We start from the raw sequence: 57,671 nt of genomic DNA, 5'->3' as shown, positions 1-57,671 counted from the left end.
AAGTGTGGCTGAGCCGTATCTCTCCCCGGACCCGAAAGGCCGGCTCGTCTATAACGCCATTGGCGGAGACCGCTGGCAGCAGGCCGGGGACTGGATCGAATGGGAATTTACCGTGCCGGCAAGCGGCTGGTATGTGATCGATATGAAGGTTATGCAAGGCTATAACGGCAAAGCAGCCGCTTACCGCACGGTGATGCTGGATGGGCAGGTGCCGTTTCGCGAGCTGCTCCATTATGCCTTGCCGGCAAGTTCGGACATGGAGATTCGTTCATTGAATGACGAGACCGGAAAGCCCTATCAGTTTTGGCTGGAAGCAGGAGTTCACCAGCTGCGTCTCATCGCAGATAGCTCGCTGATCAGCCCGGCGGCCGAATCCTTGCGGGATGTGCTAACGGATCTAAGCGTGATGGAGCGGGATATTCGCCTGATCTCCGGCAACTACGGAAGCGGGAGCAGCTCGAATCTGGACACCGGACGGACCTGGCAGGTGAAGGCGTACGATCCTCAGATCGAGACCAAGCTCTCGGGAGTTATCGAACGTTTGCGGACCGTTCGCGATTATGTCGATGGCTTGAACCAGCATGTGACCGATCCGACGACGGCGATTTCTTCCGCGATGAACAGCCTGGAGAAGATGCTGGAGGATGTCAATGAAATTCCCAACCAAGTGAAGGTGTTTGCGGATATACAGACGAGCATCAACACGTGGATGAAGCCGATGGAAAGTCAGGCTGTGCTGCTGGATTATCTGGTCGTGCGCGAGCCGCAAGCGGATCCGGGGCTTAAGCTTCCTCATGCATGGGACAAAATCAGCTACAGTACACTGAACTTCGCACGTACCTTTTTTCAGAAGTATGACCTGAAGGATTTGAACGATGAGGAAGCGATCACCGTGTGGGTGCAGCGGGGCCGGGACTATGTCGATCTTCTGCAAAAAATGATTGAAGCCGACTTTACGCCCCAAACAGGCATTCGGGTGAACGTCAACCTGATGCCGAGCACGAATGTGCTGATGCTGGGCAATGCGGCCGGGGATCAACCGGATATAGCGCTTGGCCTGGGAATGGAAACGCCGGTCGATTACGCCATGCGCGGGGCAGCAGCAGAACTATCCCGACTGCCGGGCTTTAAAGACGTCGTGCAGCGCTTTAACCCTGGCGTGATGCGTTCTTATGCTTACAACGAAGGTATGTATGGACTGCCGGAGACCCAGTCGTTTATGGTGATGTTTTACCGGACCGATGTGCTGGAGCGACTGGGATTGACCCCGCCGGATACGTGGGACGATGTGCTGGACCTGCTGCCGACACTGCAGGAGAATGGCATGGATATATATTATCCGGCCAAGGAATTCGTGATGCCGTTCTACCAGCAGGGTGCCGAATTTTATACAGCGGACGGGATGCAGACGGCAATCGACAGCAAGACAGCGCAGGCAGCCTTTCAGCGGTGGACCGATTTGTTCAGCACCTATAATGTGCCGAAGGAAGTGCCGGCCTTTTTCAATCATTTCAGGTCGGGGGATATTCCTATTGGCATCGCCGATTACAATACGTACATCCAGCTTAGCGTGGCTGCACCGGAAATTACCGGGAAGTGGAAGATGGCGCCTCTGCCGGGACTGCGGGGGGAAGACGGGCAAGTCGTCCGCTGGTCGCAGCAAAGCACCACAGCAGCTATGCTGATGGAGAAGAGCAAGAACAAAGAGCAGGCGTGGACGTTTCTGGATTGGTGGACATCAACGGACACACAGGCCCAGTATGCGAATGATATCGAATCATTTGCCGGGATTGAATACCGCTGGAATCCGGCCAATATCGAGGCGCTGCAGTATGTGCCATGGCCAAGCGAGGATATGCATGTGCTGGCCGAGCAAGGACGCTGGGGCAAAAACATGCCTTACGTGCCGGGCTATTACTTCCTGGCGCGGGAAATGGACTTTGCCTGGAATAACACGGTGCTGAGCGGCATGCCGCCTAAAGAAGCGATCCGGAAAGCGGCCGTATCGCTTCAGCGGGAAATGACCCGCAAGCAGAAAGAGTTCGGCTTTGGGCCGGGGATGAATCTGCATCTACCCAGCTATGACGGGGAAGCCGGCGGAAGCATAGGGGAAGGGGGCGATGAGGGTGGGAAATAAAGACCACATAAGCCAATCTGGGCTGGTGCCGATGGAGCCGGCTGCGTCAGGTGCAGCAAGAATGTCCAGCGCGCCAAGTATACCCGGTGTGCCCGGCATGCCAGGTATGCCAGTTATGCGAGATGTCCCTACAGGCCCCCTCTTTGTGCGGCGGTTCCGGCAGTTTGTACGGGAATGCTGGAGCGCCCGGTTATCGTACCTGTTTTTGGCGCCGTTTCTGATCGCCTTTTGCTGCTTTATCCTGATTCCGGTTCTTATGGCGGTTGTGCTCAGTGTGACCACGTTCAACGGATTTGCGTTTCCGACGTTTATTGGGATCGATAATTTTATCGCCTTAGTGACACAGGATGTTGTGTTCATGAAATATACACTGCCCAACACGTTCAAGTTTGCACTGATTGTGGGACCTGGCGGCTACGTGTTGTCCTTTGTGTTCGCCTGGCTTATTCATCAGCTGCCAAGAAGTGTCCGGGATTACTTCACTTTGGCTTTTTATGCGCCTTCGATGGCGGGAGGTGTGGCGTTATCCGTCATTTGGATCGCTACCTTCAGTGGGGACCGGGTCGGCTATTTGAACAATATTTTGCTTAAGTTCGGCTTGATTGAAACGTCGCAGCTGTGGCTGCAGGACCCGAAATATTTGATGAACATTATGATTATCGTCACGCTATGGACCAGCATGGGCGTAGGTTTTCTGGCGATGCTGGGCGGCCTGCAGACGGTGAATACAGAGCTGTATGAGGCTGGCCGAATTGACGGCATCAAAAATGCGCTGCAGGAAGTGTACTACATCACGATTCCGTCGATGAAGCCGCAAATGCTGTTCAGCGCCGTGATGGCGATTGTGGGAACGCTCAAAGCCGGGGCGATCTCGACCCAGCTTACGGGCCTGGCCATTACGCCGAGCTACTCGGGGCATTTGATGACGAATCATATTGATGATTACGCCTTCCTGCGCTACGAGTGGGGCTATGCCTCGGCGGTTTCGGTGGCGCTGCTGATCATTTCCTATTTGGTTATGCGCTTTTGCTATCGTTTGTTCGCGACAAAGGAGGGGGAATAACCCGATGGCACCGCCTCAGGAGCTTTCAAAGTTTTCCAAGCTTGCCAAGCATTCTAAGTTCTCGAGGCAATCCAAGCTCTTCAAGCAATCCAAGCCAAATAAGCCTTCGACGATCTCCCGGTTTTCCAGGATGTCAAGGCTATCCAAACTCAAGCGGATCTCTCTATCCAGATCGCTGCTCATTATCGTCTTTATTGGCCTAGCGGTGTTTATGCTGCTGCCGATTATCTTTTTGTTCAACAATGCTTTTAAACCGCTGAACGAGCTGTTCTTATTCCCGCCGACGATTTGGGTGAAGGAGCCGACGATGCGCAATTTCGAGCAGCTGTTTTTGCATGCGGGGGCTGCTGTGGTGCCGTTCACGCGCTACTTGTTTAACAGTATTGTCGTCGTTTCGCTATCGCTCGTCTTCGTGATCCTGGTCAGCACGATGGCGGGGTATGTGCTGGCGAAGCACCGCTTTCATTTCAAGGCGCTGATCATGTCGCTAATTATGCTGTCGCTGATGTTTGCACCGGAGACGGTGGCGATTCCGCGCTATTTGATCGTCAGCAGCCTGGGGATTACGAATACGTATCTGGCTCATATTTTGCCGTTTATCGCTTCGCCGGTGGCGGTGTTTCTGATGAAGCAGTTCATCGACCAAATCCCGGACTCCTTACTGGAGGCGGCCAAGCTGGACGGAGCGAATGATATGTACATTTTCACGCGTATTATTATTCCGCTGACGGCTCCGGCCGTAGCTACCATTTCGATTATTACGTTCCAGGCGGTTTACCTGGACGCAGAGGGCTCGACACTGTACACGACCAAGGAGACGATGAAGACGCTCGCCTTCTATGTAACTAGCTTAACAGCCAACCTGCAAAACAGTGTAGCCGGGCAAAGCATGGCAGCCGCAGCCGCACTGCTGATGTTTATTCCCAACCTCATCATGTTCCTCCTATTCCAGCGCAAAATGATCCAGACGATGCTGCATTCGGGGGTGAAGTAAATGAGAGGACGGGATGAGAGGCAGTTTGCTGGGGGAAAGACGGCATGGCTCGCTTTCATTATACTGATTTCGCTTGTTACAACACTGCTGTTTCCAGTGTCCACTTCGGCCCGTTTGCCTTATAGCACCTGGTTTATCGATCAGGAGACGAACCGGGCGATCAAGATTCAACCGCTTTATGTGCCCCGTCAGGTGATTGGATATGCGGACATAGAGGTACCTCTTTCGGCGCCGAGTGATCTGTATATCACTGCCGATGATCATGTCTATGTGGCGGACACCGGAAATAACCGCATTGTAGTGTTCGATGAACAGGGGCGATTCCTCCGTGCAGTGGGCACAGGTGAAGGTGAGGGCGCCTTGAATGCGCCGGAAGGTGTTTTCGTCACCGAAGCTGGCATGATCTATGTGGCCGATACAGGCAACAAGCGTGTTGTTGTGTACGGTGCAAGTGGCGAGTATGTGCGTGCATTTAATAAGCCGCAATCCCTGCTGCTGCCGGAAGGTTATTTTTATGTGCCGACTAAGCTGGTTGTGGATAACCGTGGGGTCATGTACATTGTCAATAAAGACTCGTACCAGGGGCTGCTGCGGATGAATGGGGAAGGCCAGTTTACCGGCTTCTTTGGGGCGAATAAAACCAATGTGGACTGGCTGACACGCCTAAAAAGGACAGTTCTTAACCAGCAGCAAATGGAGAAAGAAATTGCCAAGCGTCCGGGAGCGATTGCCAATGTGACGTTATCGGGCGACGGCTTTCTCTTGACGACAAGCTTTGGCGTGGATAAGGGCGAAATCAAGAAGCTGAATGCAGGAGGCGCGGATGCCTTTTTAAATAAAACCTTTAACGAAATTAAGCTCGTGGACACCGCGATCGATTCGGATCGCTTTTTGTACGGAATGAATAGTGAGTTTGGAGAAATGTCTATTTATGATCCTTATGGCCATGTGCTTGTTTATTTTGGTGATATGGATAAATCGGCGCATCAGCAAGGGATTGTGAATTATCCGACGAGTCTGGCTGTGAATAGTAAAAAAGAGCTGTGGGTCGCCGATAGCAGTCTGAACCTGCTGCAGGTGTATACACGAACCGCATTCGGGGAAGCCTTTTTAACCGCAGCGAAGCTGTATGTGGAAGGCAGCTATGAGGAAAGCAAGCCTTACTGGGAAGCCGTTATGAAGCAGAATGGGATGATGAATCTGCCTTACAACGGCATGGGAGAAATTGCGCTTTACGAGAAGCGTTATAAGGAAGCGATGATGCACTTTCAAGATTCCTACGATGCGGCCGGATACTCAGACGCTTTCTGGAATATACGCTACGACTGGATTCAGGGCAATTTGATTTATGTGGTTGTACTCCTGATCCTGCTCATCTTGCTGCTTCGCTTTCTTTATAAGCGTGCCCGCGTCTATGCGGGGAAACGATCGTGGCCGGCTTTTGCAGTCCGATATGGACAGGAAGCTAAAGATGCGTGGTATCTTATGCTGCACCCTTACGAGGGCTTTTATCGGTTGAAGGAACGAAAAGTGTCATGGTCAATGATTCTCACCATCATACTGCTAGCGATCGTGATTCGCCTGCTTTCCATATACGGCATGGGCTTTATTTTTCATCCTTATGATCTGAGCAAGGTGAATCTGGTTTTGGAGGTTTGCCTGCTGCTGGTGCCTTGGGTCACCTGGATCATTGCGAATTATCTGGTTAGTGCTGTTAAAGGTGGCGAAGGACGGTTTCGTGAGGTGCTGCAGGCCAGCACCTACGCATTGGTGCCTTATATCGTGTTGATGATTCCAGCGATTCTTCTCTCCAACCTGGTTGTGCTGGAAGAAAGAATTATCGTCGATGCACTGATCCAGGTGATGTGGATTTGGATCGCTGTGCAGTTTTTCATTATGACGCAGGTCATTCACAACTTTGATTTTCTTGAAGCGGTGAAGATTACGGCCATAACGCTTTTCACGATTGTAGTCATCTGGATATTTATTGTCATACTGTCGGGGCTGAGCTACAACTTGTTTGATTTTGTGAAGCAAATTTACCGGGAGGTGACGTTCTATGGCTGATCTGGATGTCTCGAACTCTCACTGGCCTGAGCAGCCTAAGCGACCTGAGCGACCTAATAAGCAATCTTTTTTCCGTAGGCATTGGCCCAAAAGAACCTGGATGCGTTTTGTGATCGTGATTGCCATCCTGTCCTTTGTTGTGGCGTCCATTAGCGCTTGGGTTAACCGCGATACGCTGCCGAAGCTGGCGGAGATGGGGATTTCACAGCGCGTGCAAACCTTTGCGCCACTTGCGAAGGGCGAAGCTTGGCAGCCGGGGGCACTAGATGAGAACGGATTTGCGATCGTCTCTGATAATAGTGGCTATACACTGCTCATCGCACCCGAGACTACGCAAATCGCCGTGCGCAGCAAGCATAATGGCTTTCTTTGGCGCAGCAATCCAGCGAAGGAACTGCTTGCCAAAGAAACAGTAAAGGGAATGCTATTGTCCAATCTTCAGTCCCCTTATGTACTGGAATATGTGACTTCTGGCAAGACGCAGCGGAATATGACCAACGCGCTGGAAGCCAAGCTGGAAAAAAGCTTCATCCAAACGGACCGGGGTGTGGAAGTGACGTACCGGTATACCCAGCTGTCCTTAGCTATCGTGATCCGTTACGAGCTGACCGACCATGGCCTGGAAGTGACGATACCTTCTCAGGGGATTGAAGAGAGTGGTGATCACCAATTGTTCTCCCTGCAGCTGCTTCCGTATTTCGGAGCTGTATCGGGTACAGAGGAGGACGGCTATATGTTTGTTCCGGACGGTCCCGGCGGACTGATTTATTATGATGGCAGCCGTCCGGCAGTAGGCAATCGCTATGATTACATGATCTATGACGAAGACCCTGCCAATTTGCAGGAGCGTGATATTCCGCGGGAAGCGATCGCTTATCCGGTATTTGGGATCAAGCGGGGAGACCAGGCGTATGCAGCTATCGTTAAAGATGGCAAGTACACGACGCGGATTACGGCGATGCCCGCAGGCGTTCAGACAACCTATCATTCGATCGGGGCCAAGTTTCTCTACCGTGAGGAGTATTTGCGCAGAGTAAGCATGATGGCGCAGCCGGTGAATTCCGTCCAGAAGGAACGTATCCAGCAGGACCGCAAGGTTGAATACCGGCTGCTGTCCGGCAGTGAAGCTGATTACAGCGGGATGGCGGCAGCATATCGCGACTATTTGCTTACGACACAGCAACTGCCCGGCCTGCTAGGGCCAATATCACATGTGCCACTTCAGTTAGGCATAGTCGGAGGCGGTACGAAGGATGTATTCGGCGGCAATAGCTATGTTCCGGCGACAACATTTGAGCAGGCGGAGCGGATGGTAGAGGACTTAACTGAACAGGGTGTTGCCAATATGAAGGTCGTCTATGAAGGCTGGCAGGCTAGCGGCTTCGGCCAAACCGACAGGCGCTTTCCTGTGCAGCAGAAGCTGGGTGGTGCAAAGGGATTGCAGCAATTTACAGCATCAATGAGAGAGCGTGGAATCCCGGTGCTGCTTGAGGATTTTATCACGTCAATGAGAATTGATGAAACGAAACTGTCGATGAAAACGGAAGGAATCCGCAGCATTGATACGACGGTTTTCCAGACCCGCAAAGGGACCTTCCTCCTGAAACCGGCCACGGCTGTCCGGTCAGCCAAGGACACCATCGATAGGCTGGAGAAGCTTGGGGTGGATGGTATTTTATTTAATGGCGTTGGGAGTATTTTGTTCCGTGATTATGCGGTACAAGGCGTCCAGCGGGAAGATACAGCTCATCTCTATAAGTCATTGCTGGCTTATACGAAAGAGCGGCTGGGAACAGCAGCCACACAGCGTGGCAACGATTATATAATGCCTGCTAGCGATTTGCTGTCTAACTTTCCACTGGAGGCCAGCTACGATTTCTTCGTGGATGAGACGGTTCCCTTTTATCCCATGGCCGTACATGGCTCGGTACTCTATTCAGGCAAAGAAGGAAACGTCCGCAGCGAGTATGACAGGGAACTGTTGAAGGCAATTGAATATGGCGCTATTCCTTCATTTCGTCTGACCTATACCCGCAGCCGTGAGCTGAAGGGAACTCATTATGATGATTTGTACAGCAGTGAGTATGCGGTATGGAAGGACCGAGTGGTCGAGGAATACAAGAAATTTGACAGTCTCGCATCGTTAGTCAACCGTCAGATGGTGAAGCACGAGAAGCAGGCTGAGGGTGTTTACACAATGATCTATGATGATGGAAGCGAAGTGACCGTCGATTATAACAGCAATGATTTCAAGGTCGTGAAAGGAGGGGACACACCGTGAACAGACAGAAAGGCTATTGGAGCTACCGCTTTAAAGATTACGGTACCGGCTACCTGTTCATGCTGCCATGGGCGATCGGCTTTGCGGTGTTTGTCGCCTTTCCGGTTGGCTGGTCGTTTTTTAACAGCTTTAATCAAGTGCGTTTAACTAATGATGGATTCCAATATAAATGGGTGGGACTGGATAACTTCCGCCGGGTGCTGGTTGAGGATAACGTGTATCCGATTCAGCTGATCACCTATTTCCAGGAAATGCTGCTGATGATTCCGCTGATTCTTATTTTCTCATTTTTTGTATCGCTGCTGTTAAATCAGAAGCTGCCAGGACGTGCCTGGATCCGGGCGATATTTTTCCTTCCGGTTATTTTTGCCACAGGGCAGGTACTAATGGAATTGTTCGGTCAAGGAGCTGGGAAGCTGCCGTTCATCGCGCAGTATAATTTGGAAGGACTTGTGCGGGAATATGTGGGGGCAAGGATCGCGGAGCCGATGCTGAATGTGCTCAGCAAAGCGGTTATTATTTTATGGTACTCAGGCGTGCAGATTCTGATCTTTATTGCTGGTTACCAGACGATTCCGCGATCTGTGTACGAAGCGATCCGGATCGATGGAGCGACGCCATGGGAGAGCTTCTGGAAAATTACGCTGCCAGGAATGGTGCCATTCATTGGCCTGAATGCGGTGTTTACGATCGTTGATCTCTTCACTTTTCCTTTCAACCCGGTGATGCAGACGGTGAAGGACAATATGTTTCGTCCACAGACGGGATACGGCTACGCAAGCGCACAGGCTTGGATCTATTTCGCTTTAATCTTGGCACTGCTTGGTGCTGCGCTCTGGATTACCTATCGTTCAGTTGTGAAAAAGGGGGGCTTCCGATGAAAATAACTGAAAGCTACGACCAGGCGAAATTGAATCTCCGTCAGAAGCTGCACAGCCGGCAGGCGGGGAAGGTGAAGAAGCTGCTGATGGGACAGCATATGAACGACGGTTGGCTGGCGAAAATCATCATCTATTTTCTGCTGGCTGTCATCGCGTTTTTGTATTTACAGCCCCTTTTCTATATGATGTCGACGATGGTCAAATCGGTAAGCGACCTGATTGATCCAGTTGTGCAGTGGATTCCACGCAAGATTTATGGGCAGAATCTGGCTGATGCGTGGCGTGGTCTTCGATATCCCGAGGCGTTCACGAACACGTTTGTTATCGCCATGACATGCTCTGTCCTGCAGGTTGTATCCTGTGCAATTACAGGCTATGCGCTGGCCAGGCTCCATTTTCCGGGAAAAACTCTGGCCTTCATCCTGATCATCGTAACATTTCTCGTTCCACCACAAATTACGATTATCCCGATGTACACGATTTTCGGCAAGCTTGGCTGGTTGAATACGCCTTTCGTATTTATTATCCCTGCGTTGTTTGCCCAAGGGCTGCGTGGCGCTTTATTCATTATTATCTTCCGCCAGTTTTTCCTGACCCAACCGAAGGCGCTGGAGGAGGCGGCAAAGATTGACGGAGCGAGCGCATTTCGCCTATTTTTCCGTATTATGCTTCCGCTGGCCCGTCCGGCGATTATCGTCGTATTCCTGTTTTCATTTATTTGGTACTGGAATATGTATTATGAGCCGTCGATGTTTTTGAGCAAGGGATTTCAGCCTTTATCACTACGGCTTAACTTGATGCAGCAGGAGTTAATGGGCAATAGTGCTATTAATTTTAATGCTGGCGTAGGCAAGGATCCGATTTCTGAAGGCCCGAAAATGGCTGCAGCCTTTCTGATTATTTTACCGCCTTTGATTATCTACACCTTTACGCAGCGTTGGTTCTCGGAAGGCATTGAGCGTACTGGGCTGGTAGAGTAGTATTTTTTGTTAAACTGTTGCAACCTTTTTAATATATTAATTCCTATTTTTGGATGTATCTAGCAGAGTGTTCTAAATATGAATTTACTTATTTTTATATAAGAAATATCATGCTATAGTAGGATTAATATGGAAATGAGGAAGGTGCTATATGCAAATAGGAGCGATCATTGAACAAGGACCCAAGGACTGGCAAATCATTCAACAGGTAGATGGAAAAGCAAGCATTACTCTTGCCGGGATTTGGGTATTGACCGAGCCCGAGAATCCGGCAGATCCCACCGTATACGCAAGGATTGTCAGGGAGGAAACGGGTGAAACCGTTATCCCCTGGAAGGCAAGCAGCAGCCCGGAAGCTGGGAAATGGGAAGTAACCATCGAAGAGGTTCCGGCCGGCGGCCTGTACAGGATTGAAACATGCTTCAATCACGGTGGCAATAAAGCATTGGAATGGGCTACCCGGGGCGATATGATTCATCATATCGGAGTGGGCGACGTATACGTGATTACGGGGCAAAGCAATTCAGCGGGCTATGGGAAAGACCCGATCCAGGATGCACCCGAAATAGGGATACACGTTTTAAGGAACAGCGGAAAGTGGGACTTAGCCTCTCATCCCCTCAATGAATCTACGAATACGATACATAAAGAAAACAGAGAGCAAAGCAACCCGGGGCACTCGCCTTATTTAAGCTTCTCCAAAAAGCTGAAGAAAGAGCTTGGTTATCCCATAGGCCTCATACAGGCATCACTTGGGGGCTCTCCGCTTAGCGCGTGGAATCCCGAAGAGGATGGTTATTTATACCGGAATATGATGCAAATATTAGCTTCACAGGCTAACAGCATCAAAGGCGTATTGTGGTACCAGGGATGCTCAGACACTTCAGAGGAAGCTTGCGATACCTATCTGGAAAGATTTAAAAGCATGGTTGCACATCTTAGGGAAGATTTGAACGCCCCTAGCTTGCCCATTCTCACAGTACAATTAAACCGCTATGTGGCTCAAGCAAATGCGATTTCTGACAAGTGCTGGGGCAAAGTAAGAGAAGCCCAGAGGCAGGCGGGCCAGCAAATTCCTGATGTCTATGTAATTCCATCGACAGATAGCGGGCTTTCCGATGCTGTCCATATAAGCTCGGCGTCGAATATGGTCTTGGGGGAAAGATTAGCCAGAACCGCGCTCAAGCATGTGTACGGAAAAGGCTTCCTCGGAAATGCTCCGGATCTATCTGAAGCTAAGAAGGTGGATGCCGATAAAGTACAGCTTCAATTTCAGCATGTTTCAGACAGGCTATTTACATTTGATGTAGGCGCAGATCATTTGCCATTCGTAGTCGAGGACGCAGAGGGCTTCTTAAGTATCACAAGCTATGAGCAGCAAGATGCACATTCAATCCTGATTACACTTGACAGAGCATTAACAGGCAGCTGCCAGGTGCATGGAGCTTTTGAGCAGAATCCGAAGGCTGTTATTCCCATTGATTTTGCTTCGCATTTACCCATGCTTTCCTTTTATGGCGTTGGCGTCATAGATTAAAAGATTACTATGATTACTAGAAGAATAGAACTTATATGCTACTAGTTTATAAAATGTTGGTGTATATGGTTTGGGAAATATTTGGATAAAATTTGGAAAAGATGATTCTAGATGAATCATCTTTTTTTTGTTTTACTATTTGGTAGAGATCTAGTTTTAGAGTAACTACTTTTTGATCTATACATTATAACTTTACAGCGATAAATCGATAAAGTGTTTGTGGTTTTTGATTCATGAAATATGTAATGAAGCCCAAATTTCATTGTCTTCACTATCCCTTTAAGTCAGGAAACAGTCGCTATCTGCTTTTTAGGAAAGAGTAACCCCGTAGCAGCTCGCCTCCCTCGCCTCCCCCGAAATGAGCGTGTGCTTGCTACATTTAACGATGTTTTTCATCGTTAAAGCAAGTGTTTCCAGCTCAATACGCACTTTAATGATGATTTTCATCGTTAAAAGAGGGTGGATGGCCTCTTCTGGTGGAATAAGGGGATTTTAACGATGTTTTTCATTGTTAAAGTAAGGTTGTGGACCCGACCTGTGCTTTTAACGATGAAAAACATCGCTAAAGTAGCGGCTCCTCTATGCTGCCTGTTTTACAGTGCTAAAATGTGTGGATGACATCAGCAGGCGCTGTTATCTGAAATTGTTGGCTTACGGTCAAAAGGAAGGTGCAGAAGTAGCTGGAATACACGGGGAATAAGACTAGGTGGGCTAGTTGAGCTAGGTGAGCAGGGAACTGTGTAACGAATGAGGAGAGCCTATTTGCCGGAATTCGCCTACATACAGGGTGGAAACCCTTACTGGCTGTCCGTTTGTGCTTGGTGTTTGTACGATGGTAGCTGAGTGAGGGAAGGGTTGTGGGAGGAAGAGCGTTTGCGTCCGCATTTAAAGATGTGTTTCTGCCTGTTTTACAGTGCTAAAGTGTGGGAATGACATCAGTTGGTGCAAGTTGGCACTGTTATCTGACATTGTTGGCTTACAGTCAAAAGGAAGGTGCGGAAGTAGCTAGAATAAACGGATAAAGTGGGAATAAGACTAGTTGGACAGGCTTTGGCGCGGGCTAGGTTGGCTAAGTGAGCAAGGTGAGCAGGGAACTTTATAACGAGTGAGGAGAGCCTCTTTGCCGAAATTGGCCTACATACAGGGTGGAAACCCTTACTGGCTGTCCGTTTGAGCTAGGTGTTTGTACGATTGTAGCTGAGGGAGGGAAGGGCTGTGGGTGGAAGAGCGTTAGCGTCCGCATTTAAAGATTTGTTCCTACCTCCTCATCGATTCCATTCAGGGAACAAATCTTTAACAGCGGCTGGAGCCCACAGCCCTTCCCTCTGCAACGCACCCAAGTCACGAACATGCACATCAAAGGACGCCGAAAGGCGTTTTCTTTACAGCGGCTGGAGCCCACAGCCATTCCCTCCGCAACGCTCTGCGCCCCGGACACATCAAAGGATGCCCAAGAAGGGCGGCTTTCACAAATGGTTGGGAACAAGCCAGAGAAGATATGTTATGATAAGAATATTGCGAAATGGGATGTTAGCCCGTTGTTCACGGTTTAGCATATTTACTGACACCAGGGGGAGCCTATGTATAAAATTCTACTTGTTGACGATGAACCGGAGGTGCGGGAAGGCATTCGGGAGAGTATTCAGTGGGACACTCACGGGTTTGAGCTGGTGGGCGATTGTACCAATGGTCAGGAAGCACTTGAAGCCATTGAGAGGCTGAGGCCGGACGTCGTTTTATCGGATATTTACATGCCTTTTATGGACGGACTCGAATTGACGAAGCATGTCAGTGAGCGCTACCCTTTTACGAAAATGATCATTCTTACCGGTTACGATTCCTTCGAATATGCCCAGCAGGCGCTGCGTTTGAAGGCTTACGATTTCATTCTGAAGCCGATTACGGCCATGGAGCTGCGCAAGCTGCTGGATAAGGTCAGGCAGGATATGGATGAAGAGAAGAAAATCCGTGAGGATTATACGAAGCTGCAGCAGCTGCTGGATCAGAGCTTGCCTTTGCTCAAGGAGCGTTTTCTGGAGCGGCTGGTTACTTCGTTCTTGTCCATCAATGAGATCAGGGAGCGGTCGGAATATTTTCAGATTACGTGGCCAACCTCGAATTATATCGTTATGGTTATGGATATTGATGATTTCGGCAGCTATTACAGTGAAAGCGATTTGCTGAAGGATGCAGAGCTGCTGCGGTTTGCTTGTTATAACATCATTGGTGATCTCATGGATTATTACACCGGAATCACATTCCGGACAAGGGAAGAGCGGATGGCGGTTATCCTCTGCGGTGACCAGGAAAATCAATTGTATGAGAACGCCTACAAGCTGGCTGATGAAATTCGTCAATGCATTGAACGTTATCTGAAATTTACGGTTACGATCGGGGTTGGGCGGGTCTGTGCGAGTTTGGATCAGCTGCCTTTATCTTACGAGGGGGCTGTTTCAGCGCTCGATTATCGTTTTCTTTTGGGAAAAAACCGGATTGTCAGCATTGTTGAAATGGAAGGTACCGGCCCTGAAGGAAAGCCTGTCCCCGAGCTGAATATGGATTGGAGCCGTAAGCTGGCTTCGGCGGTCAAGGCCGGTATTCTAAGTGAAGCGGAAGCGCAGATCGAACAATTGATGCGGGTATGGAAAGAATCGATGATGCCGATTGAAGCCTGTTATTTGAACCTGCAAAAGATTGTCGTAGTCCTGATGAACGTTGTTCAGGAAATGGGCGGCAATGAAATTACTTTGTTTACGGAGCGGGGCATCGTACTGGCTGACAGCTACAGATTCAAAACGCTGGATGAAATCGAACATTGGGTCAAGGGCATTATTAAACTGGTCGTTCAATTTGCCACGGAGCAAAGAAGTGATTTAACGAAGCTTCAGGTCATGCGGGCAGTCGAATATATCGAGGCAAATTATCACAGTGAGGAAATTTCGCTGCAGCATTTATGCCGTCATGTCCTTATGAGCACGAGCTATTTCAGCATGATTTTCAAGCAGCACACGGGTGATACGTTTGTCGAATATTTAACGAGAGTCCGAATTGAGAAAGCCGGGGAGCTTTTGCAGGAAACGCAGTTGAAATCGTATGAAATCGCGGCTAAGGTTGGTGTGGCCGATCCGCATTATTTTAGCGTACTGTTCAAGAAGCATACAGGAATGACGCCCACCGAATATCGGGAGAAAGTGGCAAGGGAGCGGCAGCAATGAGGAAACGCGAATTTACGCTTAATTTGTTCAAATTCAAAAGCATCCAGTCGAGTATTGCGGCTGCTTTCTCTTGTCTGATTATTTTCTCTATTGCGATTACCAGCTTTATTTCGTATTATTTGTCTGCGGAAGCTGTGGAGCGCAATACGGCAGATAATATTTCCGAGCTGATGAAGCAGGTGAACGGCAACATCCAGTCCTATGTGACCAATATGGAGAACATCTCGATGCTGGCGCTAACGAACAAAGATGTGAAATACTACTTGTCGGATACCAGCTTTATTAGTGAGGCAGACCGCAGGCCTTATGAGAAAAGGATTTCCGATCTCTTTCAATCGATTCTAATTAGCCGTAAGGATATCGCCTCGATCATGGTGTTTGGCTACAATGGACGCTTCGTGTCCGACCGCAGAGTTACAAGCCTGAACACAAATGCCAAGCTCGAGGAGCAGGCCTGGTATCGAAACGCCAAGGACAAGGAGGGACAATCCGTGCTTTCCTCCTCCCATGTACAGAATATTATCCAGAACGAGTACCGCTGGGTCGTATCGCTCAGTCGTGAGCTCAAAAGCTCCGATGGCATTACGGGCGAGGGCATCTTTCTGGTTGACCTGAATCTGAGCGTTATCAATGAGATAAGCAGCGGCATCAACCTGGGTAAACGGGGCTATGTATTTATCGTGGATAATGAAGGGAATCTCGTCTACCATCCTCAGCAGCAGCTTATTTATAGCGGTTTGAAAAAAGAAGCAATCGACGAAGTCAAAAATACGAGCGGCGGGCATTTCTTTACGAAAGAAGAGGGCAGCAAAAAAATGTACACCGTTCAGGACACAAGCTTTGGCTGGAAAATTGTCGGCGTGGCTTATCCTGGTGAATTGGTGCCGGACAAAAACAAAATTGGCATGTCGTTTGTGCTTTGGGGTATTTTTGGACTGGCCATTGCTCTGTTGATCTCTATTGTGGTGTCAAGGCGGCTGACCAAGCCGATTATAGAGCTGCAAAAGCATATGAAGCAGGTGGAAAAAGGTAACTTCGATGTCCGCTCCGAAATCACCTCGGTGAATGAAATTGGACAACTATCCCGTACATTTAATCTGATGGTGGGCCAAATCCATGAACTTATGCACCGCAGGATGCAAGATCAGGAAGTGAAGCGCAAAAGTGAGCTCAAGGTGCTGCAGTCGCAAATCAATCCGCATTTCTTGTACAATACGCTCGATTCGATCATCTGGATGTCAGAGCGGAAAAAGCATGAGGATGTTGTACTGATGACATCGGCGTTAGCGAAGCTGTTTCGGGCCAGCATTACCAAAGACGATGAAATGGTGCCGATTCGGGTAGAAATTGAGCATATCACACAGTATTTACTGATTCAGAAAATGAGGTATCGCGACAAGCTTGATTATATCATCGATGTGGATGAGGACGTAATGGCTTGCAAGATGCCGAAGATTCTGCTGCAGCCGATCGTCGAGAATGCGATTTATCATGGCATCAAGTATTTGCCGGAAGGCGGAATGCTCACGATCAAAGGCGGGGAAGTGGATGGTCAAATTGTCCTCACGGTAGCGGATAACGGCGTTGGTATAGATGCAGACAAGCTGAAGGACATACTTAGGATGGATGCTGAAAAGACAAGGGCAAAGGCCAGCGGTGTTGGTATTGTTAATGTGCATGAAAGAATACAGCTTTACTTCGGTAAAGATTATGGATTGGATTTCTACAGTGAGCTGGAAATGGGTACGCTCGTCACGGTCACCATTCCGAAAATCGATTAGGAAGGCGATAGCATGCAGGCAAAAAAAATGATTATCTTCTCGTTATTGTTGGCCGCGGCTGCAGGCATTCTGGGATTGTTAAGCCTGGAGACGGCCCGCCGGGATGCCCAGCAAAAAGAGCTTACTATCGTTGTTATTCTTAAAAGCAATGATCTGCGTTCTGAATTTTGGCAGACGGTGAGCGCTGGCGTGAATGCAGCGGCCAAGGAATTCAATGTCCATGTAGATGTCCGGGGGCCTTTATCCGAGGCAGATACGGCTGGACAAATTCTCCTTCTGGAGCAGGCGATTACCGAGAAACCAGATGCGGTCGTATTCGCGGCATCCGAGTATGGCAAGCTGGAGCCATCCGCCAAAAAGGTGAGCAATGCGGGCATTCCGCTTGTTGCTATTGATTCGGTTATGGAGAGCGATTGGCTGCAGAGCTATATTTCCGTAGACAATGCCGAAGCAGGACGAAAGGCTGCGTCCGTGTTAATTGAACGTTTGCCGGCAGATGCCAAAGTGGCTATTCTCGGTACTAGCGGAGGCTCAGCGGCTGAAAAGGAACGGGAATTAGGCATAATGGAAGTATTGACGAAGAATGTGGATATTACGCATGCAGGTACACGTTATTTTGATGGCTCTGAAGACGAGGCTTACAGGAATTCACAGCAATTATTATCGGAATTTCCAGATTTGGCGGGGATCGTTGCGTTGAATGAGGCTGCGGTATTAGGGGCGGCGAAAGCGGTCAAGGAAAAGATGTCCAAGCAGCCTGTCAAGCTTGTTGGTTTCGACAGTTCCATCTATGAAATCAAGCTGCTTGAGGAAGGCACGATGGAGGCAACCGTGGTGCAGCGGCCTTTCAATATGGGCTATCTGGGCGTTAAAGCTGCGCTGCAGCTTATACGCGGACAGAAGCCGCTCAGAACGAGTATCGATTCTCTGGTTATCACGAAGGAAACGATGTATACCGAGGAAAATCAAAAGCTCCTGTTTCCTTTTGTGGAGAGATAAGCATTTTTATATTAGATAGTAGTAGAAATGGGGGATATCCATGAATATACCGCGGCAGCTCCCGACGCTGCTTTCCTTGCTTTCCTTGCTGTTAGTTATCGGGTTATTGCTGCAAGGCTGCACAAAAGCTCCTTCTGAACCCCCCGCCGAGAATGGCGGTCGTCCAGCGATGATTAAATTTGTGGCGGCTGAATATAGTACGGCGACCAAGCCGTTTCTGGAAAATCTGGTCAGGGATTTCAAAAGTCTCAATCCAAACATTGATGTCGAACTACAGGTGATGAATTGGGACATTTTGCTCAGCGTGTACAGTACGATGATTAGTAAAAATCCGCCGGATCTGCTTACCATGAACGGGTATGCCCATTATGTTGCGGATGACCTGCTTAATAATATGGAGGAAATCGTATCGCCTGAGCTCATGAACAAATTTTATCCTCATTATTTGAAATCGGATCGTGTGAATGAGGTACAGTATGTGCTGCCTTTTGTGGCTTCTATTCGTGGCATGTACTATAACAAGGATATTTTCGATGAGCTTGGCATTTCTTCACCACCGCGAACATGGGCCGAGCTGCAGGAGGACGCAAGCAAAATACGTGATACCCATAAGATGGACGGCTTTGGTGTCGATCTTTCTGACAATGAAATTTATGCCTATTTGTCTTATTTCTTTTTTGGGGCTGGCGGGGGCTGGCTGAAGGATGGCAAATGGAATATCAATTCTGCGGAAAATGTGGAAGGGCTCACTTTTTTGAAGGAGCTGTATGACAAAGGATTAACAGATGCAGAACCTACCGTTACTTCGCGTGATGAAAAGCAAAGGATTCTTGGTAATGGAAAACTTGGCATGCTTATATCCGGCAATTATTTCAGCGCAGTGGTGCCCAAGGAATTCCCCGGTTTGCGATGGGGGACAGGGCCCATTCCAGTAAAGGAAGGAGTGGCTCCGTTTTCCTTTGGTGTGCAGGATGTAATCATGTCCTTCAAGACCGATCATACCGATAAAGAAGCGCTCTCCAAATTTCTCGATTTCTTCTACGAGGATTCCCGCTACGAGGAATTTATGATTAGGGAAGGCTTTCTCCCTACTATCCAAACTGTCGGTGAGTCCATGTCGCGCAACAACCCGGAAATGCAAGGCTTTCTGGATTCAATTAGCAAAGCCGAGTTTTACCCCATCGTCAAGCCAGGCTGGCAGAGTGTGATGGAAGGTTCGCGCAAAATGGGTGAGGCCGTGCTGCTAGGCCAAATGACCCCGCAAGCTGCTCTGGATCAGCTGCAGCAAATAGCAGTTAGCAAAGGTCCATAGGCGTTAGCCTGTGAATTTACAACGAACGCGCACAGCTTCTGTGCGTGTTTTTTGTGCATCCTTGAAGCAGTAAATGGACTGTGCCCCATTGTAAACGATGTGAATGAATGTGAATGAATGTGAATGAATGTGAATGAATGAGAAAGAATGAATGAGAATGTTTTAAAAAGGGAATAGCATAAATAACAAACTTCCAGTATTGGGATGCTCATCAGGCATGTGATTTTCAACATTGCGTATAAAATTTAACCTTTTATATAAGATATTCAATGGAGGCTGAGCGCAAAACGAATTAATATAGGATTATCCGAAAGAGAGCGCTACATAAGGCTAACAAGAGGCTTTAAGCACAAGGCGTATAAGCGGATACCCAGGCTGCCTGTTTATCAGGCTCCTGGTCATTACAGAAAGAAAGCATAAACTGAGGAGGGTTACAATGAATAAAAAGAGATGGGTTAGCTGGAGCTTGATAATGCTTGCGTTTGTTATAGCACTTGCAGGCTGCGGAGCGAAGACCGAGACAAAGCCGGGGGCGGAAAGCCCAAAACCGACTACAAGTGAACAGCCTGGAACTGACGGCGGCGCTGGAACGGCTAAGCTGACTGGTGATTTTGAAGTTCAGTACTTTGTTGGTGGCTACGGGGATGCATGGTGGAAAGCCATCATTGAGGAATTCCAGCAAAAGCATCCTGATTTGAAAATCAAGCAGTCTGCTGGATCCCAAATCAATGATCAAATGAAGCCAAGATGGATTCAAGGCAATCCGCCGGATTTCGTGTACATTGCTGGTGCAGGTGCCAATCCAAGATCGATGTTTCTTGATGATCAATTGATGGATCTAACCGATTGGCTGAAGGAAGCGAAAAACGACGAAGGTGATAAAATCCTTGACCTTCTGATTTCCAAGCCTGAAGAATATACGCCAGGCAAATATTTTACAATACCGCATTCTTTTGATGCGTGGGGTACTTTTTACGATAAAGCACTATTCAAGACCAAAGGATGGGAAGCACCTAAGGATTTCCCAAGCTTTATGGCTCTAGGTGAGAAAATCAAGGCAGAAGGAAGTATGGATGTATACATTCATACAGGTGTCTACCCGTATTACATCAACGGAGGCTTGTTAGATAACACAACGGTTTCGATGAACAATGATGACGGGTCGATTATTACACGGATTAATGCTCTAGAAAAAGGTATTTTCAAGAGTGAGCCTGTTATGAAAGCTTTGGATCGAATTGTACAAATGCGTGATAAAGGCTTTATCGCCAAGAGCTCGGTAGCTTTGAATCACACCGATTCTCAGTCACAATGGCTGCAGCACAAAGCTGCCTTTATTCCGAACGGTCTCTGGATCGAGGGAGAAATGTCCAAGGATATTCCTGCTGGCTTTGAATTCGGCTTTATCCCTTCCATCGGCCAAGATCCAGGCGGCAAGTTTGTCGCTGTTCCATTGACCGCTAACGTAGGTATTGCCAAAAAAGCTAAAAACCCTGAAGCAGCAAAAGCATTCATGCAGTTCATTTTCACAAAAGATGCTTCTAAAAAATGGGCAGAGCTGTCCAAAGCGATTATGAACGTTAAGGTTGATTTGGATGATACGAATGCACCAGCTCTAATTAAAGAAGCGAATAAATACTTGAGCGATCCGAACACGATTATTACACCGGAAACGGTTATTCCTGAAGACCTGGTCAAAGTGAGAAGTGATGCTACAATCGCATTGACAGAAGGTAAGATCACTCCGGAGCAGTGGGGAGATCGGGTTGAGGAAGCTGCGGATAAAATCCGCGCCAAAGCAACAAAATAATAATGGAATAACGAACAGCAAGCACAATAGGGGAATGCAAATTCCCTTATTGTTGTCCTGCTAGACTGTTTATCCGGGCTGGAGGCATGTATGAGAGCGAACAACAAAATCAGAACAGGCAGGATGATGCGGAACGTTTTCATCGCTTCCTTTATCCTCCCCACCCTGCTGCTTTACCTCGTATTTACCGTTTATCCGATGTTTAAAGGTATTTATCTAAGCCTATTTGACTGGTCAGGCGGCTCCGAAAACTATAATTTTATTGGTCTGGGCAACTTTAAAGAACTATTCAAGGATGAGATCATTCCGAAAGCGATTCGCAACGATTATATTTTGCTTTTCGGAAAAATTCTAGGCTTTATGGTTTTGTCATTGTATTTTGCGGTGGTACTGACACGATTTAAAGTTAAAGGCTCTACCTTTTTCCGGACTGTCTTCTTCTTTCCCAATGTACTTTCTGTAGTAGTTGTAGGTGTGTTATGGCGTTATGTATACAATCCCAATCTTGGATTTTTGAATTCTGTCATTTCTTTGTTTACCGGAAAACCTTATGATTTTGCTTGGCTTGGAGATAAATGGGCTATCTTTGCACTGCTTCCTCCCGCCATTTGGGCTGGGGTTGGCTTTTCGATTATTTTGCTTATCGCTGGTATTTTGGCCATTCCCGAATCTTTATTTGAGGCAGCTGAATTGGATGGAGCCTCCCAGTGGCAGCAGTTTTGGAACGTCTCTCTGCCTTTGATGTGGGAGCAGGTTCAGACCGCAGTGCTTTGGATTACGATGGCAACTTTAAGCGGATCTTTCGTAATCGTACGCATTATGACGTTTGAAGGCGGAACAGACAATGCAACGCAGGTTCTAGGTTCTTACTTGTACTTTAATGCTTTCAAGTATGGCAAATTCAGTTATGGCTCTGCAATTGGGGTGCTGATTCTCATCTTGGCGCTGATTACAACCTTAGGCTTACAACGCTTGATGAAGCGTGAAACGATAGAATTAACGTAGAGGGGTTATCCGAATGAAACTAGGCGTGATGAATCCATTGTGGCGCTGGTTGGCAAAGATCAGCCTGATCGTGTGGACGATATGTGTTGTTTATCCGCTGGTGTGGACGTTATTCGGCGCATTAAAAGACAACCAGCAGTTTTTCCTGAATAAACCTTGGAGCTTGCCGAATTTTCCTTTGTTATGGTCCAATTTTTCCTATGTGTGGGATAAATATAACTTTAATTCGTACTTCATGAATTCAGTTATTGTAACGGCAGTCAGTACAGTGCTGGGCGTTCTGTTAGCGGCAACAACCGCCTACATCTTGGCGCGATATGCCTTCCGTGGAAGCGGGCTGCTCTATTATTCCTATCTTTTTTATATGATGATTCCTCCTTTTCTTGGGATTATTCCTTTGTTTTTCCTGATGGATGATCTTCACCTGACGAACTCGCTAATAGGGCTTATTATTATTTACACAATAACAGCGGTTCCCTTTGGAGTTTTCGTGCTTGTCGGCTTCTTTCGGACATTGCCTAAGGAGCTTGAGGAATCGGCTGCTATGGATGGAGCTTCCCTTTACGGGATTTTCTTCCGCATTATGCTGCCTCTGGCCAGACCTGGTCTGTACTCAGTAGCCATTATTACAGTTTTGAACATCTGGAATGAATACATCTACGCGCTGGTCATCACGAACGATCCCGCCAAATATACAATTCCAGTGGCGATTGCGGTCATGCAGGCAGAGATGCAGTATCGCACAGAGTGGGGGCCGCTATTCGCAGCGCTGCTGATTTCGATGGTACCTGTGCTTATCATGTACACGATCTTCCAGAAGCAAATTACTGGGGGCATTACAGCTGGTGCGCTGAAAGGGTAACGTTGAAGGTTAAAGGTCAAAGGCCCAAGGTCAATCGGATAAATAAGTGCATTAAAAACGCCGCAAGGGACTGTTGATAAATTACCTTTTTGACGAAATTGACGTTTGAGAACCCTTGTAAAAACTGGGAATCTAAAAGTCTTTTTTCGAAAAATTGGTTTTTGTCAACAGTCCCGCAAGGCGTTTTTTGTGTCAAAGGCCAATCCGATGTTGGATGACAATGGACATGTAAATATAGTTGCAGACTATTACATCAATACGCTTTTGCTCGCACGGATGGATGTTTGTTGAATTTATAATTTGAAAATAATGTAATTTTTATTAAGCTTATTGTTTTCCCTTTAAGCCAATTATGCTATAATAAGGGCATGGAAAACGATAAGGCCAATTCACAAAAATCAAAAAAGAAATTGACACGGAAAGACCGGGAACAATTGAAGCTGGACCAAATCCTACGGGTGCTATTCAAGCTCTCTAAGGATATCACCATTCAACTGATCAACGGGCTATTTGACGAAAAATTCGTCAGCAGTGATGTGTCCATAGCGTACAGCAATGGCGAATTTGTGGATGATGAATATGACCGTACGATCGGCGATATGTTCATAACAGTGACCTCGAAGCAAGAAACGATTACATTTCATATCGAGTTTCAGACACTTAACGACAATATGATGGTGGTTCGCCTGTTCCAGTATGGTTTTAAGAAAGCGCTCGAAGAGGCACAAGCGTCCGGGGCGTTTACAACGGGAAACCCTCAAGAGAAAATTTTGATGAAGTTCCCGCGGCAGCTTGTTATTTATTTGGAAGAAAATGAAGCCATCCAGGAATCTCAATCACTCGCGTTAAGCCTCCCAGACGGCCGTGAGGTAGAATATACAGTTCCAACAATGAAATACTGGACCTATACGCCAGAAATGCTGAAACGCCAGAAGCTGTATGCATTATTGCCGCTATTAGCTTTCAGTTCGCGCAAGAGATTAAAGCTGATTTACGAAAGCAAGAAGCCGGAGAAAGAAAAGAGCCTCTTAATCTCGGAGCAATTTGAGCAAATGAAAAAGACGATAGAGAAAACCCTCGAGGTGCTCGGTGAACTGCATGATGCGAAAGAGATCGGCACCGGGGATCTTGAGCGTATCCTGCGTGTGCTGCAGAACATTACGACATATTTGTACGTCGTTACGGCGAATTCAGAAAGATTGACAAGGAGGTGCTGCAGATGGTGAAGACGTTGATTGATCCACGCATCAAGGCAGAAGGAATAAAAGAAGGGAAAGTTGAAGGAATCAAAGAAGGAAAAATTGAAGTAGCCCGAAACCTGCTAGCCTTGAAGGCAGATATAGATATGATTCAGAAGGCAACCGGGCTGAGCTCGGAGGAAATTAAACAGCTGCATGCAAATAAATGACCGCGGCTGGAAAGCCGCGGTTCAAATGAATGATATTTTTCTGCCGCTCTGCTGAGTGGCTTTTTTGCTATGCAATAATGCAATACTACACCAGGATTAGGGTTATACACTTATACCCAAGTCTTTTTTAAAATATGAAAATAAGCAAACAACGTGTCCATTGTGTCCAATGATTCAGCCTGGCGTTTTGTTAGTCTGGAAATGAATTGTTCCAGGCATTCAACTGTTTCATAGTGGTAAGGCGGATGCCATCGACGTTTATTTTGAAACCAGAAAAGCTTTGTTGTCGTCATTTTGAACGTGTGGTCCATCTCCTTGTTATTACAAATAGAGATGATGCGTTCCAGCATCTGGTATTCGAACGCAATCAGCGCCTCGACTTTAAAGGTCGTTTTTTCCTGTGTCTGCAAATCGCTGGCCTCAATTTCCTCGCCTTTGTACAGCAAATACGCAGCTGAAGCCCACAAATCTGCAGCACTGCTGGCCATTTCATCCTGACCGACATGTCTGGAATGCGCTATGGCATAACAGACAAGTGAGGCAATGACCTCTATTAAATCACTCACTCGCTGAGCTGATGTGTCCAAAATAATAACCCCATGCTTGGGGACGATCCGCACATAGCCTTCCGTTTCCAATTGCTGCAAAGCAGCCCTAACGGGAGTCCGGCTCATATCTAGCATGCTGCTTAGCTCGACCTCCGAGGTGACGGATCCTCTGGGTAATCGAGCTGACATAATCCATTGGAAAATGGTACTGTATGCCTGATCACGCAATCCCATACCGTTAGCCCCCTTTCGCTGCAAATTCATTGCTAATAGTATAGCATGAACGTGTTGCTTGTGTTTACGATTCGAGTCAACTGTGATAGTCTAATCTGTAAAAAGCAGAGGGGAGATCATGATCATCCATGGGTGATGTGCAATCAACAAAAACATTGAAAGAAACGGCATACGAAGTAATCAAGGAGCGAATCGTCAATGGGGAGTGGAGCGGAGGCACCTTTCTTTCGGAAAAAGCGCTCAGCGAGCTGCTGGAAATGAGCAAGACTCCGATTCGTTCGGCTCTAGACCGCCTGGAAATGATGGGACTTGTAAAACTATCACCCAAGCAAGGAGTAATCGTCCAGGAAATATCTTTGAAAAAAATATTAGAGATTTATGAGCTGAGGCTGGCTCTGGAGACATTTGCTGTGCGCCAATTGACCGGAAAGCTGGATGCCTTGTTCTTCTCCAGGCTCGATGCTAACTTAGAGGCACAAGCTGCTGCTGTGCAGGCTGAAGATGTTATCAAGTATGTCCATTTGGATCGCCAATTTCATGAAATGATCGTGGATAGCCTCGATAACTCTGAATTTGCAGAAGCCATGTCAAGGATTCAGGACAAGTTTATTATTGCAGTACGGACAACTTTTATCAAAAATAAGAAACGTCTCTGGGGCAGTCTGGAGGAACATCGCAGTATTCGTGATGCATTAGCAGGAAATGATCCGCTGGTGACAGAACAGCTTATTGCCAAGCATATTGAATTTGTGAAAATGATTTTGTTATAATGTATACAAGTTAGACATATTGAAAATCTGTAATCCCTATGCTAAATTTAGGTCATCAAATTGCAGTATGCTGAAAGGGATGGATGACATTGAAGATCATAGATATAACTACACACATTTTGGGGAACCCTTGGAAAAATTGGCTTTTCGTTCAGGTACAGACGGATGAAGGCATTGTTGGTCTTGGAGAAGGAACATTGAATGGCTTTGCCAAAACGGTTGAAGCGGCCATTCATGAGCTTAAGCATTTGGTCATTGGCATGGATCCATTTGATGTTGAGACTATTGGATTAAAGCTGTTCCGTGATGTCTATTCGGATGGCGGTCAAATCCAGGGCTCAGCGCTTGCTGCGATTGAAACCGCCTGCTGGGATATTATGGGCAAGGCGTTGAACAAGCCGATTTACAAGCTGATTGGCGGACGCTGTCATGAAAAGCTGCGCTGCTATGCCAATGGCTGGTACCGTGGGGCGAGAACGCCGGAGAATTTTCATGAATTGGCCAAGCTTGTAACGGCTAAAGGGTATACGGCATTGAAATTCGATCCTTTTGGCTCCGCATGGCGGACTGTGGACCGTGCCGATTTCGATCTTTCTCTGGAAATTATTGCAGCTGTGCGGGAGGCTGTAGGTCCAAATGTGGATATTCTGATCGAGGGGCATAACCGCTTCACCGTGCACACTGCGTTGCAGTTTGCAGACGCGATGCTGCCATACAAGCCAACATGGTTCGAAGCACCTGTACCTCCGCACCTGGTTTCTTCCATGGTTGAAGTGGCCAGACGCAGTCCGGTACCGGTAGCTTGCGGAGAAGATTATTATAGCCGCGAGCAATTCGCTGAGCTGCTGAAGCATGATGCCGTGCATATCATCCAACCGGAGCCACAATTCCTCGGGATCTCTGCTTCCAAGCAAATTAACGGGATGGTTCATGCTCATAACGGTGTTATAGCACCGCACAGCGCGCAAGGCCCGGTATGCTCGGTTGTGTGCGCGCATCTGAATATGGCTACTCCTAATTTTTATATGCATGAGATTTTTGATGAGTTTAACGAGCCTTGGGAAGAGCATGTTTTGCAGCCGGCCATGAAGGTTCAGAACGGATATTTGCAGCCTCCGGAAGGACCGGGGCTTGGAGTAGAATTGAACTTGGAAGAGCTTGGAAATCATCCTTATCATGTCGGAAACTGGCTGCCGCTCTTTAAGCAAGGATGGGAAAAGCGTCTGCGGACTGAATAGCAAAATAGGGGAGGCTAGCTAGATGAGTTGGGAAGGTAAAGTGATCGTAGTGACAGGCGGTGGCGGTGGGATCGGGCGTGCCGTCTCCAGAAGGTTTGCCGCGGCTGGCGCAAGCGTTGTTGTCGTGAACCGGACTGCGGAAAAGGCGGAGCGGGTTGCACAGGAAATTACCGAAGAAGGCTACCAGGCGGTTGCTATGGCTGCGGATGTATCTTCGGAAGCAGATGTCAGGAGGGTCATTGGCGACACGCTGAAACTCTATGGCAAAATCGATGTAATGGTGAACAATGCGGCCGTATGTCCGCAAATCCGCTTGACGGATCTTAGCTTGGACAAATGGAATGAAGTGATCACTAACAATTTAACCTCCGTTTTTTTATTTTGCCGTGAGGTGATTCCTTCCATGGTCGAAGCCGGTGGCGGTGTTATTGTCAATGTTAGCTCGGTTCATGCCGTAGCAACTTTGGAGGGCTACTCCGCTTACTCGGCTTCAAAGGGCGGAATTGTTTCGATGACGAGGGCTATCGCTCTTGATTACGCCAAGCAGAACATTCGTGTCAATGTGGTGCTTCCTGGAGCCGTGCAGACGCCAATGCTGGAAGCAAGTGTGAAGAGTCTGGATACGCCGCGGGAAGAAATTATGCAGCAGTGGAACGAATCTCAGCCCATAGGCAGAGTCGGACAGCCGGATGAGATTGCTTCAGTAATCATGTTCGCCGCAAGCCCGGACAATTCTTTTATGACTGGAGCTACGCTGGTGGCAGATGGTGGGCTGACGATTGATTTGTAAAAGCCGGGATTGATACGCGGGTCCTTGAGTTGTCGAAGAGAAGTGTGTAAGGAAGCAAGCAAGGGTGTAAGGGTGTAAGGGTCTAAGGGTCTAAGGGTCTAAGGGTGTCTTCAAAATCAATGGATTTTGAGGCACTCTTTTTTATGAACTGAAAGTATAAGTTTTGGGATGCCTGGAGTGAAAGGAATCATTCACATGATGCAGCTTTACAGTGATGAAGTAGTCGGTGTGACTGTTCATTCACCAAGGGAATCAGAAAGGAAGCACAGATTTCCCTATCGCCACTATCCCCTTCCCTCAGAAAGCAACCTCTATTGGCAGTCCTTTTTTAAGCGTTAGAAGCAGCCCGCCCTCCGCCGAAATGAACGTGTACTCCACTTAGCGATGTTTTTTTAAAGTATAGATATAGAGAGGACCCAGTGCTTTTAGCGATGAAAAACATCATTAAAGTTCGTTAAAGTAGTAGCTCCTTCTCAGTTGCGCGCGATCTTCATCCCCAGCGCCTGCGCCCGCTGGGAAATCTCCTCTAACCAAGAGAAAAACCCTTGCTGGCTGTCCGTTTGAGCTTGGTGTTCGTGCGATCGTAGCTAAAGAGAGGGAATGGCTGTGGGCGGAAGAGCGGTAGCGTCCGCCTTTAAAGATTTGTTCCTACCTCCTTATCCATTCCATTCAGGGAACAAATCTTTAACAGCGGCTGGAGCCCACAGCCATTCTCTCCGCAATGCACCAAATTCACGAACACGCACATCAAAGGACGCCGCAAGGCGTTTTCTTACATAATAATAGGTATCGATCAAAATGTAGTGATTGTGGTTAATTTTCTTTCCTGGATAAAAAATGACCGTTTTCATTTCGTATCTGGCATGTTTGTGGCGTGCTTTCGTTCTATGATAGGTAGGAACAGAGATTGATTTTGATTAGTTATTTTGACTAGGAGGAGAAAGAAAATATGCAGCAAACATTGAAACTCGGCATGATCGGCTTGGACACGTCCCATGTGTCTGCATTTGCCGCCATATTAAATGATCCCCAGAATCCCTATCATGTACCTGGCGGGAAAATTGAAATCGCATACCCAGGTGTACCTTCGCCCGACTTTGAATTGAGCTATGGCAGGGTAGACAAATATACGAGTGAACTTAAGGAACAATACGGCGTAACCATTGTTGATTCAGCAGAGGCTGTGGCGGAACAGAGCGATGCCATTCTGATTGTTTCGGTAGATGGCCGTGTACACCTGGATTTGCTGAAAAAGGTAGCTCCATTCGGAAAGCCAGTTTTCGTTGATAAACCGTTTGCTGTCAGCAGTAAGCATGCAGAGGAAATGTTTGCGATAGCAGCCGAGCACAAGATTCCTCTGATGAGCTGTTCTTCACTTCGTTATGCACAGGGGCTGGTCGATGAGCTGGGATCGGAGCAGGACGATGTCATCATAGGTGCGGATTGCTTTGGCCCAATGAGTATTGAGCCTACTCAGCCTGGCCTGTTCTGGTACGGTATTCATTCTGTAGAAATGTTGTTTACAATTATGGGCAAAGGCTGTGCCAATGTTTCGGTTACGACAACGGATGAGCATGATGTCGTGGTAGGGACTTGGAAGGATGGCCGAATCGGAGTGGTTAGAGGAAACCGGGAAGGAAACTATGCGTTCAGCGCGGCCATTCAGCGCAAGAAGACAAACAGCTTTGTGGATACAAGCGCTCATCCCAAGCCTGCCTATGCAGGCATGCTGGAGCGTATTTTGCTAATGTTCCAAACAGGAAAGCCTGATGTGGATTCTTCAGAAACGCTGGAGATTATCCGCTTCCTTGAAGCCGCCAATGAAAGCCGCGACAGCGGAAAGAAAGTGGAGCTTGCTCGATAAGGTAAGACAAACGCGACTATAACAATCATCAAAAAAGGACGTACAAACTCAACTGAGTTCTGTACGTCCTTTTTTTTGAAAGTGGAAAGTATAAGTTTTTGGTGAAGCTTGGGATGAATATGTTAATTGACATATTGAGCCTACCTGCATTTAGCGATGTTTTTCATCGCTAAATGCAGGAGATCCTCGCCATATACATACTTTAACAATGAAAAACATCGTTAAAACCCCCTTAAAGCACCCAGTCAGGCCAACCGTCCTCTTTTAGCGATGAAAAACATCATTAACGTGACGGATTGACTGGAAACACTTTCTTTAACGATCATCAAAAACATCGTTAAGTCAAGCACACGCTCAATATCGCTATAACATTCAAACTTTCTGCTCCAGCCGCTGAACTGCTGTAGAACTAGCTCTTCATCCCCAGCGCCTGAAAGCCTGTTCCTGCTGCTTGGCAGCTGACAGTATACTTTTTGGAGTCGAAGCGTGTTACGATTGGGCCTCTTTCTGGTCGCTAATTCCATGCCTGTTGCGGTACTCCCTGGGGGTAACCTCCTTCAGGTTTTGAAATACACGGGAGAACGTACGGAAGGATTCAAAGCCAGTCTCAACGGCAATGTCGATAATCGGCATGCTGGTGGAAATCAGCAGGTTGACCGCGGAGTCAATTCGCAGCTGATGAAGATAGTTCAGAAAGCTTTTCCCTGTGTAATGTTTGAATATCCGGCTGATATAGGGGGAGCTTACGCTAAAATGCTCGGCAACGCTTTCGAGGGAAAGTTTATCCGTGTAATGCACATGTAGATATTGCAAAATCGGCCAGAAGGGCTGCTTCATTTCCGGTTCTCTGGCAAAATCGCCTGTTTGCCTATTGCGGCTTACTGTGCGGATGAACAGGAGCAGCGCTTCCGTGAGCATGGCTCGTATCATGCTGCTGCGGCCAGGCTGGGGCGGCTTGGTGCTTTCCGTCATAAGCTTGGCAAAAATATCTTCGATCCACAGCGTGTCATCTGCCGTAAATTCGGCATAGGAAGGGAACTGCGAGCCGATTTCATACAGTAAGCCGCACCAATCGGAATCGTAGGATGATCCGAACAAAATATTGATATCGAACATACAGCAATATTTATGCACCGCATGTTCGGGGGCGCTGTGAATTTCATGCATATGATGCGGAAGCAGAAAGGAAGCGACACCAGGGCGAAGGTGATGTGTCTTCCCATTTACGGTTTCCGTTCCACTACCCTTGGTCACTAAGGAGAATTCTACGAAATCATGATGATGCAGATGTGTCGACCATGGGATCTTGCTAATACCAATGAAAAAAGGAAGCTGCCCTTTCTTCATATTCAGATTGGCAGACACATCCATGTACTCGGGAATGATTGTCATCCATTGACCCTCCAGTAAAATAGTGGACGCTTCATTGTATGGCGCTAATGCATATTGCTAATGCATTCTGCTAATGCATACCGCTATGATTGCGCTTCCCTTTTAGCGGATCGCCCATGCATATTGCGAAATTCTCTGGGAGTGACCTCCTTCAGATTTTGAAATACGCGCGAGAAGGTGCGGAAGGATTCGAAGCCAGTCTCCGCGGCAACATCGATAATCGGCATGCTTGTGGAGATCAGCAGATTGACCGCGGAATCGATGCGCAGCTGATGAAGATAGCCAAGGAAGCTTTTTCCTGTGTAGTGCTTGAATATCCGGCTAATATAAGGTGCGCTTACATTAAAATATTCCGCAACGCTTTCCAGGGAAAGCTTGCCTGTGTAATGCACATGCATATATTGCAAAATCGGCCAGAAGGGCTGCTTCATTTCCGGTTCCCTGGAATCTGCCACAGCTTGCTTGTTATTACTGACAGCGCGGACGAAGAGCAGCAGTACTTCTGTTAGCATGGCGCGGATCATACTGCTTCGTCCGGGCAGTGGTGGCTTGGTGCTTTCGGCCAGAAGCTTGCCGAGAATATCGTTTAGCCATTTGGCGTCGTCTGCTGCAAATTCGTTAAATGAAGGATACTGTGAGCCGATTTCATATAGTAAGCCGCACCAGTCCGAATCGTAAGATGAGCCGAACAGGATGTTGACATCGAACATGCAGCAATATTTGCTGACGGGTTGTTCGGAATCGCTATGAATTTCATGCATATGGTGCGGAAGCAGGAAGGAGGCGACGCCTGGCCGGAGCTGATGTTTTTTCCCGTTGACTGTCTCGGTGCCGCTTCCTTGGATAACAAACGCAAATTCCACGAAATCGTGATGATGCAGCTTGGTTGACCTGAGCTTGTGAATTCCAATGTAGAAGGGCAGCTGACCCTTCTTCATGTTCAGATTTGCAGACAGATCCTCATACGTGGGAATGATCGTCATCCATCGCCCCTCCAGTAAAATAATGACCACTTCAGTTTCGGTTTTGACGTGCATTCTAGATGCTTTCATTCTACCATATAAGAGATCGTGAAGAGAAGTTTAAATGAGGAGTGGAACTATGATTATCGATGCACACAACCATCCGGACTGGTATGGCTATGATGTCGAGAAATTTCTGCAAAACATGGAGCAATATCAGATCGATAAAACATGGTTGTTGAGCTGGGAATCGCCAAAAGATGAGTATAATCCTTCCTACAATCGCGTCGTACCAGACCATGACGGCAACGGGCCTATATCCTTCCAGCGCTGCGTTGCATACGTGAAGCAGCATCCGGATAAATTCGTACTTGGATATGCACCAGATCCGCGCCGCCCCGATGCAATCGACCGCTTGAAGGCCGCTATCGACTTATATGGCGTGCGCATATATGGCGAAATCAAGCTGCGGATGATGTACGATAATCCGGATGCGATCCGGCTGTTCCGTTTCTGCGGGGAGCAAGGGCTGCCCGTTGTTGTCCACATTGATTATGAATTTGACAGCGGACAGCAGTATCCACGTCCTAACTGGTGGTATGGCGGGGGAATTGATGCGTTCGAGCGTGCGGTCAAGGCATGCCCGGATACGAAATTTCTGGGACACGCGCCTGGCTTCTGGGCACATATTTCCGGCGACGACCAGTATGAGACGGTGGCTTATCCCGTAGGGAAAGTGGAGCCAGGTGGTAAAGTTGCGGCTATGCTCCGGCAGTATCCGAACCTTTACTGTGATATTTCGGCTGGTTCCGGACATAACGCATTGAACCGGGATCACGACTATACACGTGAATTTATCGAGGAGTTTCAGGATCGTATTGTATATGCGAGGGATTATTTCGATAATATCCATCAGGTGCTGCTGAATTCACTGAACCTTCCGGAGCACATCTTAGCCAAAATTTATGCTGAAAATGCTTTGAAGCTGGTTCCCTTGGCAGGGATAAAATAGCCAGAGATGAAGTAGGCGGGGCATAGACAGAGGTTTCTCACACGGGTGGGCTAACTACACGGAAGCTAATTTGCAGAACAGTGCCGGATTGCCAGCAAGTCCGTTTCGGACGGATTCGTTGCAAGCTTAGAGGTACATTTGTTTTCAAAGAAATAAAAAATAATAAAAAATAATTAGGAGGATGTTATACAATGAGCGATCAACAAGTATTAGCTATATTAGGCGGACCGAAAGCTGTAACAACAGAACCTGGAGATATGTTCACATGGCCGATTATTACGGAAGAGGATGAGGCTGCGGCACTTGAAGTGCTTCGCAGGGGAGCCATGTCCGGTAGTGATGTAACCATGCAATTTGAAGATGATTTCCGCAAATGGCTGGATGTTGACTATGCACTAGGTTTTAACAACGGGACGGCATCACTGCAAGCAGCCATGTACGGCTGTGGGATCGGCATTGGCGACGAAATCATTTGTCCCAGCATTACGTATTGGGCATCCTGTACTTCAGCATACGCGTTGGGTGCGACTGTAGCGTTTGCAGATATCGATCCGGTCACACTGTGCATAGACCCTAAGGACATTGAGCACAGAATCGGCGATCGCACGAAGGCTATTGTAGTTGTGCATTATTTCGGTTACCCTGCTGACATGGACCCGATTCTGGAGATTGCCCGCAAGCATAATCTGAAAGTAATTGAGGATGTATCCCATGCACACGGAGGCATTTACAAGGGCCGCAAGCTGGGAACAATCGGAGACGTTGGCGCGATGTCGCTGATGGCAGGCAAGGCGCTGGCAATTGGTGAAGCGGGGATGCTGGTTACAAATGATCGGGACATTTACGAGCGCTCGCTGGCCTTGGGACATTACGAGCGTTTTGATAGCAATATTCAAAATGAGGCGCTTAAGCCTTTTATCGGGCTTCCTCTCGGAGGCTACAAGTTCCGCATGCATCAGATCAGTTCCGCGGTAGGACGCGTACAGCTGAAGCATTACGATGCGCGCAATGAGGAAATTGGCCGGGCAATGAACTTGTTCTGGGATTTGCTTGAGGGTGTTCCAGGTGTTGCCGCACACCGTCCGGAAAAAGGCTCCGGGAGCTATATGGGTGGCTGGTACGCAGCCCGTGGGCATTACAAACCAGAGGAGCTGGGCGGATTATCCGTAACCCGCTTCTGCGAAGCTGTTGAGGCTGAAGGCGCGCCTTGTACCCCAGGCTGCAACCTGCCGCTGCATCAGCATCAGTTATTTCAGACGGCAGACGTATATGGAGCCGGTCAACCTACACGTATCGCTAACGCCAATCGGGACGTACGGCTGTGGGATACGAGTTTGCCTGTGAGCGAGAGCATTACAGCGAACTTATATAGCATCCCTTGGTTTAAACATTACAGACCAGAGGAAATCAAGCAGTATGCCAATGCCTTCCGGAAGGTATCCGAAAACTACAAGCAGCTGCTGGAAACTGATCCCGGCAATCCTGTTAAAATGGGCGGCTGGAACATGTTTAACAGAAGATAGCGAGGAGGACGCCTCGCGAGGTCCTTTGATGTGGGTGTTCATGGCGCTAGTTTTTGGGGAGGGAAAGGGTGTGGGCTCCAGCCGCTGTTAAAGATGTGTTCCCTTAATTGGACTCTGGTGGTTGAAACACATCTTTAAATGCGGACGCTATCGCTCTTCCGCCCACACCCTTTCCCTCTCTCAGCTACTTGGCGCAAAACACCAAAAGCTCAAACGGACAGCCGGCAGGCGTCTGTTTCCTGAATAAAAGGGATAATCAAGACAATGAAGTTTGGACTTCTCTCATTTTTGCCAAGTCTAGGAATAACTCCAACAACTCCAAACTCAAACAGAAGCCCGCAAGGGTTTCTTTTGTGTCTAAGGGAACAAACTTATTTGTAGCAGCACCCATAGTGAGCAGAAGATGAATAGGCAGGAGAATAAGCAAGAGAAGAGGCAGGAGAAGAAGTAGAAGAAGTAGAAGTAGAAGTAGAAGTAGAAGTAGAAGTAGAAGTAGAAGTAGAAGTAGAAGTAGAAGTAGAAGTAGAAGTAGAAGGTAGAAAGAAGGAATCAGTCAGCTCCAAAAAGGTATGGACACTTCAATAACGATAAAAAACATCGCTAAAGAAGCAAGATTCATCTAAACCTCTCACTTAACGATGAAAATCATCATTAAAAGTCCAAAAACCAGCCCAAAGGGGACCACCGAGCGTATTTAGTGATATAAAACATCACTAACGAGCATCGTCTCCAGAAAAGGGTATCTTTAACGATGAAAAACATCATTACGGAGAAGTCCACGTTATCAGCCTTAGATTATATGGTTTTTTACACGGCATTTCCACTATTAAACAGAAGAATGAAAGAAGGGGTGAACTTCATTGCCAACAAACATGGATATCCCGCTGCTGCTGAAGCGCGGAGGGGCAAGAGTTGTTATTACCGGCGACAGCTTAAGCTATAATCGGTATGATTTCGAAGAAGAACCGCGCATAGATGCCTATGATTGTTTGCCAGGCATTCGCTCGTGGTCGTTTATGGTTCGTGATGAGATTCACCGGAGTGATGAATGGTTCCGTCATGGGGGCGAAGTGCCTTACACGCATGTGCAGGCTGAAACTGTGTTTGCCATCTCTGCTTTGCCGGAGTTTACGTTTCCGTTCGATAACCGCACGTTAACGGCGCGCGTGTTCGAGAAGGAAGAAGAGCTGGTGCTTTCTTATTTACATCATAATGATACGGATAGTGCGGTATTATTTTTGGGCAGTGTTCCTGGGGATACAGCTGCCAAATTCGATATTTATGTGGATGGGGTGTACAGCCAGACCGTAGATAATAATGGGGAGGGACAGCTTTTTCAGGGTTACAATCCTCTATATATTGAAATACAGGCATCATCAGGGAAGCAGCATGAAATTTGCTTCAAGAATTGGGAGCAGTCTGCGGCGCACCCCCATGCTTCAGGTGAACGGACCCTGCATCTGCTCGGAATTGGGTCCAAACTCTCTCCTGTATACCTAACAGGACAGGGTGGCAAGACGGCGGAATGGCTGCTGGGCAACCTCGAAGCGAGAGTTACGGCCTACAATCCCGATCTTGTCCTTCTCATTCTCGGAGCCAATGACCGGGTGTATCGTACCCTAGAGCAGTTTGATCAAGAACTGCGCGCAGTAGTTGGCGGAATATACGCTTCCAATCCACAGACGCATGTGCTGCTGCTTGCCCCGCCATCGTCGGTTAACGAGCAGGACCCACTGCTTGATGATGGGAATTATATTCCTGATGCCAAGGCGATTAAGTATAATGACATGATGGAGACAATTGCAGGGCAGCTTGGCTGCAGTTATCTGGATACTTCTAAAGTGTTTGCGGAAATACCGATAGTGCAGTGGAGGTTCGATAATGTCCATTTGACCAAATACGGGAACAAGGTACTTGCCGCGAAGGTTTTGGAAATATTAGGACTGGATGGTCTTAAATCCTAAATCCTAAATCCTAAATCCTAAATCCTAAATCCTAATCTTTAATTTTTGAATCAAAATTGAATCAAAGTCTTTAAATACATCTAGAATTTTGTATCCATTTCCTGCATTCATGTGTCCAAATTAGGCATAATGACATACCGGAAATGGATACTTTTGCATGATAGGGCCTCCCATTATAATTTATCGTGTAAGTGCTTACAAAATAATATTGTTGGGGAGGGTTTATAGTTGAGAAAAATGATGTTTGTTGTGCTGGCGGTAGTTTTATCGATGTGTGTGGTGATGTCAGCGTGTTCAAAAAAGGAAGGTTCGGATTTGAAAGCGTCTTCAAGTTCGAATGCGGCAGCAAATGATCCATCAAGTGATCCGTCAAACGAGCCTTCAAGTGATCCGTCCAAGCGGGAAACGCTGTCGCTGTTTATGAGTAATTCAGGTGTAGAAACACCGGATAGTGTGAATTTAAGCGATAACCCATTCATTAATGTTGTCAAGGATTACGCGAATGTTAATTTGAAGGTGGAGGTGCCGCCGTATCAGGATTTCCAAACAAAGTTCAACTTGGTTATGTCTTCAGGAAACCTGCCGGATATTGTGCATACCTACTACAGAGACGTGGCTGAAACAGCTGCCGAACAAGGTGCCTTCCTGGATTTGAAAAAGTATTATGATAACTCGCCCGTTGTGCAGCAGTGGATCACGCCCGAAATGATGGAATTTGCCAAGTCTAAAAAAGGTGGGGGCTACTTCCGTATTCCGATGGCCAATGATAAGACGCCCCAAGGCATGTTTAATTTTGTAAGGTATGAATTTATCAAGAAGTACAATGATGGCAAATTTCCGCAATCGGTAGATGAATACGTAGATTTGCTGCGGAGGATGAAGAAGGCTGACCCGGAGTCCTATCCGCTAACGAATCGTGTCGTTGGGGAAGCTGGCCTTGGTTATGCCGGAAATGTGCTGTATTACTGGTATGGGGCTCTCCCGCATTCGTATCGGGTACAGGACGGGAAAGTACTTAGCACCTTTGTACTGCCCGAATATCGGGCTGCGACAGAGCTCATGCATCAGATGTATGAGGAAGGCATTCTGGATAAAGAATTTGCCACTAACAACAATGATCAATACTGGCAGAAGCTGGTCAATAGAAATGCTTTGCTCGAAAATAATTCAGCAGCAGAGCTTATTTGGCGGGGTCTCACCTCAGCGGCCGCGGGAGGATTGCTGGAGAATAAGGAGTTTGTTATTGCACCGCCATTGAGTCAATTTCCTGATGTTCTGAAGGATCCCAAGTATGTGCTTTCGCCGCGGAATATGCCGATCAATGATCACGGTCTGTACATTTCCGCAAAAACCAAAAATCCTGATTTAGCCTGGAAGGTCATTGAAGGTTTTGCCACAAAAGACTTGTTTGAAGCGATTTATTGGGGCAAAGAAGGCTCAGAGTATGTGATCAAAGATGGTGGACGCGAACCCGTTCTGGAAAAAATACAGTCTGAAGACAGGAATTGGGCGCTGCAGCTGGCGCTGATCCCGGGATTTTCTGCAGGGGGCGAAATCGAAAAGGCACAGGCCAAAATGAAATATAACCCGGAATACTTCAAAGCCGTGTATGACAGTCTCGATGCTTCTCAAGAATTGATGAAAACGGCCACACTTTCTTTGTTGAATTTCTTCCCTCCATCTGATGAGATTAATAAGAAAACAGGAGAAAAAACAGCTTTCATCGCCAAAGCTACGGTAGAAGCGATCATGGGGAACATTACTATGGAGCAGTTCGATCAGCGTGTACAGGAATTTCATCAGAAATTCGATTTCATCTATGACGACTACACGAAGTTTTTGACGGATAACAAGGAGATGCTGCTGGAAAATGGTGTGATCGAAGCGGGATGGTAATGTGATATACAGCCATTTGGCAAGCGGGGACTAAGAATATCATTTACATCAAACAAGCGGACGATGAGCTGCCTCGAAGTTTCAAGACGCTTTGAAAAGCTTATGAGCTTAAGAAGCTCAGACAGCTCGCGTCCGCTTACATCTTGCGGGAGGGTATCCATGGGAAGAAAATTGAACTCCACGGTAGGTGTTTTATATGTGCTGCTGGCGCCTGCATTAGTGCTGCTTTTTATTTTTAACTATATTCCGCTATACGGGATCGTTATGGCTTTTCAAGATTTTACGCCATTTAAAGGCGTCCTAGGCAGTCCGTGGGTCGGATTGAAGCATATTGTTTATTTTTGGAATGACGAGACGTTTTGGCGGGTTATGCGCAATACTTTAATTATTAATTTCTACGATCTTTTATTTGGATTCACGGCCCCGATTGTGTTTGCTCTGTTAGCCAATGAGATCAAGATAAAGCTGTTCAAGCGCGTGACACAAACGATCTCATATTTGCCGCATTTTTTATCCTGGGTCGTTGTTTCCGGTATTTTCTATATTATGCTGTCTCCGGATGCGGGTCCGGTTAACAATTTGCTGCATGCTTTATTTGGCACGAAACCGGTGTTTTTCATGACACAGCAGGATCTTTTTCGCAGTATTGTTGTTTTTGCTGATATTTGGAAAGGTGTGGGCTGGTCGGCGATTCTCTATTTTGCGGTAATATCGAGTATTGATGACAGTCTGTATGAGGCGGCCACGATTGATGGGGCGAACCGGCTTCAGCAAACGATCCACGTTACGCTTCCGGCACTGCTGCCGATGATTGTGCTGCTCTTTCTGCTTAGGGTATCGACGATTTTTGCTATTGGGTTCGATCGCATCTTTTTGCTGCAAAATCCACTCGTATTCGATGTTTCCGAAGTCATCAGCACGTATGTGTACCGCATTGGGCTGCAGAATTTTCAATACAGTCTGACGACGGCGATCGGCTTTGTGCAGAGCCTGTTAGGCTTCATCATGCTGCTTACGGCCAACAAGTTGTCAAAAAAATTAGCTGGACTCGGTCTGTATTAAGGGAGGGGAGCAGGCATGCTGTACAAGTCGCCATCGCGCAAAGTTTTTGAAGTCATCAATTATTGTTTATTCACTTTGTTCAGTTTGTCGATTATTTTACCTTTTATCAACGTGCTGGCCGTATCCTTTAGTGATTATCGTGCAGTAGCGGCTGGCAAGGTTGGCTTCTGGCCGGTAGGCTTCAATTGGGATGCTTACACTACCCTTGCTAACAATTGGCCGTTTCTTCGGGCGGCTTTAAATACGATTATGCTGACTGGCGTCAATACGGTGCTGTGCATTCTGATTTCACTTGCAGCCGGATACGCACTAGCCAATAGAAAAATAATAGGATTGAACATCATCTTCATTTATATTCTCATTCCGATGTATTTCAGCGGCGGCCTGATCCCTACGTATTTGCTCGTCAATAATCTCGGGCTGAACAACACGTATGGAGCGCTTATTTTACCGAGCCTTGTCAGCATTTTTTATATCATTGTGTTCCGTAACTCGATTATGCAGCTGCCCAAAGAGCTGATCGAGTCTGCGGAAATGGATGGTGCAGGTGCGGTACGGCTGCTTGCAAGCATTATTTTTCCTTTAATTTTGCCTATGGTGATGGCCTTTACGATATTCAGTGCGGTAGGCTACTGGAATGAATGGTTTAATGTCCTGCTGTATATTCGCGATGACAGCCTGTGGACACTGCAGTATAAGCTTCGTGATATTTTGTTTAATGCCGCTGCCATTGACATGATCACCCAGCAGTCGGTAAGCACCCGTATGAAGGTCCACCCGGAGAATATGAAGATGGCTGCGCTTATTTTGTCCATCCTGCCTATTCTGGTCATTTACCCTTTCTTGCAAAAATATTTCATGCACGGCATTCTGGTTGGGGCCGTCAAAGGCTGAGCAGGAAAGCGGATTCAATTCCTTGAAATGTTATGATAAGATTTACCTACAGTTAATGAAGGGGGGTGACCGTTCGTGACTGGAAAATGGGGGAGATTATCTTTTAAAAAGAAGCTGCTGCTGTACTCATTATTTCTATGTATTGTTCCACTGCCAATTCTGGGGACTTTATCGTACTACACGGCAGTGGCCAATGTGGAAGAAGAAGTGAACAGAAGCCAGCAGATCATTTTGGGACAAATCGAGCAGCAATTAACCGGGTTTATGAAAAGGCTGGAAATGATATCTGTCCATATTGCTACGGATCCTAATGTTCTCGAAGATTTGCGTCAAGGTCCGCTTCTTGATCCGCTTGACTCCATTACCACTTTAAATGTGAGTGCCAGACAATACCGGGCGGTCTCCGATATCCGTTTCAAAATGTCACTGCTGTATACCGGCTTCAAAATGGTTTATTCCGAGGAATATGGGCAAATTCAGGCCAAGAGGTTTCCGCTGGCTAACCTGCTTGATTTGTCCATTCCGATATATCCGGGCTCGGTCATCGTTCCGCCAAAGACTTATGCCAATCAGAAAGATATGATTCTGCTTCGCTCCATCCCTGTCCAATCTTCTCCTGCAGAACAGATCGGCACGCTCATGCTGGAAGTGAACACAAACAGTTTGTTTGATGTGCTGAGAAGCACTGGTACTAATGAAAATGAAGGCCGTCAAGTGCTTGTCATTGATGATTTAGGACGAATTATCGTCAGTTCCAATTATGCTGAGGTCGGGACTATGCTGACACCGGGTATGGGGCTGTATGATTTCTGGATGACCCGAAAGGCGGCTTACAGCCACTATAACTCCGATCAAATCGAGTATAAATTGAATTCTATCAAGTCCGCTTTCAACGATTGGACCTATATGACGATAACGCCGACAAAAGAGCTGAGGCAGAGGGCCAATCATATTAAGCAATTTACTTGGACCATGACTGGCATATTAACGGGAGTCTGGCTTATTTTTTCGATCATTGGTACACAGAGATTTTCCTTTCCTTTCAAGCGTATGTATGAAAAATTACCGGAGCTGCAGGAAAATACACTGCTCAAAATGCTGCGTGGAGAACCGGCGGATAAAGACTTTGTGCTGCAAAACAATTTTCTGCAAACCTGTTTCTGGTTCTATATTATTGTGATCGAACGGGAGAGTCCCAAGGCTTCTGTAGAAGCCGATGTTCCGGATCAAGGGCTCAGCGACCGTGAATTAGCTGCTCTGCTGCAGGTACTGGTGAAAAAACGGCATCCATGTCTGTTTGCCATAGAGGGCAGCGGGAAAATTGTGTTCGTCGTTGGCATAGCAGACCCGGATGAGGATGGCGATCAGGCCATGTTCGCACTGGGTACGCTGCTTCTGGAAGAAGTCAAACGGCAAAGCGGCGACCCTGCGGCTCTTGTAATCGGCCGTGGCTTCAGGCATTACCGGCAGCTTGGGGAAAAGTTCCGTGAAGCGGAGGATCTGATCGGCTATAAATTTATCCTTGGTACAGAAAAAGTTATTACAGCCCAAATGACAGAAAGCTTCTCGGTTAAGCAGTCGAATCGGTTTTTCGTGAAGTGGCATAAAATGATCGTCACCAGCATTATCGAAGGAGAGGTGAGCCAGGCGGCTGAGCATTTCGAGATGATGATCGCCCAGCTTTCGGCCCATGTTCCGAATCCGGAGCTCATCTTGGGCTCGCTCAACTATTTGATGGGTGAGATCGACACCCGGCTTCAGGAGATGGGACATGATCTCAGTGAGCTGATCGATGACGAACGTTATGATCAGTTATCATCGCTGCCTTCGATTGAGCATGCCAAGTCCTGGTTTTGTACGGTTTTTTTTCCTGCTCTTGAACGGCATTTGGAGCAGTTCCAGCAGCAAGGAAAGAAGAGGCTTACCCGTGAGCTGATCGAATATATGGAGCTGCATTATGATCAGGATTTGTCCTTGCAGCTGCTGTCCGATCGTTTTGCAGTGTCATCCTCACACATCAGCCGGCTGATTAAAAATGAGACGGGCTACTCTTTTGTCGAATATTTGATTCAGCTGCGTATTTCCAAGGCCAAGGAATGGCTGGCGCATACGGATATGGCGCTAAAAGAAATATCGGAACGCCTCCGCTATACGAATTCGCAGAACTTCTCGCGTATTTTCAAGCAGGTGACAGGTATGCCTCCAGGAAAATACCGGAATCAGTCGCGGGACTGAATGCAGGACAAAGCAACGATTTTTTTGGTTTTATTCGCTAGAAAGTAGAAGTTTTTGAGGGGTGTCTGGAGTGGATAATCTTTAATAACGCAGTGCAACTTTGCAGTGATAAAGGGAAGAGTGATAGTAACAGCCTTTGCTCTCCCGAAATGAGCGTGTCTTCACTTAACGATGTTTTTCATCGTTAAAGTAAGTATTTTCGGGTGAGCAGTCACGTTAATGATGATTTTCATCGTTAAAAGAGGTCAGATGGCCTCTCTGGGTGGTTAAAGGGGATTTTAACGATGTTTTTCATTGTTAAAGTAAGGTTGTGGAGAGGAGTTGATGCTTTTAACGATGAAAAACATCGTAAAAGTATCAGCTCCTCTTAGCTGCGCGGGCTCTTCATCTCCAGCGTCTTTGCCGCAGGGAATTTCCTCCAACCAAGTGAAACACCCTTGCTGGCTGTCCGTTTGATCTTGGTTTTCGTGTGATTCGTGCGATTGTAGCTGAGAAGAGGGGATGGCTGTGGGCGGAAGAGCGGTAGTGTCCGCCTTTAAAGATTTGTTCCTGCCTCCACATCCATTCCATTCAAGGGAACAAATCTTTAACAGCGGCTGGAGTCCACAGCCATTCCCTCCCAAGCACTGGCGTCACGAACACGCCCATCAAAGGACGCGACAAGGTACTTTTCTTAAATAAAATGCTTGTAAAGAAATGACTGCTTTCGTTTTGATTTTGACCTTTGCCTAAGCTGTTTTCATTTTAACATAAAGGGGTAGTGATCAGAGGGATTGAATAAGGAGAGTGACGGGTTATATGACAAGCAAGTTGGCTATACACGGCGGCGATAAAGTGAAGACGACTCCGTACGGCAGCGGAAAGCGGTTCGGTTTGGAGGAAGCCAAGGAGCTGCTGGAAGCGCTGGAGCAAAATACGTTGTTTTATCACTTTGGAAATAAGGTTAAAACGTTTTTGAGCAATTTTAATGAGATGTATGGAATCCAATATAGTGTGGCTACTTCGTCCGGTACGGCTGCGATCCATGTGGCTCTGGGGGCATGCGGAATATCTGTTGGAGATGAAGTGATTACCAGCCCGATTACGGACCAGGGCACGCTCATTGGAATTTTGTATCAGAATGCGATTCCGGTATTTGCCGATCTGGAGCCGCATACGTACAATCTGGACCCGAAATCGATCGAAGCGCTTATCACGCCAAGGACGAAGGCGATTGTTGTTGTGCATCTTGCAGGCAATCCGTGTGATATGGACGCCATTATGGACATTGCCCGCAGGCATGGGCTGAAGGTTGTAGAGGATTGCGCACAAAGCTACCTTTGTAAATATAAGGGCCGCCTAGCTGGAACAATTGGTGATTTTGGCTGCTTCAGCACGAATGATTTCAAGCATATGTCAACTGGCGACGGAGGCATTGTAACGGTGAACTCCGGCGAAGAAGCAGACTATTACATTACGCATGCTTTTGCCGATAAAAACTATCAGCGCTTTGGCAGCAGTGTCGTACGCGATTTAACACATCTAGCGCCCAACTATCGGATGACTGAGCTGCAGGGGGCTGTCGGTATTGCCCAATTAAAGAAGCTGAACTGGATCTGCGAGCAGCGGAACCGCTTCGGGGATAAGCTGACAGCGGGCATCAAGGATCTAGCTGCAATTCAGCCGCATCAGATCACGGAGGGAGGCTGGAGCTCATATTGGTTCTATCTCATGCGAGTGGATGAGTCGAAGCTGAGCTGTTCGCGGGATGAGTTCGCGCAAGCTTTGGCTGAAGAAGGCATTTCCTGCTCAGCGGGGTACATTCCACAAGTCGTGTACATGCAGCCTTTGTTCCAAAAGAAGCAGGCCTACCCGAACAGCAGCTTCCCGTTTGAGCTATCCGATACGGAATACAGTAAAGGAACCAGCCCAGTGGCTGAGCAGATTCTATTAACATCGATCCGCCTGCCGATTAATGAGTTTTTTACCGATCAGGATATCGAAGACGTGATTGCGGGGATCCGTAAAGTAGCCGCGCATTACAGTGTGTAATAAGACTTTATAGAGCGAGCCTGGCTCAGGCAGCGCATCTAAGCTGAAAAAATTTCATAAAAGCTGGCTCTGTTAGTGATGCTTTCATCATTGGAGAGCCTTTTTTTTGTGAGATTATTAAGACCACCTACCCCACCTACGCCACTTACCCACCACCGACTCGCCAATCACTGAATGGAAGCTAAAAATGGATTGATAACATCAAGGATAAAATGTAAAATTAATAACATACATAACAGCGCATTCAATTGTGAAACAAGCTATTTCTGGAGGCGCTCATTCCCATACTAAATCCGATACAAAGTGTGGAGAGAAGCAAGTGCAAGTTAAAAATACTTATACAGTACAAGGAGAATGATAATGCCGGAGGAAAAAAAAGCTTTGCGCATTGATGAGCTTGATGCCAATATGAGTCTTGAATTGCCCCAGACAGGAGATACGAAATGGCTTTCACCACTGCATGCGCCGTTTCACATCGCGGGTTTAGCCTGGTTCGAGGAGGAAGGTGTGTACCGCAGGTTACCGAAGTCTCCGGCACATAAGATTTCTAACGCAGTAGAGGAGCTTGCGAATTGTACGGCGGGTGGACAAATCCGTTTTCAGACGAATTCTGCTGTGCTTAAGATCAGAGTGAAGCTTCAGGGTGCAGCGAATATGTATCATATGCCGGCCACCGGCCAATGCGGGTTCGACTGTTACATTGAAAGTGAAGGGAAATGGCTATATTACAGTACGACGACCTATGATCATACGAAGACGGAATATGAGAGCGTTTTTTTTGACGCTTTAGAGAAGCAAAATCGCAATATTATCATTAATTTTCCGCTTTATCAAGGGGTTCTTGATGTGGAAATCGGCGTTGAGCCGAATGCTGAAGTTATAGCTCCCATACCTTATAAGCACGCAGGACGCGCCATCTTTTATGGCACCTCGATTACGCAAGGTGGATGTGCTTGCCGCCCCGGCATGGCCTATACGAACATTTTAAGCCGCAAATTCCCGCTCGAATTTATTAATTTGGGCTTTTCCGGAAGCGGGCTCGGGGAGCCTGAATTGGCTGAGATCATAGCAACGATTCCTGACCCCGCCTGCCTGGTGCTGGATTATGAGGCGAACTGTCTTAACGCTGAGCGAATGGGGATTACACTTCCTGAATTTATTAATATTTACCGCCGCGTCCATCCGGAGGTGCCGATTCTTGTACTGTCCAAAATCAAATACGCCAGAGAGCAGTTCTTCGAAGAAGCTATGAAGGCACGATTAGCAATGAAACAGGTCCAGGAGGAAACGGTTGCCCAGCGGCAGCGGCAGGGGGACAGAAACATTTATTTCTACGATGGCTCGGAGCTGCTTGGTGAAGACTTTGAGGAATGTACAGTAGACGGTGTGCATCCGACTGATCTTGGTTTCTTGCGCATGGCAGAAGGTTTAACTCCGGTTATGGCACAAGTGCTGGGTATTAACCAAGCCTAAATTAGCTTTAAAGTAGCTTTAATATAAGCCAAGAAGTGGCCTAAAAGTAAGCTAGGGGTAATGCCCGTAGTAGTGCCCAATTTATTGCCCAATGAATTGCTCAAAGTAATGCTCATAGAAGGACCTTCCTGCATTTGGAGGGTCCTCTTTTCTATTTTCACAAGATTGTTATATACTTGTATCATCAGCAACTTGATGATGACTACGATTTAGACAATGATTATGAAATGGACGGACAAACCTATGAGAAGAGAGAGCGAATTTCGCTATTCCAAATTGGCCAATATGTTACGTGAGCAAATTCTATCTGGCTATATCAAGCCCGGGCAATTCTTGCTCTCGGAAAATGAGCTGTGCAAGCACTATAATTTAAGTAGAACGTCAGTTCGAAAATCCTTGGATCAGCTGCAGCAGGAAGGACTGATTGTAAAAAAAGTAGGACAAGGCACGACGGTTGCCTTAGATTTGGTTATACCTGAGAACTACCGGAAGGTACTGCGTATTTTTGCGGCAGCGCCATCATTTTTTGCTAATCAGTGTATGGATCTGATCATTCAAGCCTTCCAAAGCAAGTATCCACATGTCGAAGTGAAGCTGTACAATTTTCCGGCTCAAGATTTTTGGGGGTATGTGCGCTCCAACAGTGAGAATGGCTTGAAGCCGGACATTATCTTTACAGCGGATAGACATTGCTTTGAAGCGGAGGGCGAAGAGAAATTCATCGATTTGAAAGTTCCGCTTGCTGATAGCTTAGCTTTGCTATATCCACGCCTGGTAGATGCGTTTCACCGGAATGATGAGATGCTTGCGGTTCCAGTCACTTTTTCCACGATATATTTGGTGTACAATCCGGATTTGTTTGATAAGTATGGCATAGCACAACCAGAGCTTGGCTGGAGCAAGGCCGATTTCCTTCGCGCGGCGCGGGAGCTGACGCTTGATACGAATGGCGACGGGATTCTGGATCAATATGGATTTTCGATATCGACGGGACTGAACCGCTGGCCGGTTTTTGCTCTGCAAAACGGGTTCAGCTTTAAAGAGCCTGTGAAGCTGGAGGCAATTGAAAAGACACTGAACTTTATGCACGATTTGTTGTACCGGGAGCGGATCGCTATTATGAATCCAAGAACCCAAGTGGAATCCGAGGCTTTCGTCTATGGTAAAGCGGGAATGCTGCTGACGAATTCGGTCGAGCTTGCGGGATGGGGGAAAGAGAAGCTGCAATTTGAACCTAAGGTAGCCTCACTGCCTTTTGGCGAGAACCAGTCCACTTTAATGCTGGCCAGTGTTTTCATGGTGCCTGCCGATGGCGGGGCTGTGGATTGGGCTTTGCGCTTTTTGGAAACTGCGCTATCCAAGGAGGTTCAGGAGGAGATCAGCAAAGACGCGGGATACCTGTCTGTTCTTAGCTCCGTTAATGAGGAGAAATGGGACCGCTTAACGCTGGAATCACTGAACATTGTTGAGGACCGGATCGAGAACAGTCTGTTTCTAAACGAGATGTACGACGATCCGAAGGTGCTGGAGGAGCTGGAGGCCGCCATGGTGCTGTACTGGTGTGGTCTGGAATCGGCGGAAGCTGCAGCGCAAGGGATAGCCCGTGTGATAAAGAATTAAGGGGAACCAGTTAGAAAACCGTCAGGATGGTTCTGATGGTTTTCTTTGCTTTTTCTTGATCAGTAGATTTAAAATAATACGACGGGTGTAAAGGGATGGGGGAGTGCGTTATGAAATTGCAGCAATTAAAATATGCTGTTGAAATTGCCAATAAAGGTTCATTTAGTGAAGCAGCGCGAAGTCTGTTTATTTCACAACCTAGTCTTTCTAATGCTATCAGAGAATTAGAAGCTGAAATCCATATTTCAATTTTTAATCGAACCAATCAAGGGATCAGCTTATCGACGGAAGGTGCGGAATTTTTAGGTTATGCAAGGCAAATGATGCAGCAATATCAACTTTTGGAAGAAAAATATATAAATTATAAGCCTTCAAAACAACATTTTTCAGTGTCTACACAGCACTATACTTTCGCAGCAAATGCTTTCGTAGATCTAATCAAGGAACATGGTGCAGAAGAATATGAATTTACAATCAGGGAAACCAAAACCTACGACATTATCAATGATGTAAAAAGCCTGCGTAGTGAGATTGGCGTATTATATATGAACGAGTTCAATTCAAAAATTATTCTTAAATTATTAAAAAAAAGTGATCTTGTTTTTTCAAAGCTTTTTACAGCCAAACCGCACATATTTATTAGTATAAACAATCCGTTAGCTCAAAGAAAAAGTGTGCGTATCGAGGATTTGGAGGAATTTCCCTACTTGTCATTCGAGCAGGGTGAATATAACTCCTTTTATTTTTCTGAAGAGATACTCAGTACCTTGGAGCACAAAAAAAGCGTTAAAGTAAGTGATCGGGCCGCGATTGTGAATTTGCTGATTGGACTTAATGGGTACACGATTTCTACGGGCATTATTAGTGAGGAGCTTCATGGTAATGATTTTATTGCAATCCCTTTAGAGGTCGATGAGGAAATACACATAGGAACCATTACACATAAAAATGTGAACCTAAGCCGCTTAGGAGAACAATATTTAGGAAAACTACAACGAGTTACTAAATCTTGAGATAGCTTTATACTATATTACGCCATAGCTTTTTGGATTTACACTATACGGAACAAGACCGTTTATAATAATGTTACATAACACAGAGATAAATAAAGAGAGGCTGGTTGTGAACATTAATAGGAAAACTTTAGCTAAGGAAAATAAGCTTGGAGTGCTTACCCTTAGTGGATTAATTATTGGGCCTATACTGGGCTCTGGTATTCTCATGCTGCCTAATACTGTTTATCAAATTGCTGGAGATTGGGCTATTGCAGCCTGGATCATTATCATCGGAGTGAGTCTTGTTGCGGCTTATATTTTTGGTGCAATCAGTATACAATATCCGGGTGATGGGGGTATCACGAATGCCATTTGTATGGCTTTTGGAGAGCATATCAAAGTATTGGCTTCTTTATTTCTAATTTTAGGAGTATCCGTGGGGGCAGTGGCTGTATTAATGACAGCTAGTGAATATATGGCGCAAGTTGGAATAGGCAGTAGTATTTTTATTTGTTATAGTTTTACTGTTGCATGTATCCTTTTGTTATTTTGTAAGATCACGTTTATTGGAAAATTGTCTTTTTTGATGTCTACTGTTTCTGCCATTACTTTATTTGTAGCCGCAGTCGTCAGCCTTTCCATACACCCGAAGCCTTTTGCCATTACAACTCCTTTTCAGGTCAATCATATCGGGTATGCGGTTTTGCTCTTGTTCTGGGCCGTATTCGGCTGGGACATTATAGGTAATTACACCAAAGAGGTCAAGGATGTTAAAAAGACGACTACGAGAGCCATTATTTTAAGTTTCATTGTCATTGCTGTTGTCTATATGGTTGTCGCAGCAGCTGTGCAATGGACAGATATAAAAAGCTATTGGAACAAAGACTTTTCTCTCGCAGCCATTATGCATCCCTTATTCGGTGAATGGAGTCATTTAATTATAGCGTTTCTTGGCATTTTTCTCTGTGCATCGACCTATTTATTGTATGTAGGGGGAATATCCAGACTGACAGCTTCTTTATCAGAGGATCAAATATTGCCTGCTTTCATGTCAAAGCGTACCCGGCAGAACATTCCTTTTGTGGCCATCAGCACTATAGGGATTGTGAATCTCATAGTGATCTTTTTGATCCAGCTTGGGTGGTTTGATTTAGAATCTCTAGTTCTTATTGCGAATAGTTTTTTGGCGATGAACGCCTTGATTGGAATTTTAGCAGGCATTAAAGTGCTTAATAATAGGCTAGTAAACGTATCGGGCGTTATTTTATCCGTGTTTGTTCTAGTAGTCATTATGATGTACTCATCCACAAATGTGCTATTGATGATTGGGGCACTTTCCATTTATTTTAGTTATAAACAGTTGAAAACGTGTATAAAGCCATAGTAATTGAGAATCAATATCAATGTCAATGAATCGTGAGGAGTCTTTATTCTTACGGTTCTTTTTTATATTTGTATTTGAAAATATAAGTGAGTCAGTTTGAGCGTGGCAGGTTCGGCACTTTGAAGCTGGAAGGATGGAATGTGGGAGGAAGAACGATAGTGAGGAAAAGTAAATAGTAGTAAACAGTAGTGAACAGTAGTGAACAGTAGTAAACATTAGTGAACAGTAGTGAACAACTGGTAAGAAGGCCGGCTCCCCGAATGGAGCGTGTGCTCCACTTAACGATGTTTTTCATCGTTAAAGCAAGTGTTCCAGGTCAATAGGTCACGTTAACGATGTTTTTCATCGCTAAAAGAGGCCGGATGGGATCTTCGGGGGCATAAATGGAATTTTAACGATGATTTTCATCGTTAAGATAAGGTTGTGGAGAGAAGTTGGAGTTTTAACGATGAAAATCATCGTTAAAGTAGCAGCTCCTCTTGGTTGCACGCACTGGCGGGGGCGTTTTTCATTCCCAGCACCATTGTCCACGGAAAATGCTCTTCCAATCAGGAGAAAAAGCATTGCTGGTTTCCGGTTTGAGCTGGGTGTACGTGTGACTCGTGTGATTATAGCAGAGAAGAGGGTGGGGCTTATGGCTATGGGAGGAAGAGCGTTAGCGGCTGCCTTAAAGATTGTTTCTCACTTCTGCAGCCGTTCCCTCTCGTTCTCTCGTAGCGCTCCCAGCTTCCAAAAACGCTCCTATTGGATTTTTTTCCCGGCATAAAACATGGCATGCTCATCACGTTCATTTTCCTTGGCGGAAAGGAATGACTGATTTAGCTTGAACACTAAGGTGCGGCTGCCTAACGAAGATTTATATTTTTCAACATGCGTTTTGGACAGCGGTTGGTCATAATATCCAGGAACATATTTGTTCAGCATACTTTGCATCGCTTCAACAGCTTCATCTAGATCTGTAACAAACTCTACGCTCCCAAAAATCATAACACTCATATAAGCAGTATCTGTATGGGCAGGTACGGTATCAGTTATAGTGCCGAATTCCTCGCTAACTGTGAAGCAGGCAGAAGGATTGTCACGAATAAAGTCTATTTTGCGGCCTTCTGCTGCTCCATGGAAGTAGATGGTTTCATTCATCCAAGTGAAATTTAGGGGAACCACATAAGGAGTATCTTTGGCGGAAAGCCCCAGGTAGCCTGTTTTTGCATGCAATAAAAAGGTTTGGATTTTTAGTAGATCGGTACACTCTCTTTTTTGCATTCTTATGGGAAACATAGTGGTTGTCATCCTTTCTGTACGGCAGGATTTGTGATAAGGTCATAATATTAGATTATTGTACCTGTGAAAAGTGACAGTTTTATTTAATATGAAGGGGTCAGGTGTCTGGAGATGATTGAAATAACACCCTTGCTGGACAAGTTGGGAAAGAATCCGTTATTTGTTCAGTTGTACAGCTATATCAAGGAAAAAATTGAGGCGGGCATCATTGTCCGGGGGACTAAATTGCCCTCTATCCGCCAGTTGGCCGAGCATTTGAAAATTAGCAAAAATACAGTCGAGGCAGCGTATCAGCAGTTGCTATCTGAAGGGTATGTAGAGAGTAAGGGACGAGTTGGTTTTCTGGTCCTGCCATTGGAAGATATGATCCAGGATTCTACTTCTGCAGCGTCTGAAGCTGAGCCTTCTGCTTCGATTTCCACTGTAGTTTCTTCTGCAAATAGTAATGCTAATAGTAATGCGGATAGTAGTCCTGAGAAGTATAAGTACGATTTTCGTTATGGTCACATAGAAATTAAACGTTTTCCGATGGCGGTTTGGAAGAGCTGCTTGTTGGATGCTTTACATAAGGAATCCTCAGGGGTGCTAGGTTATGGGGATCCATTGGGGGAGTATGAGCTCAGGGTAGAAATTTCGAGGTATTTGTTTCAATCCAGAGGCATAACTTGTGTGCCCGAACAAATTTTTATTAGCTCAGGTACTCAGCAGTCCGTCAATTTCTTGTGTCAATTGCTGCCTTTAAGGGGACAGGTGGTCGGTATAGAAAACCCGGGCTATGAGGGGGTCAGAACCGTATTAAAAAATAATGACTGTACAATTATGCCCATTTCTCTTGAAGCGGACGGATTAAATATAGAAGAATTGTACAATTCTAATGCCAAGGCTGTGTATGTCACACCTTCTCACCAGTTTCCCCTGGGCATGGTTCTTCCGATACAAAAGAGGATGAAGCTATTGCAATGGGCCAACGAGCATGAAAGCCTTATTATTGAGGATGACTATGATAGTGAGTTCCGATATTTGGGACAGCCCATTCCATCCTTGAAGGCACTTGATTCGGGAGATCGGGTTATCTACACAGGTACTTTCTCGAAATCCTTTTTACCTGCAGCACGGCTCAGCTATACGGTTTTGCCTGCTGCGATTATGGATAGGATTGGTTCAGAGCTTCAGCTATATAGTCAGTCGGTCTCACCGATCCTGCAAAAAGCAGTATTTCTATTTATGAACGGCGGTCACTTTGCCAGGCATATTCGTAAAATGAGAAGGGTGTATCAAGGAAAGCATAAGGTTTTTATTCATGCGATTTCTCGTCACTTGGGAACAAAGGTAGAAATTATCGGGCTTAAATCTGGTCTGCATATCCTGCTGGATGTAAAAGGACGGACAAGCGAAGCCTTAATTGAGGAAGCGAAGCAAAGACAAATAGGTGTGTATTCTCCGAAGCATCATTGGCTAAATCCGGAGGAATGTCCCCGCTCGTATCTAATCCTGGGATTTGGGGGGATGGAGGAGGTCGCGATCGAAGAGGGGATTCATTTACTTAAAGAAGCATGGGGTTTATAAAAAAGATCCTAACTGGATCAGACTATAGTCTGAAGTCTGTAGTCCGTAGTCTGTAGGATGCAGGCTATAGGCTGTGGGAAGATTTTTTTGCGAAAAGGGTAGTTTTTTTTCACACTTTAAAATATAATACAGGTATGATACATATTATTATATTTTAAAAATGGAGATGACAAAATAAGATGAAACTTGCACGTCTTGGACTTCTGCTGGATCAGAGTGAAGCTCAGCGCCGCTGGACGTACGGTCTGAATGTTTTTGCCAACTATACGGAAGAAATTCTTGCTCATGCTGGAATTCCGTTCGAGATTATTCGTGATATCGGGGAGGTCGAGAACAGCTCGTTCGATATCCTGATAGCTGGCTCGGTAAAGGATGACGCAGCATCAACTTCAGTTCTATGGAAATATGTAGAGCAGGGCGGCGTGCTTATTTCGTTTGCCGGTTTGAATGCGCTTGCTGCCAAGCTGGGCTGTATGTGGAAAGAAAGAGGCACTGTTGGGTATGCGGCATTTGGAGCTTTTTATGATAAGGCAGAGGTGATCCGGTTCCTGCAGGCGTCACCTTGGAAGTCTTCTTCTGCGGAGAATGAGTTTTTGCAGGAGGAAGCAGGTGAGCTGCGGCGGGGGGAACCTGGGGGAGCTCCTATTGGCGCCGCTCTGCAGCGCTTCCGGATTGGAGAAGGCTTATTCGATCGTTGGGCTGTCGATATTCCGGCAACTATCGTCGGTTTTCAGCAGGGCAACAGCCCGGTGCTGGAGGATGGCGTTCCGGCATTGGATGGATCTGCGCCAATTAATGAAGGAATTCTAAAGGCTGATGACCGGAGCGAGATGGATTGGCATCATGACCGTCTTTACACGGAAACAGGAAACCCTTATATCGCCTATCCGTATGCGGATTTTTGGCGGGAACTGTTTATCGGACGTCTGCTGCGTACAGCGGTTGGGCAGGGGCTGACGCTGCCTTTCGTCGGCTTCTGGCCGGACGGTATAGAGCGTGTGGCTACGATCTCGCATGACAGTGACGGAAATGTGGAGGAATATGCACTGGCGACCCTGGCTATTCTGGACGAACTGCAGATACAGTCCACCTGGTGCATCATCGAACCCGGATACAGCACGCCAATTTATGATCAAATAAAAGCGGCAGGTCACGAGCTCGCATTTCACTACAATGCACTGGAGTCAGACGACCGCATATGGGATCAGGATGATTTTGATCGTCAGCTTCTCCTTTTGCAGCAAACAGCAGCACTGGATAAAGTCACTTCCAATAAAAATCATTATACCCGTTTTGAAGGCTGGGGAGAGCTGTTCGAGTGGTGCGAGGCTCGAGGGATCGAAAGTGACCAAACTCGTGGTCCGAGCAAAAAAGGTAACGTGGGCTTCTTATTCGGCACCTGTCATCCCTATTTTCCAATAGCGTGGTCGAACGATCAGAACCGGTTGTATGATGTTCTTGAGATTGGCTTTTTGACGCAGGATCTGGACTTATCCTCACATTGGTCGGACAGCACGATCATTGTTCCCTTTCTCGAGGAGATAAGTAAGGTTGACGGCGGAGTTGCCCACTTTCTGGTTCATCAAACGCATATCGGCATGCGGGAAACGGTCCGCAACTCATTCCGCAAAATTGTGGCAGAAGCTCGCAAGCGCGGCTACGTATTCTGGAGAGGGAAAGAAATTAACGATTGGGAGCGGGCGCGCCGGAGCATCAAGGTCACTGCGGTGGATGATACGAATGTTTCTGTTGAAGTGGGGATGCCACTGCCTGCGAATGCAGTTATTTGGGCGCCTATGCCAGAGAGTTATGCTCCATTAGCAGGAGAAACAATTGAGACCCGCTATGGGGTAATCTGCCGGAAACAGCTTGCTGCAGGGGCTGTATAAGAGATATGAGATATTTGTTAAGCACACATTGGGGATAAGGGAGGTTTTTAACATGGGTAATGAAAAGCTTGCTCTGCTAGGGGGACCCAAAGCAGTCGGACAGGTAGAAGCCGAGATGTTTCACTGGCCAATCGTTACAGAAGAAGATGAGGCTGCTGTATTGGAAGTGCTCCGTAAAGGGACGATGTCCGGGACAGATGTTACGAAGAAGTTCGAACAGGAATTCGCGGATTGGCTCGGAATGGATTATGCACTTGGTTTCAATAACGGAACGAATTCCCTGCAAGCAGCGATGTACGGCTGTGAAGTTGGGATAGGCGATGAGATCATCTGTCCGAGTGTTACTTACTGGGCCACGGCGCTGCCCGCTTTCTCATTGGGGGCGACTGTTGTGTTTGCAGAAATTGATCCGGTGACGCTGTGTATCGATCCCAAGGATATCGAGCATCGCATTACGGAACGGACGAAAGCGATTGTTGTGGTGCATTATTTGGGACATCCGGCAGATATGGATGCGATTATGGAAATTGCCGAAAGGCATCATATCAAGGTAATCGAAGATGTATCTCATGCTCAAGGCGGTTATTACAAAGGTCGTAGGGTCGGGACGATCGGGGACGTTGGGGCGATGTCTCTGATGGCGGGCAAATCGTTTGCTATTGGAGAAGGCGGTATTTTTGTAACTAATAACAGAGACATTTATGAACGAGCCATTGCTCTTGGCCATTATGAGCGCTTTAACGATAGCATCCAGAACGAGGCGCTGCGGCCGCATATAGGCGTCCCTTATGGCGGGTATAAATATCGTATGCATCAAATGAGTTCGGCAGTTGGCAGAGTTCAATTGAAGGAGTACGATCGGCGGATTGGCGAAATTGACAAAGCGATGAACTACTTCTGGGACCAGCTGGCAGACGTCCCTGGGATCCGCGCGCATCGGCCAGATCCGGGCAGCGGCAGTACAATGGGCGGCTGGTATGCGACACATGGGCATTACGTTGCCGAGGAGCTTGGCGGCTTGTCCGTCTCCCGCTTCTGTGAAGCGGTTCGAGCGGAGGGAGCGGATGCTAGCCCTGGCTGCAATTTGCCGCTGCATCTCCATTCACTGCTCCATGAGGTTGATGTATACGGACATGGCAAGCCGACCGTCATTGCCAATGCGAACCGGGATGTGCGCCAGGAGAGGGGCAGCTTGCCTGTCTCTGAAGGCATCGGTGCCAAAGTATTTGGGATTCCATGGTTTAAGCATTACCGTCCGGAAATTATTGAACAGTACGTTGAGGCATACCGTAAGGTAGCAGCAAATTACAAAGAGCTCCTGGCTGAAGATTCCGGGAATCCAGGGAGTGTTGGGGGCTGGAATTTCTTTGCTGGCGCACGGCGGTAATGAAGCATAGACGAAGCATAGATTCGATAGATTCGAAAATCATGGCAGCAATTGGCTTTTTATAGATTAGTCTGCGCAACATTACTGAAAGCATCGCTATGGCATGGGATGCCATGCTATAGCACTGTACAACATGCACAAGCGCAAGCATAATAGGCACAACTTGACCAGCGTACAATATGAACAGCAAGCATAGTATATGTACAGTTATAGCGAATGGACGTAAGGGTTACGGACATGAGGTACGCTATTTTACCATTTATCTCTTTTTGGCAAGAGTTACGGACATAGGTTCCGTTATTTGCAATAAATACATGATTTTGGCGCGGTTTCTGCATCAATAAGGGCTTTCATGTCCGGAAGCACCGCAAAAACCCCTTGAATTGTTAAAATAATGGATCTGATGTCCACAGTGTTCGTGATATTTAATGAGAGACGTGTAGCAATTCACCGAAACAGGAAAATCCGTGCACTTAACAGACGGTTTCATAATAATTGAACGATATCGTTGTAATTGTATGAACACATTCAAAGAAGAGCAGGTCTTTATTCGCAAAAAACTATAATCTGCGAATGAAGGCCTGCTCTTTTATGAATCTCTCAATTCAATATATTAAATTGACTCAACACCACAATCAGTGCTTGACAAATGAATGGATAGCTAAAACTGGAAAAACATCTGCCAATCCTGTACGGTTGAAAGTTCTACCCAACAAAAGAGGAATAGACCGATGCAGAATCCGTATATCACAACGACGGAAGATATCTTCCAGATACGGAAAGGACCTGTCTTTAACGGTCACCGCTGACCTTTAGAGGCTGATTTTTACAAATTCACGATTCTAATGGACATCCGCGACCATTAGAAGGGGGTTTTCCCCACAATCGCCCCCTTTTCAGCCTGTAAGGGACATCCGTGAACGTTACAATCTCATTTCGCTGCATTTCCGCTTCTAACGGACTGCGGTGACTAAGCTTGCCCCACAACGTTTCCGGAAATTTACAGTAAGAATCGATACGTATCCAAGACGTTGCGAAACACTTGGAGCCCCCTCCACAGCACCTTTACGCCCGGGGCTCCATCGCTCTTGCGCCCTAAAAAGCCTCCCAGTTTGGCCAAAGCCAACACAGACTCCTGCAGGGTAGGCAGCTTGGCAGGAAGGGTTTTCGTTTTATTGGCGATGCGATAGAGAACTTGCCCTTCCTCTTCGCTCATCACCTGCGTGCAGGGCACATCGGGATCTAGCCGGGACAGGTAAGTCAACCGTTGCAACCCCAGTGCGATGATGGAGTACATCAAGATGAGCTTCCGTAGTTTTTCCGCATCGT

Annotated in this window: 43 protein-coding genes (1 of these 43 running past the window's edge); 36 read left to right on the top strand and 7 right to left on the bottom strand. The window is 46.9% G+C overall.

Annotation, left to right across the window (positions count from 1 at the left end; all coding sequences use genetic code 11):
• The 17 genes from J2Z66_RS00215 to J2Z66_RS00135 all read left to right on the top strand — a co-directional run.
• On the top strand, positions 1–2,137 hold the 3' portion of the coding sequence (locus J2Z66_RS00215; RefSeq protein WP_209968349.1) for an extracellular solute-binding protein. Its footprint begins 1,082 nt before the window's first position; the window shows 2,137 of its 3,219 coding nt (coding positions 1,083–3,219); the start codon falls outside the window, past its left edge; the stop codon is at positions 2,135–2,137.
• Positions 2,127–3,200: a carbohydrate ABC transporter permease gene (locus J2Z66_RS00210; RefSeq protein WP_312894320.1), complete on the top strand. Its 1,074-nt coding sequence runs from the start codon at positions 2,127–2,129 to the stop codon at positions 3,198–3,200. The genes J2Z66_RS00215 and J2Z66_RS00210 overlap by 11 nt, the downstream gene beginning before the upstream one ends.
• Positions 3,201–3,204: 4 nt before the next feature.
• Positions 3,205–4,194: a carbohydrate ABC transporter permease gene (locus tag J2Z66_RS00205; protein ID WP_245375172.1), complete on the top strand. Its 990-nt coding sequence runs from the start codon at positions 3,205–3,207 to the stop codon at positions 4,192–4,194.
• A complete protein-coding gene (locus J2Z66_RS00200; RefSeq protein WP_209968347.1) occupies positions 4,195–6,261 on the top strand; it encodes a YIP1 family protein in 2,067 nt (688 codons plus the stop codon). It abuts the gene before it with no gap.
• Positions 6,254–8,542 carry a DUF5696 domain-containing protein gene (locus J2Z66_RS00195; protein WP_209968344.1) on the top strand — a complete coding sequence of 763 codons (2,289 nt, stop codon included), beginning with the start codon at positions 6,254–6,256 and terminating at the stop codon, positions 8,540–8,542. Before J2Z66_RS00200 ends, J2Z66_RS00195 begins: the two co-directional genes overlap by 8 nt.
• Positions 8,539–9,423 (top strand): carbohydrate ABC transporter permease, encoded by an 885-nt coding sequence (locus tag J2Z66_RS00190; RefSeq protein ID WP_312894319.1) that lies wholly within the window; start codon positions 8,539–8,541, stop codon positions 9,421–9,423. The genes J2Z66_RS00195 and J2Z66_RS00190 overlap by 4 nt, the downstream gene beginning before the upstream one ends.
• Entirely contained in the window at positions 9,420–10,403 is a 984-nt protein-coding gene (locus J2Z66_RS00185) for a carbohydrate ABC transporter permease (protein WP_209968341.1), read from the top strand. Before J2Z66_RS00190 ends, J2Z66_RS00185 begins: the two co-directional genes overlap by 4 nt.
• A 151-nt stretch (positions 10,404–10,554) precedes the next feature.
• A complete protein-coding gene (locus J2Z66_RS00180; protein ID WP_209968339.1) occupies positions 10,555–11,940 on the top strand; it encodes a sialate O-acetylesterase in 1,386 nt (461 codons plus the stop codon).
• A 1,580-nt stretch (positions 11,941–13,520) separates the two neighbouring features.
• Entirely contained in the window at positions 13,521–15,155 is a 1,635-nt protein-coding gene (locus J2Z66_RS00175; RefSeq protein WP_209968336.1) for a response regulator, read from the top strand.
• Complete coding sequence (locus tag J2Z66_RS00170) at positions 15,152–16,936, top strand: cache domain-containing sensor histidine kinase (protein ID WP_209968334.1); 1,785 nt, start codon at positions 15,152–15,154, stop codon at positions 16,934–16,936. The genes J2Z66_RS00175 and J2Z66_RS00170 overlap by 4 nt, the downstream gene beginning before the upstream one ends.
• Before the next feature lie 12 nt (positions 16,937–16,948).
• Positions 16,949–17,935, top strand: a complete 987-nt coding sequence (locus J2Z66_RS00165) for a substrate-binding domain-containing protein (RefSeq protein ID WP_209968331.1) — start codon at positions 16,949–16,951, stop codon at positions 17,933–17,935.
• Positions 17,936–17,975: 40 nt separating this feature from the next.
• Positions 17,976–19,247 carry an extracellular solute-binding protein gene (locus J2Z66_RS00160; protein WP_209968328.1) on the top strand — a complete coding sequence of 424 codons (1,272 nt, stop codon included), beginning with the start codon at positions 17,976–17,978 and terminating at the stop codon, positions 19,245–19,247.
• Positions 19,248–19,683: 436 nt separating this feature from the next.
• Positions 19,684–21,057: an extracellular solute-binding protein gene (locus J2Z66_RS00155; protein WP_209968325.1), complete on the top strand. Its 1,374-nt coding sequence runs from the start codon at positions 19,684–19,686 to the stop codon at positions 21,055–21,057.
• 90 nt (positions 21,058–21,147) lie between these two features.
• Complete coding sequence (locus J2Z66_RS00150; protein WP_209968323.1) at positions 21,148–22,062, top strand: carbohydrate ABC transporter permease; 915 nt, start codon at positions 21,148–21,150, stop codon at positions 22,060–22,062.
• Positions 22,063–22,075: 13 nt separating this feature from the next.
• Positions 22,076–22,924, top strand: coding sequence for a carbohydrate ABC transporter permease (locus J2Z66_RS00145; protein ID WP_209968320.1), 849 nt, complete (start codon positions 22,076–22,078; stop codon positions 22,922–22,924).
• A gap of 368 nt (positions 22,925–23,292) precedes the next feature.
• Positions 23,293–24,150, top strand: coding sequence for a hypothetical protein (locus tag J2Z66_RS00140; protein WP_209968318.1), 858 nt, complete (start codon positions 23,293–23,295; stop codon positions 24,148–24,150).
• Complete coding sequence (locus tag J2Z66_RS00135; RefSeq protein WP_245375171.1) at positions 24,144–24,332, top strand: Rpn/YhgA-type helix-turn-helix domain-containing protein; 189 nt, start codon at positions 24,144–24,146, stop codon at positions 24,330–24,332. Before J2Z66_RS00140 ends, J2Z66_RS00135 begins: the two co-directional genes overlap by 7 nt.
• Before the next feature lie 110 nt (positions 24,333–24,442).
• Here the strand turns inward: J2Z66_RS00135 and J2Z66_RS00130 are convergent, their stop codons facing one another.
• The gene (locus J2Z66_RS00130) at positions 24,443–25,114 is read right to left on the bottom strand and encodes a GntR family transcriptional regulator (protein ID WP_209968315.1); all 672 of its coding nucleotides are present in this window, start codon (positions 25,112–25,114) and stop codon (positions 24,443–24,445) included.
• A 128-nt stretch (positions 25,115–25,242) separates the two neighbouring features.
• Here J2Z66_RS00130 and J2Z66_RS00125 point away from each other — a divergent pair, with 128 nt between their 5' ends.
• The 3 genes from J2Z66_RS00125 (at position 25,243) to J2Z66_RS00115 (ending at position 27,912) form a co-directional block, all read left to right on the top strand.
• The gene (locus J2Z66_RS00125) at positions 25,243–25,884 is read left to right on the top strand and encodes a GntR family transcriptional regulator (RefSeq protein WP_209968312.1); all 642 of its coding nucleotides are present in this window, start codon (positions 25,243–25,245) and stop codon (positions 25,882–25,884) included.
• A gap of 89 nt (positions 25,885–25,973) precedes the next feature.
• The gene (locus J2Z66_RS00120; protein ID WP_209968309.1) at positions 25,974–27,122 is read left to right on the top strand and encodes a mandelate racemase/muconate lactonizing enzyme family protein; all 1,149 of its coding nucleotides are present in this window, start codon (positions 25,974–25,976) and stop codon (positions 27,120–27,122) included.
• 22 nt (positions 27,123–27,144) lie between these two features.
• Positions 27,145–27,912, top strand: a complete 768-nt coding sequence (locus J2Z66_RS00115) for an SDR family NAD(P)-dependent oxidoreductase (protein WP_209968306.1) — start codon at positions 27,145–27,147, stop codon at positions 27,910–27,912.
• Positions 27,913–28,568: 656 nt separating this feature from the next.
• Here the strand turns inward: J2Z66_RS00115 and J2Z66_RS00110 are convergent.
• Positions 28,569–28,763, bottom strand: a complete 195-nt coding sequence (locus J2Z66_RS00110; RefSeq protein ID WP_209968303.1) for a hypothetical protein — start codon at positions 28,761–28,763, stop codon at positions 28,569–28,571.
• Positions 28,764–28,861: 98 nt separating this feature from the next.
• Between J2Z66_RS00110 and J2Z66_RS00105 the strand changes: the two genes are divergently transcribed.
• Complete coding sequence (locus J2Z66_RS00105; RefSeq protein WP_209968300.1) at positions 28,862–29,776, top strand: Gfo/Idh/MocA family protein; 915 nt, start codon at positions 28,862–28,864, stop codon at positions 29,774–29,776.
• Between the two features lie 245 nt (positions 29,777–30,021).
• Here the strand turns inward: J2Z66_RS00105 and J2Z66_RS00100 are convergent, their stop codons facing one another.
• The 3 genes from J2Z66_RS00100 to J2Z66_RS00090 all read right to left on the bottom strand — a co-directional run bounded on the left by J2Z66_RS00100 (position 30,022) and on the right by J2Z66_RS00090 (position 32,151).
• Complete coding sequence (locus tag J2Z66_RS00100; protein WP_209968298.1) at positions 30,022–30,300, bottom strand: hypothetical protein; 279 nt, start codon at positions 30,298–30,300, stop codon at positions 30,022–30,024.
• Positions 30,266–31,168, bottom strand: a complete 903-nt coding sequence (locus J2Z66_RS00095) for an AraC family transcriptional regulator (protein ID WP_209968296.1) — start codon at positions 31,166–31,168, stop codon at positions 30,266–30,268. Before J2Z66_RS00095 ends, J2Z66_RS00100 begins: the two co-directional genes overlap by 35 nt.
• Before the next feature lie 83 nt (positions 31,169–31,251).
• On the bottom strand, positions 31,252–32,151 hold the full coding sequence (locus J2Z66_RS00090; protein WP_209968293.1) for an AraC family transcriptional regulator: 900 nt from the start codon (positions 32,149–32,151) through the stop codon (positions 31,252–31,254).
• Between the two features lie 118 nt (positions 32,152–32,269).
• Between J2Z66_RS00090 and J2Z66_RS00085 the strand changes: the two genes are divergently transcribed.
• The 12 genes from J2Z66_RS00085 to J2Z66_RS00030 all read left to right on the top strand — a co-directional run bounded on the left by J2Z66_RS00085 (position 32,270) and on the right by J2Z66_RS00030 (position 50,219).
• On the top strand, positions 32,270–33,142 hold the full coding sequence (locus J2Z66_RS00085) for an amidohydrolase family protein (protein WP_209968290.1): 873 nt from the start codon (positions 32,270–32,272) through the stop codon (positions 33,140–33,142).
• Between the two features lie 191 nt (positions 33,143–33,333).
• Positions 33,334–34,665, top strand: coding sequence for a DegT/DnrJ/EryC1/StrS family aminotransferase (locus J2Z66_RS00080; protein WP_209968287.1), 1,332 nt, complete (start codon positions 33,334–33,336; stop codon positions 34,663–34,665).
• 860 nt (positions 34,666–35,525) lie between these two features.
• Positions 35,526–36,629, top strand: a complete 1,104-nt coding sequence (locus J2Z66_RS00075; RefSeq protein ID WP_209968285.1) for an SGNH/GDSL hydrolase family protein — start codon at positions 35,526–35,528, stop codon at positions 36,627–36,629.
• A gap of 237 nt (positions 36,630–36,866) precedes the next feature.
• Positions 36,867–38,525 (top strand): extracellular solute-binding protein, encoded by a 1,659-nt coding sequence (locus J2Z66_RS00070; RefSeq protein WP_245375200.1) that lies wholly within the window; start codon positions 36,867–36,869, stop codon positions 38,523–38,525.
• Positions 38,526–38,684: 159 nt separating this feature from the next.
• Positions 38,685–39,587 (top strand): ABC transporter permease, encoded by a 903-nt coding sequence (locus J2Z66_RS00065; RefSeq protein ID WP_209968279.1) that lies wholly within the window; start codon positions 38,685–38,687, stop codon positions 39,585–39,587.
• Positions 39,588–39,602: 15 nt separating this feature from the next.
• Positions 39,603–40,481 carry a carbohydrate ABC transporter permease gene (locus J2Z66_RS00060; protein WP_209968276.1) on the top strand — a complete coding sequence of 293 codons (879 nt, stop codon included), beginning with the start codon at positions 39,603–39,605 and terminating at the stop codon, positions 40,479–40,481.
• Positions 40,482–40,556: 75 nt separating this feature from the next.
• Positions 40,557–42,716 carry a helix-turn-helix domain-containing protein gene (locus J2Z66_RS43700; RefSeq protein WP_209968273.1) on the top strand — a complete coding sequence of 720 codons (2,160 nt, stop codon included), beginning with the start codon at positions 40,557–40,559 and terminating at the stop codon, positions 42,714–42,716.
• A gap of 798 nt (positions 42,717–43,514) precedes the next feature.
• A complete protein-coding gene (locus J2Z66_RS00050; protein ID WP_209968270.1) occupies positions 43,515–44,747 on the top strand; it encodes a DegT/DnrJ/EryC1/StrS family aminotransferase in 1,233 nt (410 codons plus the stop codon).
• Between the two features lie 360 nt (positions 44,748–45,107).
• Positions 45,108–46,220, top strand: coding sequence for an SGNH/GDSL hydrolase family protein (locus J2Z66_RS00045; RefSeq protein ID WP_209968267.1), 1,113 nt, complete (start codon positions 45,108–45,110; stop codon positions 46,218–46,220).
• 243 nt (positions 46,221–46,463) lie between these two features.
• Positions 46,464–47,840, top strand: coding sequence for an extracellular solute-binding protein (locus tag J2Z66_RS00040; protein ID WP_209968264.1), 1,377 nt, complete (start codon positions 46,464–46,466; stop codon positions 47,838–47,840).
• A 110-nt stretch (positions 47,841–47,950) separates the two neighbouring features.
• Positions 47,951–48,853: a LysR family transcriptional regulator gene (locus J2Z66_RS00035; RefSeq protein WP_209968261.1), complete on the top strand. Its 903-nt coding sequence runs from the start codon at positions 47,951–47,953 to the stop codon at positions 48,851–48,853.
• Between the two features lie 109 nt (positions 48,854–48,962).
• Complete coding sequence (locus J2Z66_RS00030; protein WP_209968258.1) at positions 48,963–50,219, top strand: APC family permease; 1,257 nt, start codon at positions 48,963–48,965, stop codon at positions 50,217–50,219.
• Between the two features lie 741 nt (positions 50,220–50,960).
• On the opposite strand, the gene J2Z66_RS00025 is transcribed toward J2Z66_RS00030, so the two are convergent.
• Positions 50,961–51,497: a pyridoxamine 5'-phosphate oxidase family protein gene (locus J2Z66_RS00025; protein ID WP_209968255.1), complete on the bottom strand. Its 537-nt coding sequence runs from the start codon at positions 51,495–51,497 to the stop codon at positions 50,961–50,963.
• 114 nt (positions 51,498–51,611) lie between these two features.
• Between J2Z66_RS00025 and pdxR the strand changes: the two genes are divergently transcribed.
• The 3 genes from pdxR to J2Z66_RS00010 all read left to right on the top strand — a co-directional run bounded on the left by pdxR (position 51,612) and on the right by J2Z66_RS00010 (position 56,342).
• A complete protein-coding gene (pdxR, locus tag J2Z66_RS00020; RefSeq protein ID WP_209968252.1) occupies positions 51,612–53,066 on the top strand; it encodes a MocR-like pyridoxine biosynthesis transcription factor PdxR in 1,455 nt (484 codons plus the stop codon).
• 179 nt (positions 53,067–53,245) lie between these two features.
• Positions 53,246–54,955, top strand: a complete 1,710-nt coding sequence (locus J2Z66_RS00015) for a polysaccharide deacetylase family protein (RefSeq protein ID WP_209968249.1) — start codon at positions 53,246–53,248, stop codon at positions 54,953–54,955.
• Positions 54,956–55,007: 52 nt separating this feature from the next.
• Positions 55,008–56,342 (top strand): DegT/DnrJ/EryC1/StrS family aminotransferase, encoded by a 1,335-nt coding sequence (locus J2Z66_RS00010; RefSeq protein WP_209968247.1) that lies wholly within the window; start codon positions 55,008–55,010, stop codon positions 56,340–56,342.
• Positions 56,343–57,342: 1,000 nt separating this feature from the next.
• Here the strand turns inward: J2Z66_RS00010 and J2Z66_RS00005 are convergent.
• Positions 57,343–57,671 (bottom strand): IS4 family transposase (locus J2Z66_RS00005; protein ID WP_281068769.1); only part of this gene is annotated, 329 nt, incomplete at its 5' end.

The sequence above is a fragment of the Paenibacillus eucommiae genome (assembly GCF_017874215.1).
GTDB classification, from domain to species: domain Bacteria; phylum Bacillota; class Bacilli; order Paenibacillales; family NBRC-103111; genus Paenibacillus_AI; species Paenibacillus_AI eucommiae.
This window is presented reverse-complemented; position numbering and strand designations above follow the sequence as displayed.

Excerpts from the sequence above, each read along its gene's own strand:
- J2Z66_RS00205 (WP_245375172.1), top strand. The coding sequence starts at position 3,205 with ATGGCACCGCCTCAGGAGCTTTCAAAGTTTTCCAAGCTTGCCAAGCAT.
- J2Z66_RS00200 (WP_209968347.1), top strand. The coding sequence starts at position 4,195 with ATGAGAGGACGGGATGAGAGGCAGTTTGCTGGGGGAAAGACGGCATGG.
- J2Z66_RS00195 (WP_209968344.1), top strand. The coding sequence starts at position 6,254 with ATGGCTGATCTGGATGTCTCGAACTCTCACTGGCCTGAGCAGCCTAAG.
- J2Z66_RS00185 (WP_209968341.1), top strand. The coding sequence starts at position 9,420 with ATGAAAATAACTGAAAGCTACGACCAGGCGAAATTGAATCTCCGTCAG.
- J2Z66_RS00180 (WP_209968339.1), top strand. The coding sequence starts at position 10,555 with ATGCAAATAGGAGCGATCATTGAACAAGGACCCAAGGACTGGCAAATC.
- J2Z66_RS00175 (WP_209968336.1), top strand. The coding sequence starts at position 13,521 with ATGTATAAAATTCTACTTGTTGACGATGAACCGGAGGTGCGGGAAGGC.
- J2Z66_RS00170 (WP_209968334.1), top strand. The coding sequence starts at position 15,152 with ATGAGGAAACGCGAATTTACGCTTAATTTGTTCAAATTCAAAAGCATC.
- J2Z66_RS00165 (WP_209968331.1), top strand. The coding sequence starts at position 16,949 with ATGCAGGCAAAAAAAATGATTATCTTCTCGTTATTGTTGGCCGCGGCT.
- J2Z66_RS00160 (WP_209968328.1), top strand. The coding sequence starts at position 17,976 with ATGAATATACCGCGGCAGCTCCCGACGCTGCTTTCCTTGCTTTCCTTG.
- J2Z66_RS00155 (WP_209968325.1), top strand. The coding sequence starts at position 19,684 with ATGAATAAAAAGAGATGGGTTAGCTGGAGCTTGATAATGCTTGCGTTT.
- J2Z66_RS00150 (WP_209968323.1), top strand. The coding sequence starts at position 21,148 with ATGAGAGCGAACAACAAAATCAGAACAGGCAGGATGATGCGGAACGTT.
- J2Z66_RS00145 (WP_209968320.1), top strand. The coding sequence starts at position 22,076 with ATGAAACTAGGCGTGATGAATCCATTGTGGCGCTGGTTGGCAAAGATC.
- J2Z66_RS00140 (WP_209968318.1), top strand. The coding sequence starts at position 23,293 with ATGGAAAACGATAAGGCCAATTCACAAAAATCAAAAAAGAAATTGACA.
- J2Z66_RS00135 (WP_245375171.1), top strand. The coding sequence starts at position 24,144 with ATGGTGAAGACGTTGATTGATCCACGCATCAAGGCAGAAGGAATAAAA.
- J2Z66_RS00130 (WP_209968315.1), bottom strand. The coding sequence starts at position 25,114 with ATGGGATTGCGTGATCAGGCATACAGTACCATTTTCCAATGGATTATG.
- J2Z66_RS00125 (WP_209968312.1), top strand. The coding sequence starts at position 25,243 with ATGGGTGATGTGCAATCAACAAAAACATTGAAAGAAACGGCATACGAA.
- J2Z66_RS00115 (WP_209968306.1), top strand. The coding sequence starts at position 27,145 with ATGAGTTGGGAAGGTAAAGTGATCGTAGTGACAGGCGGTGGCGGTGGG.
- J2Z66_RS00110 (WP_209968303.1), bottom strand. The coding sequence starts at position 28,763 with ATGAAAACGGTCATTTTTTATCCAGGAAAGAAAATTAACCACAATCAC.
- J2Z66_RS00105 (WP_209968300.1), top strand. The coding sequence starts at position 28,862 with ATGCAGCAAACATTGAAACTCGGCATGATCGGCTTGGACACGTCCCAT.
- J2Z66_RS00100 (WP_209968298.1), bottom strand. The coding sequence starts at position 30,300 with ATGGAATTAGCGACCAGAAAGAGGCCCAATCGTAACACGCTTCGACTC.
- J2Z66_RS00095 (WP_209968296.1), bottom strand. The coding sequence starts at position 31,168 with ATGACAATCATTCCCGAGTACATGGATGTGTCTGCCAATCTGAATATG.
- J2Z66_RS00090 (WP_209968293.1), bottom strand. The coding sequence starts at position 32,151 with ATGACGATCATTCCCACGTATGAGGATCTGTCTGCAAATCTGAACATG.
- J2Z66_RS00085 (WP_209968290.1), top strand. The coding sequence starts at position 32,270 with ATGATTATCGATGCACACAACCATCCGGACTGGTATGGCTATGATGTC.
- J2Z66_RS00080 (WP_209968287.1), top strand. The coding sequence starts at position 33,334 with ATGAGCGATCAACAAGTATTAGCTATATTAGGCGGACCGAAAGCTGTA.
- J2Z66_RS00070 (WP_245375200.1), top strand. The coding sequence starts at position 36,867 with ATGATGTTTGTTGTGCTGGCGGTAGTTTTATCGATGTGTGTGGTGATG.
- J2Z66_RS00065 (WP_209968279.1), top strand. The coding sequence starts at position 38,685 with ATGGGAAGAAAATTGAACTCCACGGTAGGTGTTTTATATGTGCTGCTG.
- J2Z66_RS00060 (WP_209968276.1), top strand. The coding sequence starts at position 39,603 with ATGCTGTACAAGTCGCCATCGCGCAAAGTTTTTGAAGTCATCAATTAT.
- J2Z66_RS00050 (WP_209968270.1), top strand. The coding sequence starts at position 43,515 with ATGACAAGCAAGTTGGCTATACACGGCGGCGATAAAGTGAAGACGACT.
- J2Z66_RS00045 (WP_209968267.1), top strand. The coding sequence starts at position 45,108 with ATGCCGGAGGAAAAAAAAGCTTTGCGCATTGATGAGCTTGATGCCAAT.
- J2Z66_RS00040 (WP_209968264.1), top strand. The coding sequence starts at position 46,464 with ATGAGAAGAGAGAGCGAATTTCGCTATTCCAAATTGGCCAATATGTTA.
- J2Z66_RS00035 (WP_209968261.1), top strand. The coding sequence starts at position 47,951 with ATGAAATTGCAGCAATTAAAATATGCTGTTGAAATTGCCAATAAAGGT.
- J2Z66_RS00025 (WP_209968255.1), bottom strand. The coding sequence starts at position 51,497 with ATGTTTCCCATAAGAATGCAAAAAAGAGAGTGTACCGATCTACTAAAA.
- pdxR (WP_209968252.1), top strand. The coding sequence starts at position 51,612 with ATGATTGAAATAACACCCTTGCTGGACAAGTTGGGAAAGAATCCGTTA.
- J2Z66_RS00015 (WP_209968249.1), top strand. The coding sequence starts at position 53,246 with ATGAAACTTGCACGTCTTGGACTTCTGCTGGATCAGAGTGAAGCTCAG.
- J2Z66_RS00010 (WP_209968247.1), top strand. The coding sequence starts at position 55,008 with ATGGGTAATGAAAAGCTTGCTCTGCTAGGGGGACCCAAAGCAGTCGGA.